This window comes from Solidesulfovibrio sp. C21 (genome assembly GCF_047785625.1).
Classification (GTDB): Bacteria; Desulfobacterota; Desulfovibrionia; order Desulfovibrionales; family Desulfovibrionaceae; genus Solidesulfovibrio.
In genome coordinates this window covers 1-56,902 of sequence record NZ_JBLODY010000016.1, presented here as the reverse complement: position 1 = coordinate 56,902, position 56,902 = coordinate 1, and the positions used below count along the sequence as shown (strand labels likewise).

The 56,902-nt window shown below is 64.7% G+C and carries 46 protein-coding genes and 1 tRNA gene (1 of these 47 cut by a window edge); 19 read left to right on the top strand and 28 right to left on the bottom strand.

The features are described from left to right. The 4 genes in view from bamA to lysS are tightly spaced (each overlapping or abutting the next) and all read right to left on the bottom strand, a layout consistent with a single transcriptional unit that may run on beyond the window. Positions 1-2,040, bottom strand: partial view of an outer membrane protein assembly factor BamA gene (gene bamA / locus ACMZ6R_RS07395; RefSeq protein WP_416110275.1) — the 5' portion only. 612 nt of this gene lie to the left of the window's left edge; the window shows 2,040 of its 2,652 coding nt (coding positions 1-2,040); the start codon lies at positions 2,038-2,040; its stop codon lies beyond the left edge, outside the window. Then, positions 2,012-2,716, bottom strand: a complete 705-nt coding sequence (locus ACMZ6R_RS07390) for an ABC transporter ATP-binding protein (RefSeq protein WP_416110274.1) — start codon at positions 2,714-2,716, stop codon at positions 2,012-2,014. Before ACMZ6R_RS07390 ends, bamA begins: the two co-directional genes overlap by 29 nt. Beyond that, the gene (locus ACMZ6R_RS07385; RefSeq protein ID WP_416110273.1) at positions 2,709-3,938 is read right to left on the bottom strand and encodes a lipoprotein-releasing ABC transporter permease subunit; all 1,230 of its coding nucleotides are present in this window, start codon (positions 3,936-3,938) and stop codon (positions 2,709-2,711) included. The genes ACMZ6R_RS07390 and ACMZ6R_RS07385 overlap by 8 nt, the downstream gene beginning before the upstream one ends. After that, a complete protein-coding gene (gene lysS / locus ACMZ6R_RS07380) occupies positions 3,935-5,524 on the bottom strand; it encodes a lysine--tRNA ligase (protein WP_416110272.1) in 1,590 nt (529 codons plus the stop codon). The genes ACMZ6R_RS07385 and lysS overlap by 4 nt, the downstream gene beginning before the upstream one ends. A gap of 175 nt (positions 5,525-5,699) precedes the next feature. Between lysS and ACMZ6R_RS07375 the strand changes: the two genes are divergently transcribed. Beyond that, a tRNA-Asn gene (locus ACMZ6R_RS07375) sits at positions 5,700-5,775 on the top strand. Between the two features lie 397 nt (positions 5,776-6,172). Beyond that, positions 6,173-6,295: a hypothetical protein gene (locus tag ACMZ6R_RS07370; protein WP_416110271.1), complete on the top strand. Its 123-nt coding sequence runs from the start codon at positions 6,173-6,175 to the stop codon at positions 6,293-6,295. A 147-nt stretch (positions 6,296-6,442) separates the two neighbouring features. Here the strand turns inward: ACMZ6R_RS07370 and ACMZ6R_RS07365 are convergent, their stop codons facing one another. The 3 genes from ACMZ6R_RS07365 to ACMZ6R_RS07355 all read right to left on the bottom strand — a co-directional run bounded on the left by ACMZ6R_RS07365 (position 6,443) and on the right by ACMZ6R_RS07355 (position 9,336). After that, entirely contained in the window at positions 6,443-7,660 is a 1,218-nt protein-coding gene (locus tag ACMZ6R_RS07365; RefSeq protein ID WP_416110270.1) for a multidrug effflux MFS transporter, read from the bottom strand. Between the two features lie 77 nt (positions 7,661-7,737). Continuing rightward, positions 7,738-8,226, bottom strand: coding sequence for a MarR family winged helix-turn-helix transcriptional regulator (locus ACMZ6R_RS07360; protein ID WP_416110269.1), 489 nt, complete (start codon positions 8,224-8,226; stop codon positions 7,738-7,740). 111 nt (positions 8,227-8,337) lie between these two features. Further along, entirely contained in the window at positions 8,338-9,336 is a 999-nt protein-coding gene (locus tag ACMZ6R_RS07355) for a methyltransferase (RefSeq protein ID WP_416110268.1), read from the bottom strand. Between the two features lie 238 nt (positions 9,337-9,574). On the opposite strand from ACMZ6R_RS07355, the gene ACMZ6R_RS07350 reads away from it, so the two are divergent. Both ACMZ6R_RS07350 and ACMZ6R_RS07345 read left to right on the top strand, forming a co-directional pair. After that, positions 9,575-10,978, top strand: a complete 1,404-nt coding sequence (locus ACMZ6R_RS07350; protein WP_416110267.1) for a glycosyltransferase family 2 protein — start codon at positions 9,575-9,577, stop codon at positions 10,976-10,978. A 754-nt stretch (positions 10,979-11,732) separates the two neighbouring features. Then, positions 11,733-11,825, top strand: coding sequence for an LPXTG cell wall anchor domain-containing protein (locus ACMZ6R_RS07345; RefSeq protein WP_416110266.1), 93 nt, complete (start codon positions 11,733-11,735; stop codon positions 11,823-11,825). A gap of 99 nt (positions 11,826-11,924) precedes the next feature. Here the strand turns inward: ACMZ6R_RS07345 and ACMZ6R_RS07340 are convergent, their stop codons facing one another. The 3 genes from ACMZ6R_RS07340 to ACMZ6R_RS07330 form a co-directional block, all read right to left on the bottom strand. Then, positions 11,925-12,572, bottom strand: coding sequence for a hypothetical protein (locus ACMZ6R_RS07340; protein WP_416110265.1), 648 nt, complete (start codon positions 12,570-12,572; stop codon positions 11,925-11,927). 222 nt (positions 12,573-12,794) lie between these two features. After that, positions 12,795-13,445, bottom strand: coding sequence for a Crp/Fnr family transcriptional regulator (locus ACMZ6R_RS07335; protein ID WP_416110264.1), 651 nt, complete (start codon positions 13,443-13,445; stop codon positions 12,795-12,797). Between the two features lie 135 nt (positions 13,446-13,580). Further along, positions 13,581-14,354, bottom strand: a complete 774-nt coding sequence (locus ACMZ6R_RS07330; protein WP_416110263.1) for a hypothetical protein — start codon at positions 14,352-14,354, stop codon at positions 13,581-13,583. A gap of 133 nt (positions 14,355-14,487) precedes the next feature. On the opposite strand from ACMZ6R_RS07330, the gene ACMZ6R_RS07325 reads away from it, so the two are divergent. After that, positions 14,488-15,825, top strand: a complete 1,338-nt coding sequence (locus ACMZ6R_RS07325; RefSeq protein WP_416110262.1) for a sigma-54 interaction domain-containing protein — start codon at positions 14,488-14,490, stop codon at positions 15,823-15,825. A 210-nt stretch (positions 15,826-16,035) separates the two neighbouring features. Here the strand turns inward: ACMZ6R_RS07325 and ACMZ6R_RS07320 are convergent, their stop codons facing one another. Further along, on the bottom strand, positions 16,036-19,515 hold the full coding sequence (locus ACMZ6R_RS07320) for a PAS domain S-box protein (RefSeq protein ID WP_416110261.1): 3,480 nt from the start codon (positions 19,513-19,515) through the stop codon (positions 16,036-16,038). Positions 19,516-19,736: 221 nt separating this feature from the next. On the opposite strand from ACMZ6R_RS07320, the gene ACMZ6R_RS07315 reads away from it, so the two are divergent. Continuing rightward, entirely contained in the window at positions 19,737-20,696 is a 960-nt protein-coding gene (locus tag ACMZ6R_RS07315) for an MBL fold metallo-hydrolase (protein ID WP_416110260.1), read from the top strand. Between the two features lie 99 nt (positions 20,697-20,795). On the opposite strand, the gene ACMZ6R_RS07310 is transcribed toward ACMZ6R_RS07315, so the two are convergent. Further along, a complete protein-coding gene (locus ACMZ6R_RS07310; protein ID WP_416110259.1) occupies positions 20,796-21,803 on the bottom strand; it encodes a zinc-binding alcohol dehydrogenase family protein in 1,008 nt (335 codons plus the stop codon). 244 nt (positions 21,804-22,047) lie between these two features. Continuing rightward, the gene (locus tag ACMZ6R_RS07305) at positions 22,048-22,539 is read right to left on the bottom strand and encodes a hypothetical protein (protein ID WP_416110258.1); all 492 of its coding nucleotides are present in this window, start codon (positions 22,537-22,539) and stop codon (positions 22,048-22,050) included. A 140-nt stretch (positions 22,540-22,679) separates the two neighbouring features. On the opposite strand from ACMZ6R_RS07305, the gene ACMZ6R_RS07300 reads away from it, so the two are divergent. After that, entirely contained in the window at positions 22,680-23,669 is a 990-nt protein-coding gene (locus ACMZ6R_RS07300; protein WP_416110257.1) for a radical SAM protein, read from the top strand. A 215-nt stretch (positions 23,670-23,884) separates the two neighbouring features. Here the strand turns inward: ACMZ6R_RS07300 and ACMZ6R_RS07295 are convergent, their stop codons facing one another. The 5 genes from ACMZ6R_RS07295 to ACMZ6R_RS07275 all read right to left on the bottom strand — a co-directional run bounded on the left by ACMZ6R_RS07295 (position 23,885) and on the right by ACMZ6R_RS07275 (position 31,233). Next, a complete protein-coding gene (locus tag ACMZ6R_RS07295; RefSeq protein WP_416110255.1) occupies positions 23,885-25,522 on the bottom strand; it encodes a phosphate signaling complex PhoU family protein in 1,638 nt (545 codons plus the stop codon). A 22-nt stretch (positions 25,523-25,544) separates the two neighbouring features. Next, on the bottom strand, positions 25,545-25,829 hold the full coding sequence (locus ACMZ6R_RS07290) for an amphi-Trp domain-containing protein (RefSeq protein ID WP_416110254.1): 285 nt from the start codon (positions 25,827-25,829) through the stop codon (positions 25,545-25,547). A gap of 240 nt (positions 25,830-26,069) precedes the next feature. Beyond that, positions 26,070-27,275: a hypothetical protein gene (locus ACMZ6R_RS07285; protein ID WP_416110253.1), complete on the bottom strand. Its 1,206-nt coding sequence runs from the start codon at positions 27,273-27,275 to the stop codon at positions 26,070-26,072. After that, complete coding sequence (locus ACMZ6R_RS07280) at positions 27,268-27,867, bottom strand: GAK system XXXCH domain-containing protein (RefSeq protein ID WP_416110252.1); 600 nt, start codon at positions 27,865-27,867, stop codon at positions 27,268-27,270. The genes ACMZ6R_RS07285 and ACMZ6R_RS07280 overlap by 8 nt, the downstream gene beginning before the upstream one ends. A gap of 156 nt (positions 27,868-28,023) precedes the next feature. Continuing rightward, positions 28,024-31,233, bottom strand: coding sequence for an ATP-binding protein (locus ACMZ6R_RS07275; RefSeq protein ID WP_416110251.1), 3,210 nt, complete (start codon positions 31,231-31,233; stop codon positions 28,024-28,026). 221 nt (positions 31,234-31,454) lie between these two features. Between ACMZ6R_RS07275 and ACMZ6R_RS07270 the strand changes: the two genes are divergently transcribed. Next, a complete protein-coding gene (locus ACMZ6R_RS07270) occupies positions 31,455-33,284 on the top strand; it encodes a hypothetical protein (protein ID WP_416110250.1) in 1,830 nt (609 codons plus the stop codon). Positions 33,285-33,347: 63 nt separating this feature from the next. On the opposite strand, the gene ACMZ6R_RS07265 is transcribed toward ACMZ6R_RS07270, so the two are convergent. From ACMZ6R_RS07265 to ACMZ6R_RS07250, 4 genes are all read right to left on the bottom strand, one after another. Further along, positions 33,348-34,556, bottom strand: a complete 1,209-nt coding sequence (locus ACMZ6R_RS07265; protein ID WP_416110249.1) for a PhoH family protein — start codon at positions 34,554-34,556, stop codon at positions 33,348-33,350. A gap of 301 nt (positions 34,557-34,857) precedes the next feature. Continuing rightward, on the bottom strand, positions 34,858-35,736 hold the full coding sequence (gene pstA, locus ACMZ6R_RS07260) for a phosphate ABC transporter permease PstA (protein ID WP_416110248.1): 879 nt from the start codon (positions 35,734-35,736) through the stop codon (positions 34,858-34,860). 56 nt (positions 35,737-35,792) lie between these two features. Continuing rightward, positions 35,793-36,686, bottom strand: a complete 894-nt coding sequence (gene pstC, locus ACMZ6R_RS07255; protein ID WP_416110247.1) for a phosphate ABC transporter permease subunit PstC — start codon at positions 36,684-36,686, stop codon at positions 35,793-35,795. 78 nt (positions 36,687-36,764) lie between these two features. Then, positions 36,765-37,568: a PstS family phosphate ABC transporter substrate-binding protein gene (locus tag ACMZ6R_RS07250; protein WP_416110246.1), complete on the bottom strand. Its 804-nt coding sequence runs from the start codon at positions 37,566-37,568 to the stop codon at positions 36,765-36,767. A gap of 331 nt (positions 37,569-37,899) precedes the next feature. Between ACMZ6R_RS07250 and rpe the strand changes: the two genes are divergently transcribed. The 6 genes from rpe to ACMZ6R_RS07220 all read left to right on the top strand — a co-directional run bounded on the left by rpe (position 37,900) and on the right by ACMZ6R_RS07220 (position 43,761). Continuing rightward, positions 37,900-38,574 carry a ribulose-phosphate 3-epimerase gene (rpe, locus tag ACMZ6R_RS07245; protein ID WP_416110245.1) on the top strand — a complete coding sequence of 225 codons (675 nt, stop codon included), beginning with the start codon at positions 37,900-37,902 and terminating at the stop codon, positions 38,572-38,574. After that, positions 38,537-40,567 carry an ATP-binding protein gene (locus tag ACMZ6R_RS07240; RefSeq protein ID WP_416110244.1) on the top strand — a complete coding sequence of 677 codons (2,031 nt, stop codon included), beginning with the start codon at positions 38,537-38,539 and terminating at the stop codon, positions 40,565-40,567. The genes rpe and ACMZ6R_RS07240 overlap by 38 nt, the downstream gene beginning before the upstream one ends. Beyond that, positions 40,564-40,917 carry an Hpt domain-containing protein gene (locus ACMZ6R_RS07235; protein ID WP_416110243.1) on the top strand — a complete coding sequence of 118 codons (354 nt, stop codon included), beginning with the start codon at positions 40,564-40,566 and terminating at the stop codon, positions 40,915-40,917. Before ACMZ6R_RS07240 ends, ACMZ6R_RS07235 begins: the two co-directional genes overlap by 4 nt. Positions 40,918-41,127: 210 nt before the next feature. Then, positions 41,128-42,087 carry a GDP-L-fucose synthase family protein gene (locus tag ACMZ6R_RS07230; RefSeq protein WP_416110242.1) on the top strand — a complete coding sequence of 320 codons (960 nt, stop codon included), beginning with the start codon at positions 41,128-41,130 and terminating at the stop codon, positions 42,085-42,087. Between the two features lie 202 nt (positions 42,088-42,289). After that, positions 42,290-43,579 carry a serine--tRNA ligase gene (serS, locus tag ACMZ6R_RS07225; RefSeq protein ID WP_416110241.1) on the top strand — a complete coding sequence of 430 codons (1,290 nt, stop codon included), beginning with the start codon at positions 42,290-42,292 and terminating at the stop codon, positions 43,577-43,579. Then, complete coding sequence (locus ACMZ6R_RS07220; protein WP_416110240.1) at positions 43,576-43,761, top strand: hypothetical protein; 186 nt, start codon at positions 43,576-43,578, stop codon at positions 43,759-43,761. The genes serS and ACMZ6R_RS07220 overlap by 4 nt, the downstream gene beginning before the upstream one ends. Before the next feature lie 92 nt (positions 43,762-43,853). Here ACMZ6R_RS07220 and ACMZ6R_RS07215 read toward each other — a convergent pair whose 3' ends face one another. Further along, on the bottom strand, positions 43,854-45,476 hold the full coding sequence (locus ACMZ6R_RS07215) for a TolC family protein (protein ID WP_416110239.1): 1,623 nt from the start codon (positions 45,474-45,476) through the stop codon (positions 43,854-43,856). A gap of 253 nt (positions 45,477-45,729) precedes the next feature. Between ACMZ6R_RS07215 and polA the strand changes: the two genes are divergently transcribed. Both polA and ACMZ6R_RS07205 read left to right on the top strand, forming a co-directional pair. Then, positions 45,730-48,354, top strand: a complete 2,625-nt coding sequence (polA, locus tag ACMZ6R_RS07210) for a DNA polymerase I (protein WP_416110238.1) — start codon at positions 45,730-45,732, stop codon at positions 48,352-48,354. Between the two features lie 301 nt (positions 48,355-48,655). Beyond that, positions 48,656-49,480 (top strand): tetratricopeptide repeat protein, encoded by an 825-nt coding sequence (locus ACMZ6R_RS07205; RefSeq protein ID WP_416110237.1) that lies wholly within the window; start codon positions 48,656-48,658, stop codon positions 49,478-49,480. Positions 49,481-49,492: 12 nt separating this feature from the next. On the opposite strand, the gene ACMZ6R_RS07200 is transcribed toward ACMZ6R_RS07205, so the two are convergent. The 5 genes from ACMZ6R_RS07200 to dsrA form a co-directional block, all read right to left on the bottom strand. Then, positions 49,493-50,578, bottom strand: coding sequence for a hypothetical protein (locus ACMZ6R_RS07200; RefSeq protein WP_416110236.1), 1,086 nt, complete (start codon positions 50,576-50,578; stop codon positions 49,493-49,495). Positions 50,579-50,649: 71 nt separating this feature from the next. Next, positions 50,650-52,068 carry a cobyrinate a,c-diamide synthase gene (locus ACMZ6R_RS07195; RefSeq protein WP_416110235.1) on the bottom strand — a complete coding sequence of 473 codons (1,419 nt, stop codon included), beginning with the start codon at positions 52,066-52,068 and terminating at the stop codon, positions 50,650-50,652. 128 nt (positions 52,069-52,196) lie between these two features. Further along, on the bottom strand, positions 52,197-52,424 hold the full coding sequence (locus tag ACMZ6R_RS07190; protein ID WP_005996224.1) for a dissimilatory sulfite reductase D family protein: 228 nt from the start codon (positions 52,422-52,424) through the stop codon (positions 52,197-52,199). Between the two features lie 62 nt (positions 52,425-52,486). After that, entirely contained in the window at positions 52,487-53,650 is a 1,164-nt protein-coding gene (dsrB, locus tag ACMZ6R_RS07185) for a dissimilatory-type sulfite reductase subunit beta (RefSeq protein ID WP_416110234.1), read from the bottom strand. Positions 53,651-53,666: 16 nt separating this feature from the next. Beyond that, positions 53,667-54,980 carry a dissimilatory-type sulfite reductase subunit alpha gene (dsrA, locus tag ACMZ6R_RS07180; RefSeq protein ID WP_416110233.1) on the bottom strand — a complete coding sequence of 438 codons (1,314 nt, stop codon included), beginning with the start codon at positions 54,978-54,980 and terminating at the stop codon, positions 53,667-53,669. 333 nt (positions 54,981-55,313) lie between these two features. On the opposite strand from dsrA, the gene ACMZ6R_RS07175 reads away from it, so the two are divergent. Genes ACMZ6R_RS07175 through ACMZ6R_RS07165 form a run of 3 tightly spaced genes read left to right on the top strand, consistent with a single transcriptional unit; the run spans position 55,314 to position 56,870 of the window. Further along, a complete protein-coding gene (locus ACMZ6R_RS07175; protein ID WP_416110232.1) occupies positions 55,314-55,985 on the top strand; it encodes a YkgJ family cysteine cluster protein in 672 nt (223 codons plus the stop codon). A gap of 48 nt (positions 55,986-56,033) precedes the next feature. After that, positions 56,034-56,534, top strand: coding sequence for a hypothetical protein (locus ACMZ6R_RS07170; RefSeq protein WP_416110231.1), 501 nt, complete (start codon positions 56,034-56,036; stop codon positions 56,532-56,534). A 9-nt stretch (positions 56,535-56,543) separates the two neighbouring features. Next, positions 56,544-56,870 (top strand): hypothetical protein, encoded by a 327-nt coding sequence (locus tag ACMZ6R_RS07165; RefSeq protein WP_416110230.1) that lies wholly within the window; start codon positions 56,544-56,546, stop codon positions 56,868-56,870. Positions 56,871-56,902 lie beyond the last annotated feature (32 nt).

Here is a 56,902-nt window from a genome sequence, read left to right as displayed (position 1 = left end):
GCCGGCCGACTGCTGGATCACGCTCGAGGAGTTCCAGTTGAGATGGTAGATGTGGTAGTGGTCCAGGCGATAATCCCAGGACAGCACGGTGTATTCGCCAAGGGGATAGGCAAAGCGGAGCTTGCCGCCGGTGGTGGTCTTCTTGAAGTCGTCGTACGCGCGGTAGACTTCGTAGACGTCCGCGCCCACGGCCAGGTTGGAGTCGTAGAGCCGCGGATTGGTGAAGGACAGGACACCCCGGCTGGACTTGCCGCTGAACATGCCCTGGAACTTGGCGTGGTAGCCCTTGCCGAAGAGGTTTTTCTCCTCGACCGAACCGCCGAAGAACACGCTGTCCGAAGTGGAGTAACCGGCACCGAGGCTGATCGAACCGGTGTTCTTGTCCTTGACCTTGACCTTGATGTCCACTTCGTTCGGATTGTCGGTGGGAACGGTCTCGATGTCGACCTTCTCAAAGTACTCGAGCTTGTCCAGGCGCTCGTTGGAACGCCGCAGCTTGGAGCCGGAGAAGAGGTCGCCGTCGGCGAGCTTGACCTCGCGGCGGACCACATTGTCGCGGGTCTTTTCGTTGCCCTCGATGGAAACGCGGCGCACGTAGACCTTGCGGCCCTTGTTGACCACGTAGACGATGTCGATGATTTTGGTGTCGGCATGCTTTTGCATGTCCACATCGGCTTCGGCGAAAGCGTAACCGTCGTCGGCGTAGAGCTCGGCCAGGGCGTTCAGGTCGTCGCGCACCACCGAACGGTTGAAGTACTCGCCTTTGGACGAAAGCTCGTCGAGCTTGATGCGGTCCATGAGCTTGGGCTCGTCGTAGAGCAGATCGCCGGAGAAGGACACCTTGCCGACCTTGTAGCGATCGCCCTCTTCCACCCGGAAGATGACGGTGATGCCGTCGTCGCCGTACACCACTTCGGGCTGGCCCACCTTGGCGTCCACGAAGCCCCGGTTGGCATAGTAGGCTTCAAGGGCGGCGGCGTCGCGCTCGAGCATCTCTTCCTTGAGCACGCCCGACCCGGTGATCCAGGACCAGAAATGGCGGGTGGAGGTGGCCAGTTCGGCTTTCAGGTCGCTGGGATCGATCTGCTTGGCGCCTTCGATCTTGACTTCCTTGATGTAGAGCTTCTTGGGCTCCTTGACGATGATATTGAGGCGGGCCACCCGGGGATCGGTCTGCTCCAGCTCGTAGGTGACCTCGGTCTTGTAGTAGCCCTTCTTGCTGTAGAGCTCGCGGATCTTGCCCAGGTCGTCGGCCAGCACCTTGAGGTTGAGGACGCCGCCGGCCTTGGTGCTCATGACCTCCAGGATGTCGTCCTTTTTCACGTCGCCGTTGCCGGTGACGCCGATGGCCTGGATGCGCGGTTTTTCCTTGACCACGAAGGTCAGCTTCTTGCCGCCCGGGACATTGTCCAGGCGCACCTGGACGTCATCGAAATAGCCCATGTCGAAGAGCTTTTTGATGTCCTCGTTGACGGCCTTGGGGTCGTAATTCTGGTTGACCTGGCTTTTGATCTTTAAAAGGACCACTTCCTTGTCGAGGATGGAGTTGCCTTCGACATCCACCTCGACAATGCGGTCCGTGGAGCCCACGGCCGAGACTTGGTTTTTGATCTTCTGGGCCAGATCGGCCGCGGCGGCATCGAGGCCCATGAGGTTCTTGGCCGTGGCGAAGACCGTGGCCGGAGCGCCGCCGGAGACCTTGGCCACGCGGGCGTCGAGGCTAATCGCCTCGCCCACCTTGGACATGCTGCCGTAGACCACATACTCGGCCTTGGCCGAGGCGGCCTGGCGACGGGCGGCGGCCGCGTCGTTGGCCGGGGTCGCGCCCTCGGCCACGGCGGCGACGCCATCGGCCTTGAGCTTGTCGATCAAAATACGGGGAAGGCTCTTTTGAACGGACTGCAGGGCGTCGGCCGCGTTGATCTCAAAGGGCAGCACCAGCACCTTTCCGGACTGGGCCAGGGCCTGCCCCACAGCCAACGCCACCAGGCAGGCCGCAAGGATGAGCCCCTTAAGACCGATACGTTTCATTGCTCGCATAGAGTTCTCCACCCTGCAGCTCCAGTCTCCGGCCCATGATGGCGGCCAGGTTATGGTTGTGCGTGACCACAACCAATGTCATGCCAAGCTCGGCGTTTAAGCGGGCGAGAACCTCGCCCACCTTGGCGCCTGTGGCTTCGTCCAGGTTGCCGGTGGGTTCGTCGGCCAGAAGAACGCCTGGCCGTAGCAGGACAGCACGGGCGATGGCCGCCCTCTGTCTCTCTCCCCCGGAAAGCGTTGTTACCCTGTGTCCGGCCCTTTCATCAAGTCCCACGAGCGATAAAGATGCCTTGGCCCTGTCAAAAGCTTCGCGCCGCGCGACGCCTGCGATAAGCGCCGGCATGGCCACGTTTTCCAGGGTCGAAAATTCCGGAAGCAGATGATGAAATTGAAAGACAAATCCGATTTCCCGGTTGCGCACGCGGGCCGCCTGCGCAGGCGTCAGCGCGGCCAGGTCCCGCCCGCGAAACCGGACCTCGCCGGAAGTGGGCCGATCCAGGGCCCCGAGCAGGTGCAGCAGCGTGGACTTGCCCGACCCCGACGCGCCGAGAATGGCCATGGAATCGCCGGCCGGGATGGTGAAATCCAGGTTTTTCAGGACCACGACCTCTTCGGCCGGCCCTTGATAGGCCTTTCGCACCCGGATCAATTCGTACAGCGGGGCGGCATCAGTCATGGCGCAACGCCTCCGCCGGTTCCAGGCGCGCGGCCTGCCGGGCCGGATACAGGGTGGCCAGAAAACACAGGGCCAGGGCCGTGACGCCGATGACGGTCAGGTCCGGCCAGTCCAGGCGCACGGGCAAGTGGTCCATGGGATAGACGTCGCCCGGAATCTTGATGAACTGGTATTTTTCCAGGGATAACGCCACGCCGAGTCCCAGGATGTAGCCGAGCGCCGTGCCCACCACGCCGATGATCGTGCCCTGGAGCATGAAAATATTGCGGATATTTTTCGCCGTGGCCCCCATGGACATGAGGATGGCGATGTCGCGGGTCTTTTCCATGACCAGCATGACGAGGGTCGTGATGATGGAAAACGAGCCCACCAGCACGATCATGACCAGGATCACGAACATGGCCGTCTTTTCCAGGTGCAGCGCCTTGAAAAGATTGCCGTTCATGTCGATCCAGGTGCGCACGTAGACCGGCGGCCCGCCCATGGCGTCGCGGACCTTGCCGACAAGCCGGGTCACCGCGTCGACGTCGGCCACCTTGAGCTCCAGGCCCGTGGCAATGTCGTGCTTAAATCCCAAAAGTTCCTGGGCGGCCGGGATGGTGACGTAGGCCAGGGTCGAGTCGTATTCGTACATGCCGGTCTTGAATAAGCCCCGGATGGTGAACGTCTTGACCTTGGGCGAAAATCCGGCCGCGCTTTCCTTGCCCGCCGGCGACATGAGATTGATGGTGTCGCCAAGCGACAGGCCCAGGCGGTCGGCCAGCTCGCGCCCCACGATGATGCCCGGGAAAAGCCCCGGCGTATCGAGATCGGTCAGCTTGCCCGCCACCATCTCGGCCGGCAGGGCCAGCACCTTGCCGGCCGAGGCCGGGTCCACCCCGCGCAGCACCACGCCCTTGACTCCGCGCGGGCTCGACAGCATGACCTCGGTATAGACGAAGGGCGTGGCCCCGAGCACACCGGGCACGGCCTCGACCTTCTTCATGTCGTCGCGATAATGGTGCAACGCCCCGCCGGCAACAGCCGCGACCATGTGGGCGTTGATGCCGAGGATCTTGTCGCGAAGCTCCGAGGAGAAGCCGTTCATCACCCCGACCACGACGATCAGGGACGCCACCCCGAGCCCCACCCCGAGGATGGAAATGAGCGAGATGACGGAGATGAAGGCCTGCTTCTGGCGGGCCAAAAGGTAGCGTTTGGCGATGAAGTATTCGAAACTCATGAACCCGGCGCGCCCTCGGGCCGCAGCAGCGGAAACAGGATCACCTCGCGGATGGAGGCCTGGTCGGTGAGCAGCATGACCAGCCGGTCGATACCGATGCCTTCCCCCGCCGCCGGCGGCATGCCGTACTCCAGCGCCCGTACGTAGTCGTCGTCCATGCGGTGGGCCTCGTCGTCGCCGGCTTCCTTTTCGCGGACCTGCTCCTCGAAACGCAGACGCTGGTCCACGGGGTCGTTGAGCTCGGAAAAGGCGTTGGCAATCTCCCGGCCGGCGATAAAAAGCTCGAAGCGGTCGGTGATGGTCGGGTCTTCGGTGTTGCGGCGCGACAACGGCGAAATTTCCGTGGGATAATGATAGATGAAATGGGGCTCGATAAGCTTGGGCTCGACGAAGATGTCGAAGAGTTTGGCCTGGACCTTGCCCAGCTTTTCGCCCTTGAGGACCTTTTCCCCGCTTTTTTCCACCAGCGCCTTGGCCGCGTCGAAGTCGTTATAGACGGCCGGATCGATGCCGCCGATGGTGGCCAGGGACTCGTGGAAGGGCACCCTGGCCCAGCCCGGGCCGAGATGGATGGGCTGGCCCTGGTACTCCACGGTATCGCTGCCGGTCACGGAACGGGCGAGGTGGCCGAAAAGCCGTTCGGTCAGGTCCATGAGGTCGTTGTACCGGGCAAAGGCCCAGTAGAACTCGCACATGGTGAATTCCGGGTTGTGGCGGGTGGAGACGCCCTCGTTGCGGAAGTTGCGCCCCACCTCGTAGACCTTCTCGAAGCCGCCGACGAGCAGGCGCTTGAGGTAGAGCTCCGGGGCGATGCGCATGTAAAGGCTCATGTCGAGCGCATTGTGGTGCGTGATAAAGGGCTTGGCCGTGGCGCCGCCGGGAATGGCCTGCATCATGGGGGTCTCGACCTCCATGAAGCCGGCGGTGTCCAGGAACGCGCGCAGTTCGCGCACGATCTTGGTGCGGGCCTTGAAAATCTCCACCGCCTTGGGCGTGACGATCAGGTCCACATAGCGCTGCCGGTAGCGCGTTTCCACGTCCTTGAGGCCATGGTACTTCTCGGGCAGCGGCCGCATGGACTTGGTGAGGAGCTTGACCTCGGCGGCATGCACGGTCAGTTCGCCGGTCTTGGTGCGAAACAGCTTGCCCGCAACGCCGACGATGTCGCCGATGTCGAACTTCTTGAAGGTGGAATAGGCGTCCGTGCCCAGGGTGTCGCGCTCGGCAAAGACCTGCAGCCGGCCCGAGGAGTCCTGGAGGGTGAAAAACGCCACCTTGCCGAAGGAGCGCAGGGCCACGATGCGGCCGGCCAGACGAAACGTCCGGTCCTGGGCCGCGAGTCCCGCCTCGTCGAGGGGCTCGTGGGCGGCGGCCACGACGCCGATCTCGTCGCCCTTCTCGAAGTCGTTGGGGTACAGCGGTACATCCGCATCGAGCAGCTGTACGGCCTTGGAGATGCGGTTTTTGAAGACCTCGTTGAGTTCATCGCGGGCGTCGAGGCTTTCGAGGAGTGGCCGGAAGTCTTCCACCCGCTTGGACTTGACCGGGAGCTTGTATTCTTTCTTGCGTGGCGCGTCAGTGCCCACGGGATTCTCCGTTGCTTGAGGGCGTTTCCCCGCCTATTTGGCGGGCAAGCGCATTTAGCTACGAGAAATGCGTGACGCCGTCAAGAACGGACCCCGCGCGGTCTTTGCCCGGATGACGCAAAAAAATCTTGACGCGGGCCGCCGATCATAATAGTCAGCTTCCTCGCTTCGCTGTTCCCCGGTAGCTCAATTGGCAGAGCGGGTGGCTGTTAACCACTAGGTTGGCGGTTCGAGTCCGTCCCGGGGAGCCAGAATATCCAGGGCGTCGGCCAAATCGGCTGACGCCCTTTTCTTTTTCTTCCGGATTTTCCCCCAATCGCCCCCCAATTTGAGAATTCGAGAGGCTGAAAGCGGGTAACGATTGCGGAAGTCAGCCCTTGGACTCCGGGCTGCCCCGGGATCAAAGCATACTTTTTTTTGTCCTAACCCACCCGGCCTGGGTTATCGCTCTTGGGGGACAAACGGGGACATCGTTGCCCATAGGGTAGAACCCTGGTAAAGGAAATTTGGTGGAGCCAGCCCTTGACAGAAAACCAGCGTGTATCAATTTAAGTTTTTGATAGAGGTCTTAGGGCACGGAAGTGCGGGCAAGGTAACGCTAGCAGTCGCCTCGAAGGTGAAAATAAAGCACCTAAAGGAGGAACTGCTATGATGAAGCTCGACGCTTTAGTGGTTGCGGGATGGATTGCCTTTGCTGTTGGAACGCTGTTGAAAGTTAAGTACGTATGGTGGGCATTTCCCTTCTTGGCGATTGCTAGAGCCTTGCCCTAAGCCCTCTATCATTTCCATAATTTTCCTAACAAGTTACTCGGCAAAACGAAAAGCGGCCCACCTCCACCAGGAAGGCAGGCCGCCCATGATCCGATTGCCGGAACTATGCGCTAACACATAGGGTGGTGCAGTACCTCCATGCCCCCTTCAGGGTCTTGACAGCGCCGCGCTTCGGCCGCGGCGCCCCAGGACCACGTAACACCCCGCGGCGAAAAGCACGGCGCACAGCATGGACGCCCCCATGGCCTTCCCGGGCGGGAGAAACCCGGCAAGCAGGGTGGGCATGGCGCTCGCGCCGGCCCCGATGAGCATCTGCAGGGAGTTTATGGCCCCGGACGCGGCCCCGGCCATATGCCCCCAGGGCCCGACAGCCTCGGCCATGGCGTTTGGCATGATCAGCCCGGAAAACCCCATAACGAGAAAGAGCAGGGGCAACAGCAGCGGCAACGCGGTGCGGCCAAGCCAGGTCACGCAAAAAATCGCGGCCACGATAATGGTCATGCAGGTCAGGGAAAAGGCGATAATGCGGCTGGCATGCCATTCCCAGCGCCCCAATATGCCGCTGACGAGGGCCCCCACCAGAACGCCGCAGGAAGTCAGGGCAAAGGCCAGGGAATAGGCTTGTTCCGACAGATGCAGCTCGCCGATCATCAGTCCCGGCGAACCGGCGATATAGGAAAACATGCAGCCGAAACAAAAGGCCAGGGCCAGGGAAAAGGCCAGAAAGCGCGGGCTGGTGAAAATGGCTTTGTAGCCGGCCGCCATGCCGCGCAGGTTGAGCGCCTTGCGTTTGTCCACAGGCAGCGTCTCGGCGATGCCCCAGGCCACAAGGCAAAAAAGCACCAGGCCAAGTCCCGCCTGTACGCCGTAAATGGCCGCCCAGCCCCGGAAGACCAGAACCCAGCTTCCCAGAATCGGCGCGACCAGCGGGGCCACACCGCCCACAAAGGCGATGACGGAGAGTTTTTTACGGGCCAGGGCTCCGCTATACGTGTCCCGCACGATGGCCAGGGGAAGAAGCACGCACACACCGCAGGCAATGCCCTGGAGAAAACGCGAAAAAAGCAGGAAATGAAACAGCCCGGCCAGGCTGCAGCCAAAGGCCGCGAGGGTGTTCACGAAAAGCGCGACAAGGAGCGTTGCCCGCCGGCCATAGCGATCGGCAAGGGGCCCGCCAAGCAGCGGCGCCATGGAGAATCCCAGCAAAAAAAGGCTGAACGTCAGCGATCCCTGCCCCTTTGCGAGGTGAAAAGCCGCTTCGATATCGGGTATGGCCGGAAGGTTCATGTCGATGGAAAGCGGCGGCAGGGCCGAGATACCAGCCAAAATGACGCTATAGGCAAAACTGCTTTGTTTTATAGGCATAAAGTACTCACGAAAATTCCATGGGAAGAGAGAACCCCGCGCAACGCTCCCGAGCCGCGAAAGACAGACGCAGCGCCTCAGGACACGAGTTGCGCCGGGGGCAAATGCGGGATGATTTCTTCGAGGACGTCCAACAGGCGTTGCGCCAGGGGCGGCGGCAGCGCTTGCAAAATGCTCTCGTAGGCGGCCGCGGTCTTTTGTTGCAGATCCTGCAGATAGGCGAGTCCCGCCGCGCTCAAGCGCACCAGTTTCTCGCGTCGGTTTTCAAGATTCGTTTGTTTTTCCACCAGCCCTTCCGCGACCAGCCGCTCCACCAGCCGACTGGCCGCGCACTGGCTGACATGGGCCCCCGCCGCCAGATCGGCGATGCGTTGCGGCCCATGGCCGTATAAGCGGAAAAGCGCATTGATCTGGCTGAAGGACAGATCCACGGAATGCATGGACAGGGCCATGTGGGAAAAGACCTGGGCAGCGGCCAGGCTGTGCAGCAAATCGAAATCGCGGCCCAAGCGGGCGAGGGTGGCCGATGGCCCCCCAGCGTTGTCGCTCCTGACATATGCAACCATGCACATGTCTAGGCAGGCGACAAGGCGGTTGTCAAGGCGCGTCGCGCACGGCCCGGCCGCGCCTTTCGTGGTGGACAGGCCCACGCGCGCCGGGGCGGAGGGGCCTGGGCCTCAGCCCTTGGTCCCGCGCAGCACCCGAGAGCCGTTGGGGCCGGTGAAACCGAGCAAGCCAATATCCGTAAGCCCCGCCTCGGCCATCATGTCCCGTATCTCACCAACGGCGTAGGACTGGCCGCGCTCCGTGAGCACCAGCATGTTGAGCGCGAAAAGCGCGGCGAATTCCGGTCCGTCGCCCGCGTCGTCGAGCATGAACTCGTGGATCAGGACCAGCCCGCCGGGTTCGAGGGCGGCCACCGTCTTTTCAAGGATTGTCAGGCAGCCCGCCCGGTCCTCGGCATGAAAGATCTGGGACAGCCAGGCCGCGTCGTAGCCGCCCGGGATGGGATCGCGCAGGTAGTCGCCGGGCACGAAATCCACCCGGTCGGCCACGCCGAAGCGCCGGCGCACCCCGTCCGCGAACGCCTGCGACGTGGGCAGGTCGAACACCGACGCCCGCACCCCGGGATGGGCTAGGCAGAAATGCACGGCATAGGTTCCCGGCCCGCCGCCCACGTCCACCAGCCGCTTGCGGCCGGACAGGTCGATGGAGGCGGCAAGCCCCGGCGCGATGGCCATGGCCAGGTTGAACATGCCCATGAGGAAATCCTCGCGGTCGCCGGCCGCCTGGGCCGCGTCCATGGGCCGCGTTTGGGGGCCGCCGGTGCGGATGGACTCGGGCAGCCCGGCCCAGGCGGCCATGATCCGGTGGTGGTGGCGGATGATAGAGCCGACGTAGCGCGGGGAGCGCTTGTCCAAAAACGTCCTGGCCTGCGCCGCCTGCCGGTAGCGGCCGTCCTTTCCGACAAGCAGCCCCATGGCGGCCAGGGCTCTGACGAGCATACCCATGGCGCGGGGGTCGCAGGCGCAGGCGGCGGCGATCTCGGGCGAGGTCAGGACCGCGTCGCCGATGGCCGAAAACACGTCGAGCATGGCCCCGGCGTGCAGGGCGCTGGTTTTCCAGTAGGCGTCGGAAAGCGCGAGCAGGGAAGCGGGACTGTCCGTATCGGGCATGGCGCACCTCGGCGTTTCGGGTGGAACTTCGGGGCCTCCCAGGGGAAAGCCCGGGCCCATGTCCACTTCCTATGGCATCCGCCCCACAGCGGCAACAGCGCCAGCGTTCCTTCGCCTTTCACCCCTGAAAGAATCCATCCAAACTGTAATTCGACTTTCCCCACGTTCCTCCCTACACGGACACTGTATTTCCCCGCGTCCACCCGGCGCACCCACCCTGCAACCTGTTGCGTAGCGTATGAAAAACTTATTTTTCAAGCGTGTTACAGTCATCGACTGGCTCTATGGCCTGACCCTCCTCACCACCGTGACCGCCGGCGGCACGGCGGCCTGCGCCGTGTTGCGGGATCAGGAGTTCCTGGCCGCCTTTCTCGAAAGCGATCTGCTGGTGCTGTACGGCGACCTGGGGCTGACCCTGGCCCCGGTGACGGCCTTGCTTCTGGCCTGGCGCATGTGGCTGGCCAGCCGTTACCACGCCTTCCCGCCCGCCCCGGACGCAGACCTGCCCACGGTCCGCATCGTCATTCCCGCCTACAACGAAGGGGCGCAGGTCCTCGCCACCATCCGCTCGGTCATGGCCAGCGACTACCCGCAAGGCAAGATGCGGGTCCTGTGCGTGGATGACGGCTCCCGCGACGACACCTGGCAGTGGATGGAACGGGCGGCGGCACAATTTCCGGACCGGGTGCGGCTCGTGCGTCTGGCGCGAAACGGCGGCAAGCGCCACGCCTTGCTCACGGGCTTTGCCAACGCCACCGAGGAGGCCTTCGTCACCATCGATTCGGACTCGGAGATAAAGCCCGACACCCTGCGCCACCTGCTCTCCCCCCTGGCCGCCTCGCCGAGTGTCGGCGCCGTGGCCGGCAACGTCCGTGTGCTCAACCTTGCGACCTGCGGTCCCATCCCCAAGATGCTGGAAGTGTCCTTTACCCTGTCCTTCGATTTCCTGCGGCGCGGCCAGAGCGTCTACGGCGGGGTTTTATGCACGCCCGGGGCGCTGGCCGCCTACCGGGCCTCGGTGCTGGCCCCGGAGCTTGCCGCCTGGGCCGGGCAGACGTTTCTCGGCCGGCCGGCCAACATCGGCGAGGACCGGGCCTTGTCCAACATCGTGCTGGCCAAGGGTTTCCGGGTCGTCTACCAGCACGAGGCCGTGGTTTTCACCACGCTGCCCGAAAAATACCGGGGACTGTGCCGGATGCTTTTGCGCTGGGCCCGCAGCAACGTGCGCGAGAGTCTGGTCATGGCGCGCTATCTCTACCGGCCGCTTGGCCGAAATGACGCCGGCACGGGCTGGCTGCGTCTGGCCGGCACGGTGGAGCTTGTCTTCCTGCCGCTGACCGAAGCGTTCAAGGTGGCGCTGGTGTTGCGCTTCCTGCTTTCCCCCCTGGCCATGGTGCAGGCCGCCGCGGCCAGTTGTGCCCTGGCGGCGGTCGTTCCGGCCGTGGTCTACCATCGGCGGCGGCCCGGGATATTCGGCTGGCAGTGGGCGCTTTGCTACACCTTCTTCTGGCTCTTCGGCCTGTCCTGGATTTCCCTGTGGGGACTTTGCAGCGCCGGTTGTTCCGGCTGGCTCACCCGCCGACTGCCGCAGACGCCCCAAGCGGAACTTACCGCCCTGAAAGAGCATCAGGAAGCCGCCTAAGCGCCCCAGGCCGGCGGCCAACCCAACGGCGCGGGACCGGGCGGGCGAATCCCGGTCCCGCGTCGGCCGATTTTCCATGCGATTTTTGTAATGAACCTTTTCGCCGGCCAACGTTCGTAAGCGGCCAGCACCGGTGCATGAGCAGTTTCGAGACAAGATTTTACTTTGCTTTTCCGTCGTTCCCGTGCGGGTCGGCAAATTGCCATCCCGCATAACCAAGCGTCATGCGACGGCTACGACTCTACCATATCCCGGCGCAGCATCGTTACTGAAACACTGACTGAGCAGTCAGTCGACATATACGTTACATATTGCAACACCATATACAACGTATACGTGAAAATTTTCTCTATTTCCCCTTGCCATCCAGGAGTGGCAGCGCTACCCAAGAGACAAGTCCCGCTGCGATGCGAAAACAACTGGCCGTAGCCAGTCACGCGACAAGGGGATGGCCCGTATAAGGGGCCGCCCCAAGCGGGAAGCCGGGGTTGGGGAATTACGGCAGGCTTTGGAAAACCGGCAACGCGACAACGAACGCCCCTCGCGTCACGTTTGAGGATTGGGAATACGCCTTTCGACGCATGCTTGATCTGTGACCCGGACGTCATGACCGGCCACCGGCCTCTTGCCACGAAGCGACAAGAACCGCGCCAGCCTGTCCAGGCCGCGCCACGCGAGATCACCGGACGCAAACCCGGTGGACGACGGCAGCCGCCCGCCGGCTACTTGGGGGAAATCCCCCCGGGAGTCGGACATGAGCATGAACGATTTAGCCATCATTGCCGGCGCGATCGTGGTTTTGGCCCTGATCGGATTCGTTTTCTACAAGCGGGTCATCAAGAATTGACCGCTGGCCCCGGTGTCCGCCCGACCGGTCGGGCGGACACCGGCAGCCCTTGGGCGCGCAGGCGTTTGGCGCGACAGCCTTTCGCCGCAGGCCCCTTTCTCAGGAATAGACCGACCCGTCGAAGCGGTCGTTGAGCCCAAGGGCCAGCCGTTTGGCCGTGATGTGGTCGCTGATGGCTTCGGCCACCCGGACCGGATCGGGTCCCGCAAGATTGCCCATCCCGGAGATGGCCGGCAGGCCGGCACGGGACAGATCGGCGACAAGACCGCCTGCCGTCGGGCCATGGCCGGCGGCAGGCTCCCGTGGCGACAGGTCCGCCGCAAGGCTGGTGGCCGCGGGCAGATCGGCGATTTCCACGCCAAGCGCCGTCGCCAGGGCGGCAAAAAAGGCCAGGACCGACTCGCCGTCCGGCCCCTCGTCCATGCGCAGCACCGGGGCGATGCCCAGATGATCGCAAAAATCCGCCAGCCCCGAACCGGCCTCCGCGACGCCGGCGGGCGTGAGCAGCCCGGCCTGTCCCATGGCGCTTACCGCGCCGCCCGTGGCGAACACCAGAATATCCTGCCGGATGAGTTCCCGGGCCAGCCCGGCCGCGACACCGCCAGGCCCACCTTCCGGCGCGTCGCCGTCGACGATGCCGACCAGCCCGCGCACCATGCCGATGGAAAGCGCCTTGCCGAGCATGTCCGGCATGCCTCCGCCGACCGTGGTCGCGGCCTCGTCTGGGAAAACGGTTTGTTGTTCCATGCCCATGCCGTCCTCCGGTATTTGGCCGCCAGCCGAAGCAGCGCGGCCAATTGATGCAAACGGGTCAAAAATTACTTTTTTGTTGAAATCGTGTCTGTCAGGTAGCTGACAAATGGCCCGGCGCACCTGAAAAGGCGTCTGCCGGCAACGGCCGGCGCGACAAAACGACACGCCGTGCGGAGCTGCCGGGACAGGCCAGGCAACGGTCCATCCCCGCGGGAATCAGGCCTCGGCCAGGGCTCGCAAGGCCGTGATGTCCGGCACGCAGATCACGCCCCGGGCCCGCAGCTCGATGACGCCGTCGCGCTCGAGGCCGTTTAAAAGGGATGACACGGTCTGGCGCGAGGAGCCCACGATGGTGGCCAGCTGTTCGATGCTGAGGCCATGGTCGAAGCAGTGCGCTGGGTCGTCGCCGGCCGGAGCCTGCCCGGCCTCGTGGAGCAGCAGATGGATCAGCCGGCGGCGCACGTCGTGGAAGGCCAGGCCGTCGATGACCGAAAAGGCATGGGAGAGCAGGTCGCCGAGCACCTTGACCATGGCCGTGGTCAGGGCCGGCATGGACGTGAAGAACCGGCGCACGGCGGCCAGATCGGCCTCCAGCAGTTCCAGGTCGTCCAGGGCCTCGACATGGGCGCGCGTATGGGTGGTGTAGACGTCGCCGACGTCGAGGATGGCCATGGTGAATTCCTTGTCCTTGTAGGCCAGATAGACCCTGGCCCGGCCCCTGGCCACGATGAAGAGGCTGTTTTGGGCTTCGCGTGGGGAAAAGACCTGCCGGCCCTTGGCGTAGCGGCGGCTGACGAAGGCCCGGCGCGCGGCGGCGAATTCGGGCTTGTCCAGTTCGGCCAGCAGGTCGGCGTCGGTCAGGCGCATGGGGTATCCCCGGTCGGGCGCAAGGAACTTGGCGGCAAGCGGCCCGGGACCCGGCGTCCGGGACCGCACGATCGAGCATAGCCGAGATCGCCCAAAGGGAAAAGGCGCTCACGGCTGCGGACAGGCTGAGCTCCCCTACTTGGCCGGCGGGCCCAGGTGGGTGAGGAAGGCCGTGAAATTGCCCGTGTACTCGTAGGTCCCCACATGGGTGAACACGCTGTGCACGTCGGCGTAAATCTCGCCGCCGATGTCCGTCCAGCGTTTGCAAAAGGCGTAATCCTCGGGAAGGTAATCCCGCGTCGCCGGATCGATGGCCGTCTCGAAAAAAGCCATGTTGTTCACGTGGTCGTCGTTGGTGTAGGCATAATCGTAGGTCAGCTCGGGATAGGCCTCGGTCAGACGCGTGAACACCTCGCGCTTTATCAGCATGAACCCCGTGGCCCCGAACTCCACGGGCAAAAGCCCGGTCCCGGGCTCGGGACGGCCGCCGGACTTGAGCTTTACCGCGTAATGCAGCGAGGCCGCCTGGGCCACCCGCATCAGCACATTGCCTTCGATGGTGCGCAGCTTCTCCACATCCAGGTTCTTGACCGGATAAATGCCGCACACCACGTCCTTGTCCGCTTCCAAATACTTCCAGGGCAGCTCCGGGGAAAAGCCAATGTCCGCGTCGATGAAAAGCAGGTGCGTGAATTCCTCCTGGCGCAAAAACTCGTTGGCCACCAGATTGCGCGCCCGGGTGATGAGACTCTCGTGGGACGGGGTAAGCATGCCCGTGCGCACGCCGTTGCGCTCCAGAACCCCGATGGCGGGAATCACCGAGCGCAGATAGTTGACCGTCACGTTGCCATTGTAGCACGGCGTGCCGATCATCAGCATGCGTTCCTTGGTTGCGGCAGGCTCGGCCATGGACACCTCCGGTGGTATCGGGGGCAGCTCTACGCGCAACCCCGTATTTTCGCCCGGTTATCCGGTCCAGCGCCGGCGAAGTCAAGACGCGGTCCCGCTTTTACACCCGGCCCGGCCTGGGCTATAGACCCCCATGGCCCTGCCGCGCGACATCCCCTGCGAATCCATCATGGAATCCCTGGCCGACGGTGTCTTCACCGTGGACACGGATTTCACCATCACCTTTTTCAACCGGGCCGCCGGAAAAATCGCCGGCATCCCCCCGGCCGAGGCGCTGGGGCGCAAATGCTGGGAGGTCTTCCACTCGAGCCTTTGCGACGGGGCCTGCGCCCTGGGCCAATGCATCAAGGACGACACCACCCTCTCCGACCAGTCGATCTTCATCGTGCGCCCGGACGGCACAAAAGTCTGGGTCAGCATCAGCGCCGCGCCCCTTCGTGACGCCACCGGCCGCATCGTCGGCGGCGTGGAAACCTTCCGCGACATCTCCGACCTGACCAGGCTGCGCAAGGAACTCGAAGGCGTGCGCACCCTGGAGGACATCGTCACCAAAAACCGGGAGATGGCCCGGCACCTCGACCTGCTCCCCCGTATCGCCCAAAGCGGCACCACCGCCCTGCTCCTCGGCGAATCCGGCACCGGCAAGGAACTCTTCGCCCGGGCCCTGCACAACCTCTCCGACCGGAAAAACGGACCCTTCATCGCCGTCAACTGCGGGGCCATCCCCGGCGAATTGCTCGAATCCGAACTCTTCGGCCACGCCCAAGGCGCCTTCACCGACGCCAAAACCGCTCGCAAAGGCCGCTTCGCCCTGGCCACCGGCGGCACGCTCTTCCTCGACGAAGTGGGCGAAATGCCCCCGCCGCTCCAGGTCAAACTCCTGCGCGTGCTCCAGGAACGCGTCTACGAGCCCCTGGGGTCGGATACCACGCTCCCCGCCGACGCGCGCATCGTCGCCGCCACCAACCGCGACCTCGAAGCCATGGCCCGGGAAGGCACCTTCCGCCGCGACCTCTTCTACCGCCTGGGCGTGGCCCGCATCGTCCTGCCGCCCTTGCGCGAACGCCCCGAAGATATCCCCCTGCTCGTCGCCACCTTCATCGAACGCCTCAATCTGCGCCAGGAAAAAGCCGTCTGCGGCGTAACCGACGCCGCCATGCGCATCCTCCTGCGCCACGACTACCCCGGCAACGTCCGGGAACTGCAAAATATCCTGGAATACGCCTTTATCCTCTGTTCCCACGGCCGCATCGGCCCCGAACACCTGCCCGATTACCTGCGCCCCGCCCCCAGCCACCCCCAACACGTCACCGACGCCGCCCCCCGGACCATGCGCGCCATCAAATACCAGGCCGCCAAACACGCCCTGGCCCGCCACGACGACAAACGCATGGAAGCCTGCCGGGAACTCGGCATCACCAAGGACACGCTGCGACGGATCCTCAGCCAGGGCGAGGGCGAGGAGGAATAGGCATGAGGGCCTCCGGCGGCCAGGGGGACCTTTTTTGAAAAAAAGGTCCCCCTGGACCCCTCCAAAAAACTTTTCCACTCTCCGTCTTCCCGCCAGCCAACCCACCCCCGCCCAGCCAAAACACACCGGATGGGGGGTCCGGGGGGCCCGCGGCCTCCCGGCGGGGTCTGGGGCAGCGCCCCAGCCGCCTCCTCGTCGCGTCCTCGCCACTTACGTGACAGGCAGGCTGACGGTGATGGTCGTGCCGGCGTCGGGGGTGGATTCCAGGGCGATCTCGCCGCGCGGGCTGCGGGTCATGAGGCGCGCGGAGTAGGTGCCGAGCCCGCTGCCGCCGTTTTTACCGCTGGTGGCGTATTTTTCGAAGAAAACGGGGATGAGGTCTTCGGGCACGGGCGTTGGGTTCCGGATGGTCAGCACAGCGCGGCCGTCTGTTTCGGCGAGAGTGATGGTCACGGCGTGGCCGGGCGTTTCGGCTTCGATAGCGTTTTTGACGAGGTTGGCGGCAATGTTCTGGCACAGCAAGGCATTGCCGGTAACGAAGAGTTCTTTGGGCGATTGGAAGGTCACCTCGATGCCCTTGGCCTTGGCCGTGGACTCGAGCATGGACACGACGCCGGCGACGATATGGGCCAGGTCGATACGCTGGGCCTGCAGGACGTAGGTACCCGTCTCCATCTTGTAGAGGTCCAGGGACAGCTCGATCTGCTCGAGCATGCCGTGGCCGGTCTGTTCGATCTGGCTGAGCATCTCGCGTTGGTCCTCGTTGACCGGTCCCACCGCGGCGATGATTTCCGGCAGATTGACGATACTGTTGAGCGGCGCCTTGAGGTCGTGGCGCATGATGCGCTCCACGTCTTCGCGCACGTTTTCCAGCTCCTTGCGGGCCGAGATGTCGTCGAAGGTCCAGATGGAACCCGAGGCGGAATTGGCGATGTCGATGCGGCGCCCGTGGACGGAGCACCAAAACGACCGGCCGGTCCTGTCGTGGAAGCGCTCTTCGAAGTGCACCTCCTTTCCGGCGGCGACCAGGGCCAGTTGTTCCCGGCGAAAGGTCCGCAGGCGGCCGACGCTTTCATGGACCTCGGCCAGGGGTTTGCCGGCCATCACCTCGGTGGCGATGCCGAAAAGTTCGGCAAAGCGGCGGTTGACGCGCACCACCACGTCGTCCGGCCCGAGGTGGACGATGCCCACCGACGAGGCGTTGAAAATGGCCTCGAATTCGCTCATGAGCTGATGCAGGCGTTCCTTGCTTTCACGCTGCCGGGTGATGTCCTCCTTGACGGCCACGAAATGGCTGATCTCGCCTTTCTCGTCGCGCACGGGCGATATGGAGGAGGCTTCCCAATACAGTTCACCGTTTTTCTTGCGGTTGCAGAATTCGCCGCGCCAGACCTTGCCGGCCAAGAGGGTTTCCCACAGGTCCCGGTAAAACGCGTCGGGATGCACACCACTTTTCAGCATCCTGGGATTTTGCCCCCTTGCCTCCTCCGGGGTGTAGCCGGTCAGGATGGAGAAATGGGGATTGACGTATTCGATGGTTCCTTCGAGGTCGGTAATGGCGATGGAAGCCGGCGACTGTTCCACGGCCGCCCACAACAGGCGCAACGTGGCGTCCTTTTTGCGCTCCTCGGTGATGTCCTCGACGGAGGCGATGACAGGGGTGGGTGAGACGCCGGTCTCGACCGGGCTGAAGATGGCCCGAAGGTACAGGCTGCGCCCGCCGAGAACCGACGAATAGGGGCCTTCGGCCCGGGCCAGTTCACCGGCCAGAGCCCGGATCAGGGCTTCCTGGAAGAAAAAGGGCAGCAGCGCAACGAGGTTGACCCCGATGATCTTGTCCGCGGTGATGCCCATGATCTCGAGGTGCCGCTTGTTGCAGTTGACCACGGTCCCGGTGGCGTCGAAAAAAACCTGGCCAAGGGGAGAGCTCTCGAAAATGACGCGCAGTTGCCGTTCCTGGCCGGCCAGGGCGGTTTCGGCCTGTTTGCGCTTGGTGATGTCCGTGCAAAAGCCTTCGAGGTGGGCTATCGCCCCGGAGGTGTCGCACACGGCCCGGATGTTGAGCGAGACCCAGATGCTGTCGCCGGAGCGCGTCAGACGGCGGGTTTCGTAATTGGAGAGGTGGCCGCAGCTTTGAAGCGCATCGAGCAGGGTGCCCCGTTCGCCGGAATCGAAGTAGACCTGGTCCCGGATGTTGGCCACTTCGGCCAGCATGGCCTCGGGATCGGGGTAGCCGTACATCCGGGCCAGATAGCCGTTGGCCTTGAGGTAGCGCCCGTCGGGGGTGGAGGTGAAAATACCCATGGGCGCGTTTTCGTAGAGCTTGCGCAGGGCCTCCTCGCCTTGGCGCAAGGCCTGCTCCGCCCGCAGCCGGTCGCCGATGTCGCGGATATAGCCGCCCACCCCCACTTTTCCCTCGCCCAGGGGCACGGGGAACTTCCTGGCCTCGAAGGTGCGCTCGCCCAGGGTTTCGAGCATGGTCACGATCTCACGGCCATCCCGGGCGGTGACGTCGGATTCATGGCAGCGGGCGGCGAGTTCGGGGGACAGCAGGTCGAAGTCGGTGCGGCCGATCACTTCCTCGGGCGTCTTGCCCATGAAATCGGCCAGTTTGTTGTTGATGACCAGATGGCGCAACTCGGCGTCCTTCAAAAAGGCCATGTCGCTCGTTGCGTCGATAAAGGCGCGATAGCGGCTCTCGCCGCGCCTGAGCGCCTCGTTGGCCGCCACAAGTTCGCTCGTACGCGCGGCCACGGTGCGTTCCAGGCCGGTCTTGGCCGCGTCCAGGGCGGCGGTGGCCGCGCCGACGGCCCGGGCCAGCCGGGCCGGCCAGGACAGAAAGCCGAAAAAGGCCCCTCCCAGCGCCAGCCAGGCGATGACCGCCCCCGTGACCAGGGGCACGGAGGGCGGCAAGGATTTCCAGCCGCCCTCCGGGACGGCGGCAAGCCGCCACCTGCCGCCGGGAACGGCCATACCCACGGTGACGGGGTCGTCCGCGAAGATGGCCCGGTCGCCATGCACCATCGGGGCCTCGGCGCTCCCGGTTCCGGCCAGACGGATGGCCAGCCGTATTTTGCCGGCGCGTTCGCGCTCCACGTCGTGAAAAAACGCATCCGCGTCGATGGTGATGGTGGCCACGCCCCACATGCGGCCGGGCACGCGGGGGCCGCCCGGCAGGAAAACGGGTGTCCGGGCGATGATGCCGCGCCCGCCCTGAAGCAGCGTTTCCGGTCCATCGAGGGAAGTCCGGCCGGCCTCCAGGGTGCGCGCCAGGGCTTGCAGCTGGGAGGACGGCAGGGCCTGACGCAACGACAGCCCCAGGATGCCGGCGTTGCCGGCTTGCGGGTACACGTGGCTGACCACGGCGTCGCGGGCGAGCTGGAGGGAGCGGATGCCGGGCACGCCGTCCGCGAGTCCCGCGGCGAACACGACGAACTGTTCTTCCGTGAGGTCGGGATGGCCGGTGGCGAAGGCGGCGATGGCCCGCAGAAAAGCGAGCCTTGCGGTCAGGGCCGATTGCAGGGCCAGGCGCACGTCGCCGAGATGGGCCAGGGCGTGGGCCCGGGTCTCCTCGACAAAACGGGCATCTTCGCTGCGCCACAAGAGCCAGGCCGCCGGCAAGACCAGGGCCGCCGCCAGGGCCAGCGACAAAACCAGCAGTCTGAAGCGTTGCGTCAGGCCGTTGCCCATGCGCCGCATCCCCGGGAAAAGTCGAAAGCGGACCGCCCGCCCAGGGCCCGCCAAGCGGCAGGCGACCGCGCCCACAATGGACGCATCCCGCCGATTCCACTCGTTCTATAGCCCTTGGAGGGGCGAGGCAAGCCTCCCCTTGACTTCACTGTGCGCCCCGCCCACAGTTACCCTGCATTTTTTAACGTTCACCCCCGCAACACCTTCCATGAGGTCGCGAAATGACGACAACCAGCCTTCGTCCAGCGGACAGCGTCTCGGTCACGGTCCTTATCGACAACTCCCTGGATCATTTTCTGCTCGACTCGGGCGAGGCCGTGCAACGCCCGCTCCTGTCCTGGACCGACAATCCGGTGGCGGAACACGGCCTGTCGCTGTGCGTCGTCTTCGAGGGTTCCGGCGAACGCCATACGGTGCTGCTGGATACGGGACTCAGTGCACGGACCTTGCTGCGCAACATGGACGCCCTCGGCGTTTCCCCGGACAGCGTCGAGGCCGTCATCCTCAGCCACGGCCACATGGACCATACCGGCGGCCTGCTGGAACTCCTGGCCAGACGCAAGGCGGGCTGCGACCTCATTTCGCATCCCGGGGCCTATTGCCGCCGGCGGCTCAACATTCCCGGCAAGGGCCCGCAGCCGGAGCTGCCGTCGCTTGACGCCGCGGCACTCCGAGCGGCCGGCGCGAACATCGTCACCGAGGCCGGCCCCGCCACCTGGTTTGCGGACACGCTGCTGACCCTCGGCGAGGTCGAACGCACCACGGATTTCGAAAAGGGCTTTCCCATGGCCGAGATCGAAACCGACGGCGCCTGGGGAGCCGACCCCTTCCTCGACGACCAGGCCATCGTATTTTACGTGCGGGACAAGGGGCTCGTGGTCATAAGCGGCTGCGCCCATGCCGGCATCATCAACACCGTGCGCTACGCCCAAAAAGTGACGGGCGTACACAAGGTCCATGCCGTCATGGGGGGCTTCCATCTGACCGGGCCGGCCTTTGCGGCCGTGGTCGGGCCGACGGCGGCGGCGCTGCGGGAATTGGGAGCGCGTTACATCATCCCCATGCACTGCACGGGGTTTAGCGCCACGACCGCCATGGCCCAGGCCCTGCCGGAGGAGTTTCTTTTAAGCAGCGTGGGCACGCGGTTCACCTTCGGCGCCGCCAACAGGGAAACGCCGTAGAGACCGCCCCGCAAAAAAGCTTTGAAACGCGACAGGCGCGGGTGGGGAGAACCCTTTTTTACCGGGTCTTCCCAGCCGCGCCCGCCCTTCCCCCTTCCCTTAAAACACCACCACCTGTTTGCCGACCATGCGCCCCGAACGCTGGGCGATATGCGCCTTGGCGAAAACGGCCGGGTCCAGGCCGTGCCGGGTTTTGCCCAGGGTCGGCCGCACGATGCCGGAATCCAGAAGCGCCGCCACCCGGGCCAGAATCCCGCCTTGCCGGGCCATGTCCGCGGTCTTGTACATGGACCGGCAGAACATGAACTCCCAGCGGATGCTGGCGCATCGCGACTTGAAAACCGTGATGTCGAGGGGGCCCGACGGGTCGTCGATCAGGCACACCGCGCCCTGGGGCGCGATCATGGCGGCCATGGCCTGCCAGTGGGTCTCCATGTGGGTGGTGCAAAAAATAGCGCCCACGTCGCTGATGCCGGACGCGCGCAGGGCGGCGGGCATGTCCTTGGTGTGGTCGAGCACCAGATGCGCGCCCAGCTCCCGGCACCAGGCGGCGGATTCCGGCCGCGAGGCCGTGGCGATCACCCGCGCCCCGGCCCAGGCGGCGAGCTGGATGGCGATGGAGCCCACCCCACCGGCCCCGCCGACAACGAGCACCTCGCGCCCGGCATTGGCCCCGGCGGCATCGGTCAGCCCCAGACGGTCGAAAAGGGCCTCGTAGGCGGTGAGGCTGGTCAGCGGCATGGCGGCCGCCGCCGCTTCGTCCAGGGTCTGCGGGGCCCTCGCCGCGATGCGCGCGTCCACCAGATGGAGCGCGGCGTCGGAGCCCGGCCGGGTGACGTCGCCGGCATAATAGACACGGTCGCCCGGCGCGAAACCGGTTGCCGCCTCACCAACAGCCGCCACCGTTCCCACGGCGTCGTAGCCGAGGATATGCTCTTCACCCGGGGCCATGCGTTCATGCACCTTGGTGTCCACGGGGTTGACGGAAACCGCCGCCACCCGCACGAGCAGATCCCAGGGCCCGGGAACCGGGTCCGGGACCTCGGCCAGAAAAAACGCTCCCGACGCCTCGGCCGAAAGGCCGCCCTTGGCCATCACTGCCTGCATGGATACCTCCTTGTCCCCTTTTGGGAGATCGTATCAGTGGAGTGCCCCGAACCCGGACCAAACACAAGGCATGCCCTTTCGGTGCGACAGGCAGGCAAAGGGAACCGGACGCGGCGACATAAACCGGCGCGGCGCGGGCGAAGACCAGGAGGACGGGGGGATGCCTGCGCCGGGCGTAAAAAAAGGAGCCCCGACGCATCAGGGCTCCTTGCAGGATACGGCCGCGCAGCGCATCGCGCGTTTCTTAATAGAGGAGCGCCTGCAACGCCATCATGAATGTCTCAAACTCGCCCACGGTGATGGCGTCCTGTACCTGTAGCGGCAGTTTGGCCGTACTGGTGGTGGCCGGATTGCCGAAATTGAAATTCGCGCCAATCGCAGCGGCATCGCCCCAGGCCATGGCGATGCCCTGGGCCTGCGCAACGTTTTGGGCCGCGCCAGCCGCCACACCAGCCGCCGCGCCGCCCGCAGCCCCGGTCTGGGCCAACGCGGTTGAAACTGTTGTCAAAAGTAAAGCAAAAACAAAAATCATTCCCAGCACTAACGGTTTCATCTTGTTTGACATGGCATCCCCCTTTGTAAAAACATTAATAATGACAATAAATACTACTATACAAAAAATATGACACCACACGACAGTCCTTGCAAGGGAAAAATGGAAAAAACGCAGGGAAGTGCAGCCGAAGACGCGGGGCTTCCGGTGTACGCCGCGCAAAAAATCCTGGACAAAGGGCATGTTCCTCCGGATTCCGGCCACGGTGGCCGGGACAACAGGCCTCGAAAAGACGTCTTGGGACATTTTTGGGCCCCAATGGCACGCTGCGGCCCACGCTACAGCCTGGTGGATTTAGCTTGGCGGGGGTGCTAGCCTTGGGCATGAAGCTTTTGCGCCGTCTTTTTGCGACGCCGCGTTTGGACTGGGTGCAGCTCGAGGTCACCACGCGCTGCAATGCGCGCTGTGTCTACTGCCCGCGCACGACGGCCAACAAGTCCTGGCGCGAGGCGGACCTGGATGTCGCCCTCTTCCGGCGGCTTTTGCCGCAGCTGTCCACGCCCTATGTCCACTTGCAGGGATGGGGCGAACCGCTCCTCCATCCGTATTTCCTGGACATGGCGCGGGCGGTGGCCGCCGCCGACATGAAAGCCGGGACGACCTCCAACGGCGTTCTGATCGACGCCGCCATGGCCGGGGCCCTTGTCGCATCGGGCCTGGACGTCGTGGCCCTGTCCCTGGCCGGCGTCGCGGCACGCCACGACAGGCTGCGCCCCGACGCGCCCTTCGCCCGGGTCATGGCGGCCCTCCAGGCGCTCGCCGCGGCCAAGGCGGCGGCCCACAGCGCCCGGCCCGAAGTGCATATCGCCTACCTTCTCCTGCGTTCCGACACGGCGGACCTCGAAGCCCTGCCCTCGCTTCTCGCCGGGCGCGGCGTGGCCCAGGTGGTGGTCAGCAGCCTCGATTACGTGCCGACCCCCGAATTGGCCAATGAAGCCCTGCTGCCCATGGACGAAGCCGAACAGGAAGCCTTTCGCGCCCGCATCGGCCGCGTCGCCGCAAGGCTGAAACAAACCGGAATCATCCTGCATTGTCGGCCGCCGTCGCTTTCGCGGCGCGCCTCGTGCCCGGAAAACCCCGAAAGCTCGCTGGTGGTGGACGCCCGGGGCGACGTTTGCCCGTGCGTCTTCACGGCCCTGCCGATCCAGCCGCCGCACCCCGCCGCCGGCAGCCGCCTGTCGTTCGGCAACGTGGGGCAAACCAGGCTCGCCCGCATCTGGCGCGAGCCCGAATACGCCGCCTTCCGGGCCAGCTTCGGCAAGACCCTGCCCCCCGGCCCCTGCCACACCTGCCGCAAGCCGTACATTGCATAAGGGAGGAGAAGATTTTGGAAAAAAATGCGCCGGGGGGAAACCTTTCTGGAGAAAGGTTCTCCCCCCGGGCCCCCTTTCCCAAGACTTTCAACGAAGACAAATGGTTATCCGAACGACATTTGCAATGGGAGGAAGTTTAGGAAGGGGAGAGCGCGAGAGGGGAGAACCCTTTTCAAAGGGTTTCCCCTCTCGCACTTTTCTCTCCCTACTTCCCCTCAATAGACCAGCACAGCGTCGGGGAAGGTAAGTTCTTCGAAGGGGCGGCCGGCGTGGCCGGCGGCGCGGGTGAGCAGGTACACGCCGCGCAGGAACAGTTCCTGGGCAAAGGGCCGGTTCATTTCGAACCGGGCCGAGGTGGCCAGGGCCCGGGCCACGCCGAAAACCAGGCGCGCCTCGAAGAGCGCATCGCCCTGCTCGGCGGCGAATCCCCGGGCGAATTCCAGAAACCGCCGCATGACCAGCCACAGCCGGTCCCGAAGCGCCGTCTCGAACACGGGCAGGCGGAAATTGGAGGCCAGAAACACGGCCGTGTCCTGGACGTAATCCCCGTCCCGGGAGCGGTGCAGGTCGATGTAGTGGATGCGCTGGGCGGTGTGGTCGTAGACGATGTTGTTGAGGTTGAAATCGCCGTGCAGGAACACGCGAAACGGGGCGGCAAGGCCCGCTTCGGCATCCTCGGCGGCGGCGAGCAACTCGGACAGGCCCGGAATGTCCACGCCGCAAAAACGCCTGGGCGTGGCGGCGAAGCCGGGATATAGGCGAAAGACGTCGTCCAGGCGGGCGCGCATCTGGCCCATGAAATCCGGGGTCACGGGCTGGCGGGAGAGGGTCTGCTCCCAGATGCCGCCCACGGTCTGGGTGACCAGGAAGCAGGCGTTTTCCACCACTTCCCGGTCGGCGGTCAGCACCACTTCCTGGAGGTTGCAGCCGCCCAGGTACTCGAGCAGCATGGAAGCCGAGTCGCCGTCGGTCTGAAAGGCCTGGATGTGGGGCGGAAGTCCCGGCAGAAGCCGCTGCCAGTGCTCGATATTCTCCTTTTCCTTGGCCAACTTGTCCGCGTTGCCCTCCTTGAAGAGCACCCCCTTGGAGCGCGAGCCGTGCTCCTCCTGGACCCGGCCGATACGGCAGCCCGAACGCGTGCCCCAGATGGAGCTGAAATCGCCGGCGGAAAGCGGGACGTCCTCGCCCTCGTGCCCCAGGGAATCCTGCAGGGCCTGGTACTGGTGGATCTTGAGCTTTTCGCCGAGGGCGGCAAAAATGACGGCCTCGCCGATATTGAGCAGGGCGTCGCCCATGCGCTCGAGATAGCGGAAGATATTGAAGCTCGAGATGGCGTTTTCCGGCGATTCCCCCCGGCGCAGGTCGGCCAGGATGGCGTCGAAAGCGGTTTTGAAGCGGTCGTCGAGGGAGAATTCCGCCCGGCAGATATTGAGCGCCAGACGCACGTCCTGGCGGGTGAGCGCCGGGTAGACCAGCCCGAGGGCCTTGTCCACGTCCACAAAGGGGTCGCGATAGTCGTAGCGCCGGATAAAATTGGGATCGGTCAGGTACTGGACCTGGGAGACGATGTTGACGGCGTAGTCGGCGATGCGTTCGAGGTTGATGTTGATGATGTTGGCGGCGCGCACCAGGTCCAGGGTGCGCTTGTTGTTGTCGCGCGAACCGTGGATGCGGCCCCAGCAGGCGTTCTCGATGACGCTTTTGAGATTGTCGATGTAGTCGTCGCGGCTTTCGATGCGCTTGATGCGCGCCGGGTCCGGCCGCTCGACCACCAGCAAGGCGCTTGAGACCTGCTTGGACACCTCAAGCACCATGAAACGAAAATTCTCCTCGATACCTTCCAGAATCCGCATGCAAACGCCCCCCGTCGGCCTATCAGGAATCCGACGCGCCCGGGGCGATGGTCAGGCCCCCGTCCACCTCGCTTTCCCCGTCGTTCTCGCGCCAGGAGAACTTGAGGTTGAGCTTCATGCGCCCGCCCATGGACTTGGCCTCGACCACGAAGCCGATGACGCCGCCCGGATGCAGGCAAACCTCGCCCTCGCGGCTGGAAAAGTGCAACTCGCCGGCGGCGAAACCGGCCGTCATCGCCTCCATGTAGCGCCTAAGCGTCTCGGCATCCTGCACGGACTCGTATTTGAACCGGGATTCCTTATCCACGCCGCCCCTCCTTGCCGTCCGGACAGTCCCACGAAACCGGGGCGGCCCGACGAAAATCCAGCTTTCCAACATACCGGAACAATTGCAAGAGGGGATTGGCGAAAGTCGCGCCGCCGCCTCCCGGAGCCTGTTCGCCCGCGTCGTGCCCTCGCAATGCGCGCCACCCCATTTCAAGGGTAACACACTTGAATACTTATCTCTTTTTTTTAAAGACGCACGGATTTCCGCGGAAACGCGCCTCTACGGTTGCCCGAGCCTCGATCGGTACTCTTCTATGATCTTGCGCCGGCTCACGCCGTTGATGATGAGGCTCTTGCGGATGGCGAAGTCGTGCCAGGCCGGCTGGAGGCCGATTTCCCGGGCCGCCTTCTCCGAATCCTGCTCCTCCGGCGGTCGGGTTTTCTCGCCCATATGGCAGTCGTCGCCCATGAAAATGAGCAGCGGATGCTTGCCGTGCCAGCCCATGCGGTTGCGGCGATTGACCACGTTGATCAAAAATTCGGTGTACTGCTGAGACTGGGGATTCCAGACCTCGATGCCGTCCACGTCGTAGTCGGCCAGCAAGATGGGCCAGAACTGCTCCGGGTGGGGGATGACGATGCCGGCCCCAAGCGACCGGGCTTCTTCGATGATTTCCGAGGCCCGATAGAAATAGGACAGGGAAAAGGCTTCCTTGACCAGATCCTTGACGGCCTTGGCGTAGACCTGGGCCCGGTTGATAATCCGGTCGCCGAAGCGGCAGCGCAGGGCGTCGAGAAAATTGCGCACGAGCTTGTTCTTGTAGGCGTCTTCGGGCATGTCGCCTTCGTGGAGCAGCAGCAGGGCCTTGATCTTGGCGGCCTGGATGCGCACGAATTCCACCATCTCCTCGTCGGAGTTGGTGCGGCCGGCCGCGACTTGCCGGCGCTGTTCCCCGGCCGGTTCGGCCAGGGCGTCGACGTACTCGAAAAGCTGGGAGGCCCGGTACCGGTGGGTGTGGCGCAGCATGGAGGACAGGACCTCGGCCCGCTCAAAGTCGAGACCCTTGAAATGGAGCAACAGCTGCACCTTGCGGTTGAACCCGCTGGAATAGCAGTCCACCTCCACGCCCTGGTAACCGTCGTATTCCAGGAACACATTGTGCTGGGTGGGGATGATGAGCTCGTCCGCCCGGCCGGGATAGAGGTTGTCGATGCGCTTTTTGAGCAGCTCCAGGGGCACGTGCTCGGGATGCCAGTGGGTGGCCAGCACGTATTCCTGGCGGGGATAGGTGCGCGACGGATTGACGATGCGGTCCACCTGCTCCGGGGACAGGCGCGTGTCGTTGATGCGGGCGAACACCGCTTCGTCCTCCTCGGTCACCTCCCGGCCCACCCGGGACAGGTCGATTTCCACGCAACGGAGCTCTTCCGGCCCCGGATTGCCGCTGCAACCGGTCGCGGCCGATACGGTGGGTGAATCAGGCATGGCGGCTGTGACACTCCTTTTTCATGCGATCAAGCGCGGCCACCGAGGCGGTCATGGCCTCGAGATCCCCGGCGGCGGCCGCGGCCTCCAGCCGGTCCACCTCTGCGTCGTAGGCCGGATAGAACGCGTCGCCCTTGCCGGGATAGGAGGTCATGAGCCGGCTGTCGGCAATGAACCCCGCCATGCTCTCGGCATCCGGGACCAGTCCCGCCCGCAGCGCGGTCACGATGGCCTTGAAATACTGCTTCATGCGTTTTTTGAGGCCCTTGTATTTGGGCCTGCCCCCGGGCTCCACGGTCTCGGGCACTCCGGCCATGGCTGCCTCGCGGGCCGCATCCTCGGCGTCCACCCCGGCCGGGGTCGGCAGCGCGGCCAGGCCCAGGGCCGGATATTTGAGGCTGACCTTGAGCAGGGACGACGCGCCGAGGTGCTTGATGGCGATCTTGAGGCTCGTGAAGTCCTCCAGGGGGAAAACCTCGCCATCGATGACCAGATTGCCTTCGGCGGCCTGGGCCGTCAGGTCGGTCAGGGCGGCCAGGGCTTCGACCCGGGGCAGAACCAACTCGAATTTGCGCTTGCGCGATGCGGACATTGTGCGGTTCTCCTTGCGGCAGCGGCCCCTTGCCGGGCGGGACTTGCCACCTGCTGCACGACATTTCTATGCTAGGTGAATTACAGTTTGATGGCAAAAGGCGGCCGGGCCCCGACCCCGCCGCTCCGAAGCGCCGGCCGCGCCGTCCGCCGCGTCTCAGGTACGCGGGCCAAGCGCCCGCGTAAGGGCTCGCTCCAGGCTTTGGCGCTCCACCGGCTTGGCGATGTAGTCGTCCATGCCGGCGGCCTTGCACTTCTCCCGGTCCCCGCCCATGGCGTAGGCGGTCATGGCCACGATGGGCAGGTCGGCGTGCCCGGCCCGGCGGATGCGCCGGGTGGCTTCCAGGCCGCTTAGGATCGGCATCTGAATATCCATGAACACGCAGTCGAAACGTGCCCGGGCCACGGCCTCCACCGCCTGCTTCCCGTCGCCGGCCAGTTCCACCACGCAGCCCATTTTCTCGAGCAGCCCCTTGGCCGCCAGCCGGCTGACCTGGTCGTCCTCGACCACGAGCACCCGGTAGGCGCCCAGTGCCGCAGGCGGCCCGGCCTCGGGCGCATCGACGGGGGCATGCTCCCCGTGCGGCAGCGCGAACGGCAGCATGAGCCAGACGGTGGTGCCCACGCCGACTTCGCTTTCTATGGTCAGCGAACCGCCCATAAGCCGCGTCAGCTCCCGGCAGATGGCAAGCCCGAGCCCCGCCCCCTGCTGCTCGCGGGTATAGGAGGTTTCCACCTGGGTGAAGGCTTCCCCCACGGTGTCGAGCTTGTCGTCGGGGATGCCCACCCCGGTGTCGGAAATGGCGAAAAGCAGGCGCGCCCGCCCGTCCGGCAACGGGAGCAGGTCCCACCCCTCCACCAGCACTTCGCCGACGGCGGAGAACTTCATGGCATTGCCGACGAGGTTGAAAAGAATCTGCCGCAGCCGCGTCTCGTCGCCGCTGACGATCCGGGGCAGGTCCGGGTCGGGCCGGCAGACGAGCGGCAGCCCCTTTTCCAGGGACAGCGGGGCAAAGGTTTCGGTGATGGCGGCGAACACGTCGGCCAGTCGAAAGGGGGCAACGTGCAGGGTCAGACGCGCGGCCTCGATGCGGGACAGATCGAGGATGTCGCCCAAAAGCCTGGTCAGCCGGCCGCCGGAACGGATGGCCATTTCGGCGTACTGGCGCTGCTCGGCATCGAGTTCCGTGGTCTTGAGCAACTGCATCATGCCCATCAGGCCGTTTAAGGGCGTCCTGATCTCGTGGCTCATGTTGGCCAGAAACGTGGTTTTGGCCAGGTTTGCGGCCTCGGCCCGGCTGGCCAGGAGTTTCGCCTGCTCGGCCGCCTGCGCCAACTCGTCCCGGGAGAGCAGCAACGCCTCCTCGGCGCGCTTGCGGCGGTCGATGTCCTCGACCACGGCGATGAAGTAGTCAGGTCGCCCGGCCGCATCCCGGACCAGGGCCACGGTCAGGTTGACCCACACGAGGGAGCCGTCCTTGCGGATGTAGCGTTTTTCCCGGCTATAGGTGTCGATATCCCCGGCCAGCACCTGCCGCACCAGGGCCATGTCGGCAGCGAGGTCGTCCGGGTGGGTGATGTGCTGAAAGGTCATGCCGAGCAGTTCATCGCAGGTGTACCCCACGATAGCGCACAGTTTGCTGTTGACCCGCAGCCAGCGCCCGTCCGGACCGACCAGGGCGAGGCCCAAGGCCGCCAATTCGAAGGTGGCCTGGAAACGCCGCTCGCTGGCGCCGAGGTCCTGGGCATGGCGGCCCGTATCCGCCAGCAGACGGCCGATGCGGGCGAGCAACTCCTCGGCGTCGAAGGGCTTGACCAGATAGTCCTGGACACGTTCGGCAATGAGCCGGCGGCGCAGGGCGTCATCGGCCTTGGCCGTGAGCATGACCACGGGCACCTTGTCCAGGGCCGGGTCGCGGCGCAGTTCGCGCACCATGTCCGTGCCGCTCAGTTCCGGCATCATCACGTCCGAAACGATCAGGTCCGGGTGGTGGGCCTTGGCGGCGGCAAGCCCTTCCCGGCCGTTTACGGCCGCAAGCGTCCGGTAGCGGTCGCCGAGGATATCGAGCAGGTAGTCGCGCATGTCCGCATTGTCCTCGATGACAAGGACAAGGGGCGCCCCGTCCCTGCCCCCGGGGCGACATCCGGGGGAGACGGCGGGGGCGGCGAGGACGGGGTGATAGGGTTCGACGCGGCCGTTGTCCGGGGCGTCGTGGACCGTGACCCCGGCCGGAGCGGCCGCGGGCAGGGTGACGGTGAAGGCGGCCCCGCCGACCGGATTCGTCGTCAGGGACACATCGCCGCCGTGGAGCATGGCGAACTCCTTGGCGATGGCCAGCCCGAGCCCGGTGCCGCCGTGGGGGCGGTCCTCGCCGGCCTCGAGCTGGCGGAAACGTTCGAAGACCACCTGGCGCTGGTCCTCGGGGATGCCCGGACCGTCATCGGCCACGGTCAGGCGCAGCATGCCGTCCGTTTGTTCCAGGCGGACTTCCACATGCCCGCCGTTCGGCGTGAACTTGAAGGCGTTGGACAGCAGATTTTGCAGGATGCGCCGGACCTTTTCGGCATCGACCTCGGCCGCAACCGCCCGGGGCGCGTCGACGGTGAGCAAAATGCCGCGCTCCAGGACCAGGGATTCGAAGCACGAGGCCATAAACCGCACCAGCCGGGCCATGTCGCAGCGCACGTACCGCAGTTCCATGCGCCCGGCGTCGAGCCGGGCCACATCGAGCAGGTCGGTCACGTGTTCGAGAAGCAACCGGGCATTTCGCTCCATGACGCGATAATCCCGCCGCGCCTCCAGGGAGGCATCCACTTCGGCCAGACGCTTGGCCAGGGAGCCCAGGATCAGGGTCAGGGGCGTGCGCAGCTCATGGCTCACATTGGCGAAAAAATTGGTTTTGAGCGCGTCGAGTTCCCGCGTCTGTTCATAGAGGCGGGTGATCTCCCCGTTGGCCGCGCGCAGGCGGTCGTTGGCCTCGCGCGAGGCGACCAGGGCCTTCTCGGCGGCCCGCCTGGCCCGGCCGAGACGGGCATGGGTCAGGCTGAAAAGCACGCCCATACCCACGAAGACCAACACGGAAACGAGGCTGACCGAGCTTCCCACCCGAAAGGAATAATACGGGGCCACGAAGCAAAGCCCGAGCACGGCCGATTCCGCTGTGGCGACCAGCCCGCCGGCCATTCCCCCGATCTGCGAACTGAAAAACACGGCCGGAAAAAAAAGAATCCAGCCAAAAGGCGCCAGCGCGGACCACAGCAGCCACTGCAACACGAACGCGACGGCAGGCAGGGAAATGGCCAGGATGAAGCAGGATGGCGAGCAGCCGAACACAAGCTGTTTTTTCATGGCATGACGGTCTGTCAAGGCCCCGTCTCCTCCTTTTGGGGTCGCGTGCGAGGCAGCGGGAGGGTCGCCGGGAACAAGCGCCCATGCGCAACGGAAAATTCACCAGTTACACGACTGATACACGCAATGCGCCTCCGGTTGCAAGGGGCGGGGCTTTTCGCGCGCCTCTTTCCGGGGAAGACTGCGCACCGGCAGCGGCTTTTGTTTCGGCCCGTTCCGGTCTATACGTCCCGCTTACCGTGAAACGCTCCCCTCCATGCCCCGATACGGCGGCACGTCTGCTGGCCCTTGGCTGTTGCGCCCTGGCCGCGATCTTCATCGCCCGCCAATGGGGGAGTTTCGGCGACATCCAGATCGATTTCGGCCGCGAACTCTACATTCCCTGGCAGCTGGCCCAGGGCCGCGTGCTCTACCGCGACGTCGCCTCGTTCAACGGGCCCCTGTCGCCTTATTGCAATGCCCTGGTCTTTGCCCTTTTTTCGCCGACGCGCACGACGCTGCTGGCGACCAACCTCGCCGTGTTGGCGGCCACGCTCCTTTTCCTGTGGAAAACGGTCCGGGCGCTGGCCGGACCGTGGGCCGCCCTGGCCGCCCTGGCCTATTTCCTGGCCACGACCGGCTGCAACATGGTCACGCCCCTGGCCAACTACAGCAGCGTCGCCCCCTATTCCCACGAGATCACCCACGCCATGCTGCTGCTCTATGCCGGCATCTGGGTGCTGCTGCTTTTTGCCCGCGCCCCCTCGAAAGGGCTGGGCGCGACCCTTGGCCTGCTTGTCGGCGGCTGTCTTTTGACCAAGCCGGAATGCGCCCTGGCCGGGTTGATCGGCCTTGGCGGCGGCATGGCGGCGGCTCTCGCCGCAAGCGGCCTGCCCCGGCGGCAAAAGGCCGTGCTGGCGGCTTTCGGCATCGCCGGCGCGGCCCTGCCCATGGCACTGGCCGTGGCGGCGCTGTCGACGGCCATGCCGGCCGGCGAAGCCCTGGCAAACGTCACCCGCATGTGGCGCATGCTGGCCATGCCGGAAATCACGCATCTGCCGTTTTTCAAGGTCGTAACCGGGCTTGGCGACATTCGCGGCAACCTGGCGCAGGCCGGCTGGTCGCTCGTGTTGCAGGCCGTCCTGGCCGGCTATCTGGCCTGTCTGGCCCTGACGCGCACCGCCTTTGACCGCCTGCCCGGCCTTGTTGCGGCCGTTTTGCCCGTTTTCCTCCTGGCGTTGACCTATTTCCTGCTGCCCTTTCCGGTCCAAAGCAGGGCCATCTTGCTCCTGCCCCGCTGCTGGCCGCTGCTTTTGCCCCTGGCCGCGCTGGTTCTCGCGATCCGCCTGCCCCGTCTCCCCGCCGCGTCGCGTCCGGCCGGCGTGGCCGGGCTCGGGCTGTGTCTGGTGGCCGGGGCGCTGGCGGGCAAGATCGTGCTGCGCGCGGTGCCCTACCATTACGGCGCGCTGCTGCTGGGGCCGGCCGGGACTCTGTGGTGTTTGTGGCTGGTGGGATTTTTCCCGCGCCTTTTTAGGGACGCCTCCCGCCGCCGGGTCTGCGCCGCCTGCGCCGTGGCCGTCTGCATCCTGCTTCCCTGGCCCCTTGTCGCGCACGGAATCGCGCGGCTCGCCGCGCCGACGGCCACCGTGTCCTCGCCCCGGGGAACGCTGACAACCGACTTTCGCGGCCCGGCCATCGCCCAGACCCTGGCCTCTCTGCGCCAGGAGGCCAGGCCCGGCGACACCCTGGCCGTGCTGCCCGAAGGGGCCATGCTCAACTTCCTTTCCGGCCTGCCCAACCCGACGCCCTATATCGCGCTCATCCCGGGGGAATGGTATTCCTTCGGTCCGCGCCGCATCGAGGAAGCCTACCGGACCCATCCCCCGACCTGGGTCATTTTCCTCGACCGCTCCATGGCCGAATACGGCTTCCCCACGCTTTGCGCCGGCTACGGTGCGGCCCTGTGCCGTTTTTTCGCGGCCCATTACACCGAGGCCGCCCAATTTGGGCCGATTGCGGACCGGGAACCGGGAGCCGCCGTGGTGCGGCTGTTGCGCCGCAAGCCAGCGCCCGCCGACAAGGCGGACTGAGGCGGCCAGCAAAAAGGGCGACCGACCGGCCGCCCTTTTCCTTTCAACGCCTTTCGGCCCAGGCTACAATTTCGACTTGAGCACCATGTCCGTGATGGGGCCGCGCGAACGTTCGCCCTTGAGCACGATGTGGGCGTAGTTGGGGAACCCCTTGAACTTGCGCACGATCCAGTTGAGCCCGTTGTTGGCCTCGTTGAGATAGGGGTTGTCGACCTGCGAGGTGTCGCCGAGCACCACGCACTTGACACCCTCGCCCATGCGGGTGAGCACCGCCCGCACCTCGGTGCGCGACAGGTTTTGGGCCTCGTCGATGATGACGAAGGCGTTTTCGATGTTCATGCCGCGCACAAAGGCCAGGGGCAGGATCTCGAATTTTTTCGGGTTGATGCGCAGCATTTCGTCGTTGGGGTTGAGAAACACCTTGTTGGCCGCCCGGCAGCGGTGGAGCTTGACCAGCAGGTCGAAGACGTACTTCATGTACGGCTCCATCTTTTCGGTCACGTCGCCCGGCAGGTAGCCGAGCTTGGCCCCGATCTCGATGGTGGGCTTGAGCACGAAAATCTTCTCGTACTGCTTTTTCTCCTGCACCGCGAAAAGCGCCGCCGCCAGCGCCAGAAAGGTCTTGCCGTAACCGGCCTCGCTCTGGATGGACACCAGGTCGATGTGCTGGGACATGATCAGTTCCAGGGCCAGATTCTGGTAGACGGTGCGCGGCCGCACGTTCCAGACGTCGCAGGTGTAGTTGACGATCCTTTCGCCGTCCGGCGCGTGGAGCACGGGCTTGCCGTCGCGCCAGGTGAAGCAGTTGGGGACGAGCGCCTCGCCCTCCTCGACAAATCCCGTAAAGCGCTGGGACTCGGACTCGAAGGGCTTGGAATCGCGCAGCTCCTCGCTTTTGATGCCGCGAAGCTCGGCCTGGAGCTTCAAGATACGGTCGTTGGTCACGAGCACCGGGTCCTCGATGGTCGAGGCCTGGATCTCGTCGAGGATATGGTTGTCGACGATATCGGTGAACGCGGAATGGCTTTTGTCGTTCTGAATGAAGTGGATATGCTCCCGGTGGTCGCTTAGGACCTGGATGACGTTGGCCACGATGTGGCGCAGTTTGGGGGTTTTCTTTAAGCCTTCAAGCTCCATGAGCACGTGGTAGGGAATGTGGATGGCGTTTTCCACGCCGTTTCGCAGCCGCAGCACGCTTTCCGGGTTTTCGATCAGAACGTTGGTGTCGAGCACGTAATTCTTGCGTCCCGGTCCCTGCACCTGTTGCGTCATGCCTGTCCTCCCTGGACCCAGCCTACGGCGTCGGCCACGCCGCGGACAGCCGCGACCATTTCGCCAACGCCCGTTTGCCGCGCGCCTTCTCCCTTGCGGCGCGGTCCCCGAAGCCGGCCTCCGGCTCCCGGGAACGCCCCCGCGCGGCGTCCAAAAGCAAAAGGCGGCGCGACGCACGATGCGCCACGCCGCCTTTTCAGCTCGATGTTGTTCCCTGCCTGCGGCAAATCTGCTCCCGATACGGCCCCAAAAGCCCTTGTGCCAAGCGCCTGCGAAGCTGCCGCCTCCTCCCCTGCCCGGATCAGCGCTTTTTTTGCAGCTTGGCCCGGTAGAGGATGGCCCCCAGGTTCATGCCGAGCACCAGCACGATCAGCACCAGCGCCGTGCCGTATTGCAGGGGCCTTGTCTTGTCGATCTCGGTGCCGGCCGTGGCCAGGACGTAGATGTGATACGGCAGGGCCATGACCGGGTCGGTGATGTGGGTCGGCAGGTACGGCGTGAAAAAGACCGAGGCCGTGAACATGATGGCCGCGGTTTCGCCGGCCACCCGGGAAAGGCCCAGGATGGCCCCGGTCAGCATGCCCGGCATGGCCGCCGGCAGCACCACCAGCCGGATGGTCTGCCACTTGGTGGCCCCAAGGCCGAGCGAGGCCTCGCGGTAGGTCTGGGGCACGGACTTGAGCGCCTCCTCGGCCGTGCCGATGATCACCGGCAAGACCAGGATGGACAGCGTCAGGATGCCCGAGAGCAGGCTTACGCCGAGCCCGAAAAAGGTCACGAAAAAGGCCAGGCCGAAAAGGCCGAACACCACCGAAGGCACACCGGCCAGATTGTTGATGCCAAGGCGGATGAGCCGCAGCGTCCGGCCGGGGGTGGCGTATTCGTTGAGGTAGACGGCCGAGGCCACGCCCAGGGGAAAGGCCACGGCCATGGTGCCGAGGCTCAGGTAGATGGTGCCGAGGATGCAGGGCAGGATGCCGCCGGCGGTCATGGAGTCGCGCGGCATCTCGGTAAGGAAGCTCCAGGAGATGGCCGGCAGGCCCTTGACCAACAAAAAGCCGCAGATAAGGACCAGGGCGGCCATGTTGACCAGCGAAGACATGCCGAACACGCCCCACATGATCTTCTGGGTGCGGTGGCGGCGGGTGAGGCCGGCGCGGGTGATGGCGTTGGCGTTCATGTTGGCGCTCCTTGGCGACTTACGTTGCGGCCTTTGCAAAATACACGGGCGCGTCCCTACAGGGTGGCCGCGCCGACCTGCTTGTGCTTTTCGGCCACGTAGCTGGCCACGAGGTTAAAGGCCAGCGTGAAAACGAAAAGAACGATGCCGATGGCGAAAAGCGCCCGGTAGTGGTTGCCGCGAAAGGCCGCTTCGGCCATTTCCGCGGCGATGCTCGACGGCATGGGCCGCACGGGCGAAAAAATGGAGGTGGGGATGATCGCCGCGCCGCCGGCCACCATGAGCACGACCATGGTCTCGCCGATGGCCCGGGACATGCCGAGCATGACCGCCGTGGAAATGCCCGACAGCGAAGCCGGCAGCACCACCTTGGTGATGGTCTCGAAATGGGTGGCGCCCAGCGCCAGCGAAGCTTCCTTGAGCTCGCGGGGCACGGAGTAGATCGCGTCCTCGGACACCGAGCAGATGGTGGGCACGGACATGAAGGCCAGCATGATGGAGGCGTTAAAGAGGTTGAGCCCCGTGGCCAGGTCGAAGGTGTCCTGCAGGTAGGGCGCAACCACCACCATGCCGAAAAAGCCAATGACCACCGAGGGCAGCGCGGCCAACAGCTCGACGATGGGCTTGAAAATGTCGCGGGTCTTGCGGCTGGCGATCTCGGCCAGATAGATGGCGGTCATGACCCCGAGCGGGATGGCGATGGCCGAGGACAGGGCCGTGACGGCGAGCGAGGCCACGATCAGGGGAAAGATGCCGAAGGCCGGCGGATCGGAGGTCGGGTACCACAGGGACCCGAACAGGAAGTCCGAGACCGATACCACGCCAAAAATCGGCAGGCCCTCCACGAACAGGTAGACCATGATGAGCGCCAGGGCCACGATGGAGGACAGGGCGGTCAGGAAAAAGACGTTGCGGACCAGATCGTCCTTGCCTTTGCGCGAAAGAGCCATGCGAGTTCTCCCGAGAGCGCGTCCCGGTCCCGACACCGGAACCGGGACGCGTAAATGGGCGTGTGTTAAACGATACGGCTAGCTGAGCGGCACGAAACCGACTTCCTTGACCAGCTTCTGGCCGTCGGGGCCGAGCAGGAAGTCGACCAGCCCCTTGGCCGCGCCGGAGGGAGCGCCGTTGGTGTAGATGTACAGGTCGCGGGATATGGGGTACTTCTTGGACTTGGCGGTCTCGGCGGTGGCCTTGACGCCGTCCACGGTCAGGGGCTTGGTGGAGGCGTCAAGATAGCCCAGGCCGACATAGCCGATGGCGTTCTTGTTCTTGCTGACGGCCTGGACCACGGCGCCGTTGGAAGCCTGCATCAGGGCGCCGGGGAACACGCGCTCCTTCTTCATGACCAGGTGCTCCCAGGTCTCGTAGGTGCCCGAGGAGGTGTCGCGGGAAATGACGACCACCGGACCCGCGCCGCCGAGGTCCTTCCAGGCGGTGATCTTGCCGGTATAGAGGTCCTTCAGCTGGGCCAGGGTGGCGGCCTCGAGCTTGTTGGCCGGGTTGACGATCGGGACGATGGCGTCGATGGCCACCACGGTCTGGACCGGATTCTCGCCCTTGCTCTTGGCCAGGTCGATTTCCTTCTGCTCCATGGCGCGCGAGGCCATGGCGATATCGGTGGAGCCGTCGATCAGGGACTTGATGCCGTTGCCCGAACCGCCGCCGGAAACGGAAATTTTCACATCCGGATGCGCCTTCATGTAGGCCTCGACGACCTTCTGCATGATGGGCAGGACGGTGGTGGAACCGTTGACCTTGATGGTGGTTTCGGCAAACGCGGTGGAGGCCACGAGCAGCAGCGCGGCTACGATACCAATAAGTTTTTTCATGAGAACCCTCCTAAATGGTTGTCGCGCCACGATTGGCGCGAAATGCCCCGGTCACGGGCGAAACCTATGGGCGGACTGTGACGGTTCGGTGACAAGGCCACGGAAAACGCGTGACGCAGCTTCTTGCCAGAATTCACAAATGATTCTCAAAGGTTGTATTTCCAGATTGTTACAAGGCCTTGGTGACGGCCCGCCTTGCCCGCCGCACCGGAAGACCGGGCGGCAAGCCGCTCCGAACGAGGCGGCTCCTTGACCGCGGGGCTTGGCCGGTCTATGAACCTATCATATACCTGGAACAGGAATTTTGACCACCCCTCCAGCCGGAGACGCCATGCCCGCACCGTTTATTCTTTCGCCTTCGCTGCTTTCCGCCGACTTCAGCCGGCTGGCCGACGAGCTGGCCGACCTGGAGGGTGCCGGCCTGGGCTGGGTCCACCTGGACGTCATGGATGGGCTGTTCGTGCCCAACATCACCTTCGGCCCGCCGATCATCGCCGCCCTGCGCCGCCGCAGCAAGCTGTACTTCGACACGCATCTCATGATCGAGCGGCCGGAGCGCTACTTGGCCGCCTTTCGCGAGGCCGGCTCGGACCTTATCTGCGTCCACGCCGAGGCCACGGTCCACCTGGAGCGCGTGGTCTCGGAAATCCGACGTCTCGGCGCCGCTCCGGGCGTGGCCCTCAATCCGGCCACGCCGCTTTCCCACGTTGAATACCTGCTGCCCCAGCTCGATCTGGTGTTGGTAATGACCGTCAACCCGGGATTCGGTGGCCAGTCCTTCATTCCGTTCTGTCTGGACAAGATCAAGGATCTCGCAACCATGCGCCGGGAACGCGACCTTTCCTTCCGCATCCAGGTGGACGGCGGCGTCTCCCCGGACAATACCGCCGCCCTGGTGGCGGCCGGCGCCGACGTGTTGGTGTCCGGGTCGGCCTTTTTCGGCCACCCCCCCTACAAGGAGCGCCTGGATGTCTTTCAGGCGGCGGCTGCGACCAGCCCCACCTAACCGGGATCGCCGGCCCGGCGGTTTTCACGCCGCGCGGCGCTCCCCCCTGCCCGTCGTACAGGCGGCCCCCGGCGACATGCCGGGCCGGCTCACGCGTCTGTCCTCCATTTTCGACGCCCTGGACCAGGGCATCGCCTTCGTTTCCCCCGAAGGCCTGGTCATGGAAATAAACGACCGCTACCTGGCCCTGCTCGGTCGCCCGGCCGAAGACATCCTCGGCCGGGGGCTGGCCGCCCTGGACCTGGAAACCGAGGATTACCAGGCCAGCGCCTTTCTGGACCTTTTCCGGCGCGGCGTGGCCCATGCACCGGTCTCCTTCGACCGCCGCCTGGGCGACCGGGACGTCACGGCCAAGCTCCAGCCCGTCTTCGACCAGGGCCGCCTGACCGGCCTGCTCGTGTCGCTCATCGACGTCACGCCGCTGGTCGAGGCCAGACTCTCGGTGGAGCGCGAAAGAAGCTTTCTCGAACAGGTCATCACCATCGCCGGCGCGGCCATCTGCATCGTCAACCGCGACGACGTGGTGGTCACCATAAACGACGAATTCACGGCCATTACCGGCTACAGTCGCGATCAGGCCCTCGGCCGCGACCGGGCCGGGCTGTTGCGGGAATCCCCGCCCTCGCCCAGCCCGGCCAACCCGGCCGCGCCCGGCAACGGGGCCGTGCAGAAACGTCAGTCCCAGATCCTGACCCGCGACGGCCAGCGGCTGACCATCCTCAAAAACGCCGCCCCCATCCTCGATGCCACGGGGACGCCCACCGGCGGCATCGAGTCCTTCGTCGACGTCTCGAACCTCATCCGGGCCCGGGTGGAAGCCGAGGAAGCCAGCCGCATGAAGTCGGCCTTCCTGGCCAACATGAGCCACGAGATCCGCACACCCTTAAACGCCATCCTGGGCCTGACCCAGATTCTGCGCAAAACCGGGCTGACCGACGAGCAGCGCGATTGCCTGGACACCATGCGCGCGGCCGGCGAAGGGCTGCTGGTCATTCTCGGCGACATTCTCGATTTCTCCCGCATGGAGGTCGGCCGCCTGGAAATCCGGCCCGCGCCCCTGGACCTCGAACGCCTGCTCGAGGAAACCCGCCGGGTCATGGAGCCGCTGGCCACGGAGCGCGGCCTGACCCTGGCCCTGGAGCACGACCCGGGACTGCCCCGGGTGCTGGTGTGCGATCCGGTGCGCCTCAAGCAGATCCTGCTCAACCTTATTTCCAACGCCATCAAGTTCACGCCCCAGGGGCGCGTGACCCTGACCGCCGGCCGGGCCCGGGAACCCTTCGCCTATGCAGGACCGGTGGCCGTGCAGTTTTCGGTGCGCGACACCGGGCCGGGCATCCCCGAGGGTATGCGGGAGCGCATTTTCGAGCCTTTTGTCCAGACCGACGAGACCATGGCCGGCAACCAGGGCGGCACGGGCCTGGGCCTTTCCATCTCCGACCGGCTCGTGCGGCTTCTCGGCGGCACGGGACTTTCGGTGACCAGCCAGCCGGGCAAGGGCAGCACGTTTTTTTTCACCCTGCGCCTGCCCGAGCCCGACACCGCCGCCGCGCCGCCGCCGACCGACGGCCCCCTGCCCCCGGCCCTGGACCTCGGCGGCCTGCGGGTGTTGGTGGCCGAGGACAACCCCTTCAACCGCTTCCTGCTCCAGAAAATTCTGGAAAAGCTCGGCGTGGGCCAGCAGACCTTCGCCGACAACGGCCTGGAAGCCCTGGACAAAATCCTGGCCGCCCGTGACGCCGACACGCCCTTCCACATCGTGTTCATGGACCTGCGCATGCCCGGCATCGACGGTCTGGAAGCCACGCGCCGGGCACGCGCGGCCGGTATCGACACCCCCATCGTGGCGCTGACGGCCCAAAGCTCGTCCGAGGACGCCGCGCGCTGCCGCGAGGCCGGCATGTCGGCCTTTTTTTCCAAGCCCTACCGCATCAACGACCTGGAAACAGTGCTCGTCAACCTCGTTTCCGAGCCCATGCCGGCGGCTAAATGACGCCCGACAACCGCCAGCAGGCCCGGGACTTCCTGGTCGGGACGCATCAACTCAGCCCGGCCGAGGCCGAGGAAGCCCTCGGCGTGGCCGCCGCGGTGCTGCGAACGGGGCTGTCGGGGCTGGCCGAGGCCATCCGGACAGGCGACGGGGCGCAGTGCGCCGAGCAGGCCCATGCGCTCAAGGGCAATCTGCTCAATCTCGGCCTGCCGGACTTGGCCGCCCTGGCCGCCCTGGCCATGGAACCGGCCCGGACAAATGATTTCGAGGCGATCCGGGAGATGGCAACCAACCTCACCAACGCCCTCGATTCGTTTTGGGAGCGGGGGCATGCGAGAGGGGGAACCCTTTGAAAAGGGTTGCCCCCTCTCGCGCTCTCCCCTTCCGAAACTTTTTGGCTTTATTGGCGCAGCACAGGCAACAGGCAGTTATCGTTAAAAGTTTTTGGTGAGGGGGTCTGGGGGAGAACCTTTTTTCAAAAAGGTTCTCCCCCGGCTTCTTTCCAATTTTTCCCGAACCACGGCTCTAGGCAGCATCGACGCGTCGTGGTAGGGGCAATCTCCATGGAAACAAGCCATGACGCCCTGTTGCAGGGGCCAATTTACATCGCCGGACACCGGGGACTGGTCGGGGCGGCCATCGCCCGGGAACTGGGCCATCTTGGCGCGACGCTCATCACCAAAACCCACGCCGAGCTTGACCTGACCAATCAGGCGGCGGTGCGGGCCTTTTTCGACAACGAACGGCCGGCGGCGGTGTTCCTGGCCGCGGCCAAGGTCGGCGGCATCCACGCCAACGCCACGTATCCGGCGGATTTCATCCGCGACAACCTGCTGATTTCGACCAACGTCATCGACGCGGCCAAAAACGCGGGCGTCAAAAAACTCGTCTTTCTCGGCTCTTCCTGCATCTATCCGAGGCTCGCCCCCCAGCCCATGCGCGAGGACTGCCTGCTCACCGGCCCCCTCGAGCCGACCAACCAGTGGTACGCCATCGCCAAGATCGCCGGCATCAAGATGTGCCAGGCCTACCGCCGCCAGTACGGATTTTCGGCCATAAGCCTCATGCCGACCAACCTTTATGGCCGGGGAGACAACTTCACGCCCGTCAACTCCCACGTCATACCGGGACTCATGCGCCGCTTTCACGAAGCCAGACTCGCCGGCAGCAAACAGGTGGTCGTGTGGGGCACGGGCGAGGCCCGGCGCGAATTCCTGCACGTCGACGATATGGCCCGGGCCTCGATTGCCTGCTACCTGCGCTACGACGACGAGGAAATCGTCAACATCGGCTCGGGCCACGAGGTCACCATCCGGGAACTGGCCGCGCTCATGGCCAAGGTGACGGGCTACAAAGGCGAGATCGTCTTCGACGCGTCCAAGCCCGACGGCACGCCGCGCAAGGCCCTGGACATCGGCCGCCTGCACTCCCTCGGCTGGGAACCCACATTTTCCCTGGAAAGCGGACTCGCGGATACCTACCGCTGGTTCTGCGACAACATCGCCTCCGCCCGCATGGGGTAGGTGAAAAACTGGGGGAGGCCCTTTCTGAAGAAAGGGCCTCCCCCAGGCCCCCTCCCCAAAGACTTTCAATAGTACTGAAATGGCAACCGTAACGCGTCAGTATCGATAGGAAATTTAGGAAAGGGAGAGCGCGAGAGGGGACAACCCTTTTTAAAGGGTTTCCCCTCTCGCATCTTCCCTTCTCCTTAAGGAGCATACCATAATGCTGGACCTTAAATTCGTGCGCCAGAATCCCGAAGCCGTGGCCGAGGGCATGGCCAGGCGGCATTTTCCCCTGGACCTGCCGGCCTTTCTGGCCCTGGAAGAGGCCCGCCGCGAAACCTTGACCGCCGTTGAACAAAAAAAAGGCCAGCGCAACGCGGCCTCGGCCGAAGTGGCCAAGATCAAGCGCCAGGGCGGCGACGCCGCCGCCGTGCTGGAAGGTCTCGGCACGCTGTCCGCCGAGATCAAGGCCCTGGACGAAAAGACCCGGTGCCTCGACGAGCAGGTGCGGCAGTGGCTGCTCGGCGTGCCGAACATCCCCAACGCCTCCACGCCGGACGGCGCCGGGGAAAACGACAATCCCACCGTACGCATGGTGGGGACGCCGCGCACCTTCGATTTTCCCATCAAGGAACACCAGGACGTGGGCACGGCCCTGGGGGGACTCGATTTCGAGCGGGCGGCCAAGCTCTCCGGCGCGCGGTTCGTGGTGTTGCGCCGGGGACTGGCCAGGCTCGAGCGCGCCCTGGCCGCGTTCATGCTCGACACCCACATCGCCGAACACGGCTACGCCGAGGTAGCCACGCCCTACATCGTCAATGCCGAGAGCCTTCTCGGCACGGGCCAGCTGCCCAAGTTCGCCGAGGACCTCTTCAAGCTCGAGGGCATGGAGTCCTACCTCATTCCCACGGCCGAGGTGCCGGTGACCAACCTGCACCGGGGCGAGGTCCTGCCCGAATCGGCCCTGCCCGTGGCCTACTGCTGCCACACCCAGTGCTTCCGGTCCGAGGCCGGCTCCTACGGCAAGGACACCAAGGGGCTTATCCGCCTGCACCAGTTCGGCAAGGTGGAACTCGTGCGTCTGGTGCATCCGGACACCTCCTACGACGAGCTGGAAAAGCTCACCGGCCATGCCGAGGCCATCCTGCAAAAGCTGGAGCTGCCCTACCGCGTGGTGGCGCTTTGCACCGGCGACCTGGGTTTTTCCTCGGCCAAGACCTACGACCTGGAGGTCTGGCTTCCGGGGCAGAACAAATACCGCGAGATTTCCTCGTGCTCGAATTTCGAGGATTTCCAGGCCCGGCGCGCCGACATCCGCTTCAAGCCGGCAGGCGGCAAGAAGACGTTGCTGGTGCACACCCTAAACGGCTCGGGGCTGGCCATCGGCCGCACCATGGCCGCGATTTTGGAAAACTGCCTGCAAAAGGACGGCTCGGTGACGGTTCCCAAGGCCTTGGTGCCCTACATGGGCGGCATCGAGTCGCTACAGCCCGAAGGGAAAGACGCATGAACGGGAGCAAACGCCAGGACTTCATGGAAGCCCTCAAGCGGGGGCTTATCATCGGCGGGTCGGTCGGCGTCATCGGCGGCCTTTTTTTCATGGACATCCGCCGGGGGCTCATCCTCGGTCTTGTGGGTGGCTTTTTCGCCGTGATCACCCGCCGGGCCATCGACAAGCGCCGGGGAGGCTGATTGCCGCCGCCGGCCGGAAATGTCGCGACGCCATGCAAAAAGGGCGGGAGGCCAAGCCTTCCGCCCTTTTACTTGTCGTGTCGCCTGCGGATTTAATTGGAGACCAGGTTCAGGTTCCGCATGCCCATGGCCACGTAGATGTCGGCCAGGGCGCTCTGGTAATCGGTCAGGGCCTGGGTCAGGTTGGTTTCCGCCGTGGTCAGCGAGGATTGGGCCGTCAGCACATCCACGCTCGTGCCGACCTGGGCCTGGTACCGGGCAATGGCCATGCGGAAGCCTTCCTTGGACGCCTCCACGGCCGTGCGGGCCACGGAGATGCGTTTGGCCGCGTCCTGGATATTGAGGTAGCAGGTCTTGACCTGGTAGCCGACGTCCAGGCGCAGCTTGGCCAGATCGGCCTGGAGCTTCTTGACCGTCTCGCGGGCCGACTGCATGCCGAAAAAGGTGGAACCCCAGTCCCAGGCCTGCAAGGTGGCCGAGACGCCGACGGCCGAAGCCTCGGGCGTGGTGGAGCCGGACATGTCCCGAAGCGACAGGTCGGCGGAGTTGCCCTGCTTGGTATAGGTGTACTGGGCCTGAATCTGCGGATACAGCGGGCTGGCCGCGATCTTGACGTCCTTTTCGGCCATCTGCACCGACTTGACGCCCATGTAGAGGTCCGGGCGCTGCTTGTAGGCCGTATTGAGACAGTCCTCGATGCTCATGGTGAACGGCAGATAGTTCAGCCCGCCCACGTAGTTCGTCTGCTGGTTGAGCGGCAGATTGAGCAGGGAATTCAGCTGGGCGGTTTGCACCAGCACCGTATTCTGGGAGGAAAGCAGGGTCTGCTCCGCCGCCGCCAGATCGGATTCCGCCTGCAGGACGTCGAGACGCGGCTTGAGGCCGACGTCATAGTAGGCCTGGGCCACTTTGTACTGGGATTCGAGCCGGGCCACGGAGTCCTTGTTGCTCTGCACGTTGGACCGGGCCTGGAGCAGGGTCAAGAAGGCCTGTTGCACGGATTTAATCAGGGAAAGTTCGGTGTAGTCGATATTGGCGGTACTGTATTCTTTGTTGAGCGCCGCCTTCTGGTAGGAGCTCAACAGTTTGAAGCCCGTGAAGATGGGCTGCGTCACCGTCAGCTGGAGCTGGTAGAGGTTTTGCCAGTAGCCCTGCCGCGAATGGGTAGTACGCGTTGTGGAAAGCGAGGTGCCGGCCATGGAGTTGATGATCTGGTTGCCGGGCAGGGACTGGGAATTGGTGCCGATGGACTCGGCGTCGGTGCGCTGGAAGGTGTAGCTGACCGTGCCCACCGGGGCGAAGTTGGCCATGGCCTGGCGACGGCTTTCCTCGGCGCCGCTTAAGGTCGCGCGGGCCGACTGCATCTGGGGGTTGGCGTCGAGGCCGCGCTTGACGCTCGACTCCATATCCATGGGCTGCCCTTCGGGGGCCACTCCGGCCGCGCCCGGGGCGATCTGCTTGGCCACTGCCGTATCCGTCCGATCCGCGTTGACGAAATCCGGCAGCGGTATTTTTTCGATTTTCTTCTCGATGCCGCTGTTTGGGATGGTGGCTGTGGCGGAGGCATCGGGGGGCATCGCCCCTTTGGTGTAGCGATTGGCCACGCGGTCCGACGCGGCGGGCGTGGCGGCGTTCTGGGCCAGGGCCGGGGCGGCCAGAAGCGCGACGAGAACAACACCGGCCCCAAAGGCCAGAAAAATCCTTCGTTTGGACATTGCGGTCATTCCGTCCTTCTCCATGCCGGGTGTTTACCCGTTAAATCGGGTAAATCCCGATAAAACAATTAATCCGGAATGTATAGCGTTGTGAACAGGCATTAACCAAACAGACAAACAACCTTCCGATCCTATTAGCCTACCCGCTTTAAAAGCATTTGTCGAGACACGTTTCCCCCTGGTTGCGCCCGAGGGCCCGGTGCCGTAAAACCGGCCAAGCGAGCGGTCATGCAGCCGCCGCGAAAGGAGTCCCATGTCCCTGGCCACACGACTCGGCTTCGCGGCCGCCCCGGTTTTCCTCATCGACGGCAGCGCGTTTTTCTATCGCGGCTACCACGCCTTCCGCGACATCGCCCGTTCGGACGGCTTTCCGACCAGCGCTCTGTTCATGATCTTTCGCCTGTTGTTCAAACTCGTCAAAGAGCAGCGCCCGCAACACCTGGTTTTCTTCCTGGACGGACGCGGACCGTCCTTTCGCAGCAAGATTTATGCCGACTACAAGGCCAACCGCGAGGCCATGCCCGAGCCCCTGGCCCGGCAGGTCGAACCGCTGCTGGACGGGCTGCGCCTTTTCGGCGCGCGGGTCATCGTGCCCGAGGACGCCGAGGCCGACGACGGCATCGCCTCCCTGGCCGCCCGGTTTCGGGAGCGCCTCCCCGTGGTCATCGTGGGCGCGGACAAGGACCTCAAGCAGTGCCTGGACGAGCGCGTGGTCCTCTACGACCCCTCGGGCAAGGCCGAGAGACTCACCACCAAGGCCGACTTCACCGCCGAGTGCGGCATCGAGCCCGCGTCCTGGCCGGATTTGCAGGCCCTGGTCGGCGACACCAGCGACAACATCCCGGGCGTGCCCGGCATCGGCATCAAGACCGCGCTTGGCATCCTGCGCGAGCATCCCACCCTGGAAGACATGCGCGAGCACTTGCAGGACCTCAAGGCCACGGTCCGCAAGAAAATCGAACCCGCCATCGAGGACGTCTTCCTTTACAGGGAACTGACGCGCCTGCGCACCAACCTGTTGCCCGAGGTGTCCCTGGCCGATACCGCCTTGACGCCGCCGGACGCCGAAAGGTTACGCGCTTTTCTCGAATCCTATGAATTTCGCACCCTGGCGCGCGACATCCCGGGCCTGTCCAGCGTGATGCCGGCGGAAACCAAGCGGGAAGCCGCCACCAGCCACCGGCTGTCGCTCTTCGACGATCCCCCGGCGGGGGATGCCGCCGAGCCGGCATCCGACCCGGCGCCAAAGCCCGTGCCGGCCGAAAAGCTGCCCGAGCTGGCCGGACGCCGGGTCGCCCTTGTCCCGGTCGAGGCCGGCTTCACCCTGTCCCTGGGGCAAGGCGAGGTCACAACCGACGCCGCCCCGGCCGCCCTGGCCCCGCTGCTGGCCAAGGCCGACCGCGTGGCCGTGCCCTCGGTCAAGGAGATGCTGGCCATGGACGCGGCCTTTGCCGCCCTGCCGCTGCCTCTGTGGTTCGACCTGGGGCTGGCGGCCTATCTGCTCGACCCCGAGCAGCGCAACTACGGCTTCCCGAGGCTTCGCGACAGCCTTTTCGCCGATCCCACCGTGGACGCCGACGCGATCTCTCCCGATGACACGGCCAAGGCGGCCGCGCTCTTGGCCGACGTCTACGCCGCCCGTCTGGACACGGCCGGACTGACCGATCTGGTCGAACGGCTGGAGCTGCCGCTCATTCCGGTGCTGCTCGACATGGAGCGGGCCGGCATCGGCGTGGATTTGCGGTCCCTGGCCGCCTTCGGCGCGGAAGTGGCGACGGACCTGACCCGGCTGGAAAAGGAGCTGCACGCCTTGGCCGGCCATCCTTTCAACCCCCGTTCCAGCCAGCAGCTCGGCGAGATCCTTTTTACCGAAATGGGGCTTACGCCCAAGGGCAAGACTCCGGGCGGCGCGGCTTCCACGTCCCAGGACGCCCTGGAGCGTCTGGCCGGCTCCAATCCCCTGGTCGACCGCATCCTGGAATTTCGCAAGCTCGAAAAGCTGCGCTCCACCTATCTCGACCCGCTGCCGAAGCTGGCCGACGCGGCCAGCCGCATCCACACCACGCTCAACAACATGGCCACGGCCACCGGCCGATTGTCGAGCTCCAATCCCAACCTGCAAAACATCCCCATCCGCGGTCCGCTCGGGCGGCGCATGCGCGAATGTTTCGTGGCCGGTCCGGGCAAGACGCTGGTCGCGGCCGACTATTCCCAGATCGAGCTGCGGGTGCTGGCCCACCTTTCCGGCGAACCGGCCCTGCTGTCGGCTTTCGCCGCCGGGGCCGACATCCACGCCCGCACCGCCTCGCTGCTTTTCGACAAGCCGGAAGCGGCCATCGGCCCGGACGAACGCCGGCAGGCCAAGACCATCAACTTCGGCCTGCTCTACGGCATGGGGCCGCAAAAACTCTCCCGCGACCTCGGCATCAAGCTCGATGCGGCCAAAGCGTTTATTGCCAAGTATTTCGAACGCCTGTCCGGACTCTCCGCCTTTTACGACGGTATCGTGGATTCGGCCAAGGCCCAGGGCTACGTCACCACCCTGGCCGGACGCCGGCGGCTTTTGCCCGACATCGAATCGAAAAATTCCCAGCTTGCCTCCCAGGCCAGACGGCAGGCCATCAACACCGTGGTCCAGGGCGGCGCGGCCGATATCATCAAAATGGCCATGCTGGCCGCCCACAAGGACGCGGACCTCAAGCGGGCCGGCGCGGTCATGGTGCTGCAAATCCACGACGAACTGCTTCTGGAGACCCCCCTGGACACCGCCGATGCGGCCGGAAAGCGACTGTCCGACCTCATGTGCGGCGTCATTACGCTCGCCGTTCCGCTCGTGGTCGACTGGGGCACGGGCCACACCTGGGGCCAGGCGCATTAGAAAGATGTTTCAAAGCGAACTGGGGGGGAAACTTTTCTGAAGAAAAGTTTCCCCCCAGCCCCCCTTCCAAAGACTTTCAATAATGGCTGTATGTTATTTACAACATCTGGAGCCGCTAAAAAGTTTAGGAAAGGGAGAGCGCGAGAGGGGAGAACCCTTTTCAAAGGGTTTCCCCTCTCGCTCACTCTTTTTAATCCGGATCGTAGGGACTTTTAATCGAGGGCGAAGTTCCGTATTGTAGGCATCAAATCATGGCCTGCCGGGAGAAGTCCCGGTACGGCGCAACGAGAGGAAACGCGGCATGCCGCCAACCGGTAAATCCATACGTGAAGACCTGGGCAGGGCCAAGGCCGCCTATGCCAAAAACGAGGACCTGCGCACGGTCCAGCTTTTGGCCACGGCGCTCAAGGCGTTCGTTTCCGTCAAGCTGCCCTCTTCCGACCGCATCATAGTGGAAGGCCTTTTGCGCGAATGCTTCGCCAACATCAGCAAGCTGCCCCGGGTCAGGAAATACGCGCCAAACGGCGTCCCCTACGCCAAAGGCCAGGAACAAAAGCTTTGCGCCTACCTGCTGCCCCTGGCCCAAAAAATCGCCGACGACATCAATCGCGAAAGCCTGGACGCCATGCGCGAACGCAAGCTGCGCATCGACCATGCCGTCATCAAGGGCACCAAGCTCCTCGCCGAAGGCAATCTGCTCGAAGCCCAACGGAATTTCCGGGCGGCAGTGGAGGATTACGTCGACGAAAAAGGGCTTTTCCCGCTCATTGCCTCCCGGCTCATCGACGCCGGCCATTTCAAGGCGTCCCTGGAGTATGTCAAGCGGGCCATGGAAGAGGCGCCGGACAACCCCCGCGCCTACGACTTTCTCATGACCGCCGCCGGCAAGACCGACGAATGGCCCCTGGCCGAGCGCATCCTGAGCGATGCCAAGCCCAAGCCCGGCGCACACCCCCTGCTCGACCAGGCCCTGGCCATGGTCCATGCGCGGCTTGGCAACTGGCAGGAGGCTCAAAGCGCGGCCAAGCGGGCCATAGACGCCGACGCGCAGCTCCTCGACGCCCGCAAGGTCCTGGCCGTTGCCGCCAAAAAACTTGCCGCCACGCCACCGGCCCAGGCGTCCTGATACCGACGCCGCTTACAGCCCGCCCAACGCGGCCACGAGCGCCGCGGCATGTTCCGGCCAGGCGGCGGCCAACAGCGCCTGCTCCTGCGGCGGGCACGGCTCCATGAGTTGCGCCCCGGCCCCGGCCAATTCCTCGGCGGAAAAGGAACCCAGAAAATCGAGCAACCCGAGGCCGGCGTCGCCGCAGTCCGGCCGCTCGCCAAGGGCCGCCGCGAAACCGGACACGAGGGCGGGCACGACAGCCGCATCGGCCAAAACAAGCTCCCCCACACCGTTTACCCGGTCCAGGCGCGCCCGCATGGTCATGTTGGTGAAAAAAGAAAGCCCGGCCAGGCGCTCGGCCATGGGACCGGCCTCGGTAAAGGACCGCGACGCGCCATGCCCCCGCACCGTGATCAGTCTGGCCGAAACCGTTCCGTCGGAAACCCTGGCCACGAAATCCCCGGCCCCATGGTGCCACGGCCCGATGGATGCCCCGGTTTCCGCATCGTAATACCGGGTCAGAATCCTAGCCGCTTCGCCGTACAGCGCCGCCGCCTCACCCTGCGTCAGCACACGCTCGCCGGCGTCAAAATCCCACAGCCGCACCCGGCCCGAACCGTCCTGGTGGAACTCGTGGTAGCCGGCGAACCACTCCTCGAGCAGCAGCCCAAGCCCCGCCACCCGGCCATAGGCATACGGACACGGCAGAAACTCCGGCGTGAAGCGCGCGCGCAAGGTTTCGAGGAGCCCGGCCTCGACCTCCAGACAGCCCAGGCCCATTTCCGAGGCCGCCACATTGACGCAGAACTTCGCCGCGTCGCCGTCGAAGCGCACCGTGCAGCTGGCCGGATGATACAGCGCCCCATGCTTCTCGGCCCGAAGCACAATCTCCATTGCCCCCGCCAGCCCGTCCGGCCGCCCCGACGCCACCAGCGCCCGCGTCAGCGGCGCGAAGCCCTCGCCGGAAACGAACGCTTCCAGAGCCTCGAAATAGGCCCCATACGTGAGCCCCGTGTCGTCGCCCTCGACAGGCATGGAGGCGCGGTCGGGCGCGTAGGCCATGGCCCCGCTCGGCGAGGCGATTTCCTTGATGATGCGGATGTCGTTGCTGTCCATGGTGCTTGCTCGTGTGCCTTGTCTCGCTCTGCCCAAGGGCTCTGCCCCTGCTTCGCCTCGCCTCGCCTCGCTCACCTCTGGCCGCGTTGCGCCGCGTACCGTCTGGCCGCCGCGACGAAGTTCGGCGCCCAGTGGGGCGCGCCCTCGGCGTGGATGTGGGTATAGGCGGCGAAAGTGTTGCCCGTAAGCAGGCCGTCGTGTCCCTCGTGCATGCCAACGCCCCGCTCCATGGCCAGGGTGAAGGCTTCGGGATCAGGCAGTGAGGGACAATCCGGGACCGCCTGACAGCGGGAGTAATGAAATTCGTGTCCGTGCAGCAGGGTACCCGTGGGGTGGTAGGGATTGTCCCGCACCACCCGGGCCAGGCTGTAGCCCAGTCCCTGGGGCCTGGCGCAAAGCGTGGTGGTCACGGGAAACACCCCGGCCATGGGGTAGACGGTTCCCTGCACCTCGAGCCCCCGGCACAAGTACATGAACCCGCCGCATTCGGCGTAGATGGGGAGTCCCGAAGCGGAAAGGGCGCGCACCCGCTCCCGCACGAGGCGGTTGTCGGCCAGGGCCACGACCTGGGTTTCGGGAAAGCCGCCGCCGAGGTAGAGGCCGTCGAGAGCGGGCCAGGGGGCCGGGTCGAGGATGCTGACAAAGGTGACGCGGGCGCCGGCCCGCGTCAGCGCCTCGATATTTTCCGGGTAGTAGAACCACAGGGCCGCGTCGCGCACTACGCCGATGACCGGCGCGTCCGGGTCGACCGGCGCGGGGGGCGGCGAAAGCGGCATGTCGGGCAGCGGCGGCGCGGAACGAGCCAGGGCAACCAGCCTGTCGAGGTCCACATGCTCGCGCACAAGGGCGGCCAGGCCGTCCAGGATGGCGCCCACAGCGACATGCTCCCGGTTGGAGACCAGCCCCATGTGGCGCTCGGGAATGGGATTGTCGGAAATCTTGGGCAGCAGGCCAAAGACCGGCACCCTGGCCAGGGTTTCGATGCTCTCGCGCACGATGGCCCTGTGGCGCGGCCCGGCGGTGCGGTTGGCCACCACGCCGCCAAGGCGCAGTCCCGGCTCGAAGCCGGCCACGCCCGCGACCAGGGCGGCGGCGGTGCGGGTCATCTTGGTGGCGTCGAGAATGAGGACAACCGGGGCGTCGAGCTGGCGGGCGAGCCCGGCGGTGGAGCAGGAGCCGGCCACGTCCATGCCGTCGAAGATGCCGCGATTGCCTTCGATAACGGCGATATCGCAGTCTTGGGATTTTTCCAGGAAAAAGGAGGGAAGCCTTTCGGCGGGCAATAAAAAAGGGTCCAGATTGGTGGCGTCGCACCCGGCGGCAAGCCCGAGCCAAGCGGCGTCGATGTAATCCGGACCCTTTTTGAACGGATGGACGCGCAGCCCGGCGGCGGCCAGAGCCCGACAAATACCAAGAGACAGAATGGTCTTGCCTGCGCCCCCGGATAGCCCGGCCAGGACAAGACGCGGACGATCATTCACGGCGCGCATCGTCGTTCGCGCCTGACGGCACGGCTGGTTTTCGTGTTCCACGGGGCGATCGCCGCCGTGGCGGCCGCAGCCTCAAGCGCATCCGTCACGGCGACGCCTGGTCGATCGTGCGTCGGACGCCTTGCGAACTAGTCTTCCTCGGCCTGCTGCTTGCCCACGCCGGCCAAGCCGTACATGGAGGTGCTACCGCTGGACCAGAAGATGACTTTCCCTTCGTTGACCAGCTCGGTGAGGACCTTTTTGACTTCGCGGGGCTTTTTGTCCGGGAAAATCTTGCAGAAATCGTTGAAATAGAACTTGCTCTTGCCCGTTTTGCCCGTGAGGAACTCGAGCACCTGCTCTTTCTCGGAAGCCATACCATTCCCTCTTTGTTTAATGCGGGCGGGAAGGAAACCCTTCCCGCCCGGATGGTTGATGCTTAGGCCTCGATGTGCTTGGTGAACTTGAACTGCGTGCTCTGGCGCCACGTGTAGTAGGCCGGATCACGGAAGTCATCGATGCAGTGGTGCGAGAACTCGAGGTCGCACAGCTCGAAGAACTTCTCCCAGCCGATGCGCTCGGCCCATTCGCCCAGGCGCTCGTACTTCTTGGCGTTGGCGGCGTAGACCTCGACGATGTGTTTGACCATCTTGGTCAGCGTCGGCCAGCGGGGCGGCTCGTTGGGAATATAGGCCACAACGACCTTGGAGAACTTCGGCATGGAGATGCGGTTGGACACCTTGCCGCCGACCATGAGCACGATGCCGTCGCCCTCGCCGGAAGCGAGCGGCATGGCCGGGCACATGGTGTAGCAGTTGCCGCAGTACATGCAGCGCGAGGCGTTGACCACGACGGAGTTGACCTTCTTGCCGTCGATCTCGACCTTGGTCGGCTTGATGGCGCCGGTGGGGCAGGCGGAGATGGCCAGCGGGATTTCACAGATGTTGTCCAGGCGGTCATGCTCGACGATAGGCGGCTTGCGGTGGATACCGACGATGCCGATGTCGGAGCAGTGCACGGCGCCGCACATGTTCAGGCAGCAGGCCAGCGAGATGCGGACCATGGCCGGCAGCTTCATGGACTGGAAGTAGTCGAACATCTCGTCCATGACGGCCTTGACCGGGCCGGAGGCGTCGGTGGCCGGGGTGTGGCAGTGCACATAGCCCTGGGTGTGGACGATGTTGGACACGCAGGCGCCGGTGCCGCCGATGGGGAACTTGTTGCTTCCGCCGGCGAACTTGCGGGACTCGAGGTCGGCGATCAGGCCCTTCAGGGCATCTTCGGTCTCGACCATGAATTCCACGTTGTTGCGCGTGGTGAAGCGCAGGTGGCCACCGCAGTGCTTGTCGGCGATTTCGCAGATCTCGCGGACATGGGTGACGCTCATGAGGCGGGCGCCGCCGACGCGCACGGTGTAGACCACGTCGCCGGAGAGGGCCACGTGCTTGAGCACGCCGGGCTTCACGATCTCGTGATAGTCCCACTGGCCTTTATTTTTCTTGATGACCGACGGATAGAACTCCTCGTAATGCCGAGGACCAATATCCGTGATCCGACCTTCCATGGGTTTGTCGGGATTGTATCCGGAAGAAATGAATGCCATATCTGTGTCCTCCCACTTATCTCATGTGTCTCTGGCGATAGGCCTTTTCGTCGTGGGCAAAGCCGCCGGGCACCTCATCTTCCTTGAAGAAGATGTAGGGGTTGGCACGGGGGGCTTCCACATGCTGCGGGATAGCCTTGGTGTTGGTGACCTCGAGCAGCTTCTGGAAGGAGAGACGTTTGATGGTCTCGCCCACGCGCTCGCGGTTCTTGCCTTCTTCCATCCACCAGTCCCAGATGTTCTCGATGATTTCCTTGAGCTCGTCGTAGGGCTTTTCCACCACGACGAAGGGCACGAGCAGGGAGGACATCTGCGCGCCGTCGAGGATCGGGGCCTTGGCGCCGACCAGGATGGACGTGCCGGTTTCCTTGCCGATCTTAACCGCCGCCGGCATCGTGTTGATGCAGTGCATGCAGCGGGTGCAGTTGCTGTTGTCGATGGCGAGCTTGGCGCCGTCGTAGCTCATGCAGCCGGTGGGGCAGCGGTCCACGACTTCCTTGACGATGTCGAAGGCGCCCCATTTGCCGTCGGCATGGGAACCGCCGCCCGGCTTGAACTCGCCGCCGACGTAGGCTTTCACGCGGTCCTGGTCGATGCGGATGTCGTCCTTCCAGGTGCCGATGACCGAGAAGTCGGAACGGGCGATGGAGGCCACGCAGCCGTTCGGGCAGCCGTCGAACTTGAACTTGAACTTGTAGGGGAAGGCCGGGCGGTGCAGCTCATCCTGATAGTCGTTGGTCAGGGTGTGGCACACGTCCTGGGTGTCGTAGCAGGCGAATTCGCAGCGGGACTGGCCCAGGCAGTCGGCCGGGGTGCGCAGGTTACTGCCCGAGCCACCGAGGTCCGTATTCAAAGTGTGGGTCAGGTCGTGGAAAATTTCCTCGAGCTGCGGGGTCGTGGTGCCAAGAAGCACGATGTCGCCGGTGGAACCGTGCATGTTGGTCAGGCCAGAGCCGCGCAGGTCCCAGATGTCCATGATCTGCCGGAGATATTCGGTGGTGTAGTATTTGCCGGAGGGCTGGGCCACACGAACCGTATGGAAATGGGCCACGCCGGGGAACATTTCGGGCTGGTCACAGTAGCGGCCGATGACGCCGCCGCCGTAGCCGAAAACGCCCACGATACCGCCGTGCTTCCAGTGGGTCTCCTTGTCCTTATAGGAGAGTTCCAGGACGCCGAGCAGGTCGTCGGCGCACTCGACCGGGATCTGAAAGTCCAGCCCCTTGGGGTTGGCTGCCCGGTGCGCGGCTTCCTGTTTGATGTCGGACACGAAGCTGGGCCAGGGCCCGGTTTCGAGCTGGTCCAACAGGGGGGTTTGGTGTTTCGCCATTTGCTTCCTCCAGTGGGGTTTGAAGAGTTACCGCCTTAACCAGTTAACATGCGCCCCGGGCGACGTCGCGCCACCTTTCGGCGCTTCCCCCCCCCGACCGACCCTGCTCGCCGGCGGGCGGGGCGTTATTCACGCGGGAGGTCTTAAAAAAACGTGAACGAATGCACAATCGCTCACGTCCTAAGATGACTAAAGCCTTATGTCAACGGGAAAACGGACTGTGGCCAGTCTGTGTGCATCTAAGCCACATAGCATTTTGCCCCTGTCGTTGCAAAGCCCTTTTGTCTCCGGCCGCCCCCCTCGCGCCCCTTGCCAAAGACCGGAATTTCTCCCATGCACGTCGCCATGCCCGACTCCGCACCCGTCTGCCGCCGTTGCGGCGCCTGCTGCCGCGACGGCGGCCCGGCCCTGCATGTCCGCGACCTGCCCCTGCTGCGGGACGGCGTCCTTGCGCCAACCGACCTCATGACCCTGCGCCGGGGCGAATACGTCACGGACAACGTGGCCGGCACGGTCGGCCCCTCGCCCGTCGAACTGGTCAAGATACGCCCGGTTCCGGGCCGCCGGGCCTGCCGGTTCTACCGTGCCGGCCCGACCGGGGCCTGCGCCATCCACCGGCATCGCCCGGCCCAGTGCCGCGCCCTTTTCTGCCAGGCTCCAAAGGCGCTGGCGGCCATGTACCGCACGGAGCTGCTGACCCGGCGCGACATCCTGGGGCCGGCCAGCCCCCTGGCCGAACTGTGCGCCCACCACGAGGCCGAAACGGGACTTTTGCGCCTGGCGGAGCTGTGCCGACAGGCCCTTTCCGGGGACGCCGACGCCCGCGAGGCCGTGGTTCGGGCCGAACGCCTCGACGCCGCCATGCGCGACCTCGTGCCCGAGCGGGCCGACGTCCCGCCCGAGATGCTCCTGTTCCTTTTCGGCCGCCCCCTTAGCCAGGCCCTGCCCGCCTGCCGGGCCGTCCTGAACCCGCCCGCCCTTTACAAGGGCGGCCCCAGCGCCTAAACAGACGACGCCATCATACTAAGAAGTAGCACCGTCTGCGAGGTTTTCATGAAACGTCTTCTGTTCGCCTTTCTCTTCGTTTGCGCCACCGCAGTCGCCGCCCAGGCCATGGGCTTGCGCCAGGGCTTTGGAAAATATCGCTACGGCGAGAGCTGCCAGACCCTTTTTTCCGGCCCCTCCTTCGCCTTGGAACGCGCCCGGCCCATCTGGAACAAGCAGCTCCAAATGTTCGGCCTGGCCTATGATCCCGATGTCGTGGCCAAAAGCCCCTTCATCCTGCACTACGACAAGGAGGAAAAAACCCAGTTCCAGGGCATCCCGCTCAACCGGATCTACTACGGCTGCGACAAAAATACCGGCCGGTTCTCCCTGGTGGTGCTCGTCCACGACCTGCTCACGGTCAAGGACCTCGTCAAGAAAACCACGGCCCTGCTCGGCGAGCCGACCGACACCACCATGATCCAGACCATCTGGGTCCTGCCCGACCTCTACGTCCAGATCGACCAGGTCTATATGCTCATCTACGACCGCCGGGCCGGCAAGGTTTGATCGCTGGCGATGTCCGCCGCGTCCGGTTCGCGCCACCTCCGGTGGATCGAGGCCGCCCGCACCATGGCCATGCTGGTGGTGGTCTGGTCCCACGCCAGCAACATGGCCTTCTTCCGCGAGGGTGACTTTTCCGTTACCCCGCTTTTCTCCGCCTGTCTGGTCACCTTTGCCGTGCCGGCCTTTTTCCTGCTGTCGCTTAAGGTCCTCTACGGCGTGCCGCTCGGCCACTGGCAGCGCCTGATCGAGCTGGCCGTGGGCTCCATGCAGCTCTGCTTCATCTTCGCCCTGCTCCAGCTCCTGTCCCTGGCCTGCCTCACCGGGGGGGAACTTTTCTGAAGAAAAGTTCCCCCCCGGGCCCCCCTTCCAAT

Excerpts from the sequence above, each read along its gene's own strand:
- polA (WP_416110238.1), top strand. The coding sequence starts at position 45,730 with ATGTCCCTGGCCACACGACTCGGCTTCGCGGCCGCCCCGGTTTTCCTC.
- dsrA (WP_416110233.1), bottom strand. The coding sequence starts at position 54,980 with ATGGCGAAACACCAAACCCCCCTGTTGGACCAGCTCGAAACCGGGCCC.
- ACMZ6R_RS07300 (WP_416110257.1), top strand. The coding sequence starts at position 22,680 with ATGAAGCTTTTGCGCCGTCTTTTTGCGACGCCGCGTTTGGACTGGGTG.
- ACMZ6R_RS07320 (WP_416110261.1), bottom strand. The coding sequence starts at position 19,515 with ATGGGCAACGGCCTGACGCAACGCTTCAGACTGCTGGTTTTGTCGCTG.
- ACMZ6R_RS07170 (WP_416110231.1), top strand. The coding sequence starts at position 56,034 with ATGAAACGTCTTCTGTTCGCCTTTCTCTTCGTTTGCGCCACCGCAGTC.
- ACMZ6R_RS07315 (WP_416110260.1), top strand. The coding sequence starts at position 19,737 with ATGACGACAACCAGCCTTCGTCCAGCGGACAGCGTCTCGGTCACGGTC.
- ACMZ6R_RS07235 (WP_416110243.1), top strand. The coding sequence starts at position 40,564 with ATGACGCCCGACAACCGCCAGCAGGCCCGGGACTTCCTGGTCGGGACG.
- ACMZ6R_RS07190 (WP_005996224.1), bottom strand. The coding sequence starts at position 52,424 with ATGGCTTCCGAGAAAGAGCAGGTGCTCGAGTTCCTCACGGGCAAAACG.
- ACMZ6R_RS07205 (WP_416110237.1), top strand. The coding sequence starts at position 48,656 with ATGCCGCCAACCGGTAAATCCATACGTGAAGACCTGGGCAGGGCCAAG.
- ACMZ6R_RS07215 (WP_416110239.1), bottom strand. The coding sequence starts at position 45,476 with ATGTCCAAACGAAGGATTTTTCTGGCCTTTGGGGCCGGTGTTGTTCTC.
- ACMZ6R_RS07305 (WP_416110258.1), bottom strand. The coding sequence starts at position 22,539 with ATGCCCTTTGTCCAGGATTTTTTGCGCGGCGTACACCGGAAGCCCCGC.
- dsrB (WP_416110234.1), bottom strand. The coding sequence starts at position 53,650 with ATGGCATTCATTTCTTCCGGATACAATCCCGACAAACCCATGGAAGGT.
- ACMZ6R_RS07175 (WP_416110232.1), top strand. The coding sequence starts at position 55,314 with ATGCACGTCGCCATGCCCGACTCCGCACCCGTCTGCCGCCGTTGCGGC.
- ACMZ6R_RS07335 (WP_416110264.1), bottom strand. The coding sequence starts at position 13,445 with ATGCGCCTGACCGACGCCGACCTGCTGGCCGAACTGGACAAGCCCGAA.
- ACMZ6R_RS07285 (WP_416110253.1), bottom strand. The coding sequence starts at position 27,275 with ATGCCTGATTCACCCACCGTATCGGCCGCGACCGGTTGCAGCGGCAAT.
- ACMZ6R_RS07165 (WP_416110230.1), top strand. The coding sequence starts at position 56,544 with ATGTCCGCCGCGTCCGGTTCGCGCCACCTCCGGTGGATCGAGGCCGCC.
- ACMZ6R_RS07360 (WP_416110269.1), bottom strand. The coding sequence starts at position 8,226 with ATGGTTGCATATGTCAGGAGCGACAACGCTGGGGGGCCATCGGCCACC.
- ACMZ6R_RS07250 (WP_416110246.1), bottom strand. The coding sequence starts at position 37,568 with ATGAAAAAACTTATTGGTATCGTAGCCGCGCTGCTGCTCGTGGCCTCC.
- ACMZ6R_RS07310 (WP_416110259.1), bottom strand. The coding sequence starts at position 21,803 with ATGCAGGCAGTGATGGCCAAGGGCGGCCTTTCGGCCGAGGCGTCGGGA.
- ACMZ6R_RS07355 (WP_416110268.1), bottom strand. The coding sequence starts at position 9,336 with ATGCCCGATACGGACAGTCCCGCTTCCCTGCTCGCGCTTTCCGACGCC.
- serS (WP_416110241.1), top strand. The coding sequence starts at position 42,290 with ATGCTGGACCTTAAATTCGTGCGCCAGAATCCCGAAGCCGTGGCCGAG.
- ACMZ6R_RS07340 (WP_416110265.1), bottom strand. The coding sequence starts at position 12,572 with ATGGAACAACAAACCGTTTTCCCAGACGAGGCCGCGACCACGGTCGGC.
- ACMZ6R_RS07265 (WP_416110249.1), bottom strand. The coding sequence starts at position 34,556 with ATGACGCAACAGGTGCAGGGACCGGGACGCAAGAATTACGTGCTCGAC.
- ACMZ6R_RS07350 (WP_416110267.1), top strand. The coding sequence starts at position 9,575 with ATGAAAAACTTATTTTTCAAGCGTGTTACAGTCATCGACTGGCTCTAT.
- ACMZ6R_RS07345 (WP_416110266.1), top strand. The coding sequence starts at position 11,733 with ATGAGCATGAACGATTTAGCCATCATTGCCGGCGCGATCGTGGTTTTG.
- pstA (WP_416110248.1), bottom strand. The coding sequence starts at position 35,736 with ATGAACGCCAACGCCATCACCCGCGCCGGCCTCACCCGCCGCCACCGC.
- ACMZ6R_RS07295 (WP_416110255.1), bottom strand. The coding sequence starts at position 25,522 with ATGCGGATTCTGGAAGGTATCGAGGAGAATTTTCGTTTCATGGTGCTT.
- ACMZ6R_RS07240 (WP_416110244.1), top strand. The coding sequence starts at position 38,537 with ATGTCTTTCAGGCGGCGGCTGCGACCAGCCCCACCTAACCGGGATCGC.
- ACMZ6R_RS07365 (WP_416110270.1), bottom strand. The coding sequence starts at position 7,660 with ATGCCTATAAAACAAAGCAGTTTTGCCTATAGCGTCATTTTGGCTGGT.
- ACMZ6R_RS07280 (WP_416110252.1), bottom strand. The coding sequence starts at position 27,867 with ATGTCCGCATCGCGCAAGCGCAAATTCGAGTTGGTTCTGCCCCGGGTC.
- ACMZ6R_RS07200 (WP_416110236.1), bottom strand. The coding sequence starts at position 50,578 with ATGGACAGCAACGACATCCGCATCATCAAGGAAATCGCCTCGCCGAGC.
- ACMZ6R_RS07385 (WP_416110273.1), bottom strand. The coding sequence starts at position 3,938 with ATGAGTTTCGAATACTTCATCGCCAAACGCTACCTTTTGGCCCGCCAG.
- ACMZ6R_RS07230 (WP_416110242.1), top strand. The coding sequence starts at position 41,128 with ATGGAAACAAGCCATGACGCCCTGTTGCAGGGGCCAATTTACATCGCC.
- ACMZ6R_RS07390 (WP_416110274.1), bottom strand. The coding sequence starts at position 2,716 with ATGACTGATGCCGCCCCGCTGTACGAATTGATCCGGGTGCGAAAGGCC.
- ACMZ6R_RS07330 (WP_416110263.1), bottom strand. The coding sequence starts at position 14,354 with ATGGCCGAGCCTGCCGCAACCAAGGAACGCATGCTGATGATCGGCACG.
- ACMZ6R_RS07325 (WP_416110262.1), top strand. The coding sequence starts at position 14,488 with ATGGCCCTGCCGCGCGACATCCCCTGCGAATCCATCATGGAATCCCTG.
- ACMZ6R_RS07195 (WP_416110235.1), bottom strand. The coding sequence starts at position 52,068 with ATGCGCGCCGTGAATGATCGTCCGCGTCTTGTCCTGGCCGGGCTATCC.
- pstC (WP_416110247.1), bottom strand. The coding sequence starts at position 36,686 with ATGGCTCTTTCGCGCAAAGGCAAGGACGATCTGGTCCGCAACGTCTTT.
- ACMZ6R_RS07220 (WP_416110240.1), top strand. The coding sequence starts at position 43,576 with ATGAACGGGAGCAAACGCCAGGACTTCATGGAAGCCCTCAAGCGGGGG.
- rpe (WP_416110245.1), top strand. The coding sequence starts at position 37,900 with ATGCCCGCACCGTTTATTCTTTCGCCTTCGCTGCTTTCCGCCGACTTC.
- ACMZ6R_RS07370 (WP_416110271.1), top strand. The coding sequence starts at position 6,173 with ATGATGAAGCTCGACGCTTTAGTGGTTGCGGGATGGATTGCCTTTGCT.